General features: G+C 65.5%; 43 protein-coding genes and 3 pseudogenes (1 of these 46 running past the window's edge). 23 read left to right on the top strand and 23 right to left on the bottom strand.

All coding sequences use genetic code 11. The features are described 5' to 3' along the window. Nucleotides 1-1,363: the 3' portion of a sensor histidine kinase gene (locus tag HL666_RS30910; protein ID WP_172185314.1), read on the top strand. 44 nt of this gene lie to the left of the window's left edge; the window shows 1,363 of its 1,407 coding nt (coding positions 45-1,407); the start codon falls outside the window, past its left edge; its stop codon occupies nt 1,361-1,363. A gap of 316 nt (nt 1,364-1,679) precedes the next feature. Here the strand turns inward: HL666_RS30910 and HL666_RS30905 are convergent, their stop codons facing one another. Further along, on the bottom strand, nt 1,680-4,013 hold the full coding sequence (locus tag HL666_RS30905) for a xanthine dehydrogenase family protein molybdopterin-binding subunit (protein ID WP_172185312.1): 2,334 nt from the start codon (nt 4,011-4,013) through the stop codon (nt 1,680-1,682). Between the two features lie 245 nt (nt 4,014-4,258). Beyond that, nucleotides 4,259-5,134 carry a dihydrodipicolinate synthase family protein gene (locus HL666_RS30900; protein ID WP_172185378.1) on the bottom strand — a complete coding sequence of 292 codons (876 nt, stop codon included), beginning with the start codon at nt 5,132-5,134 and terminating at the stop codon, nt 4,259-4,261. A gap of 401 nt (nt 5,135-5,535) precedes the next feature. On the opposite strand from HL666_RS30900, the gene HL666_RS30895 reads away from it, so the two are divergent. Together HL666_RS30895 and HL666_RS30890 are read left to right on the top strand one after the other, a co-directional pair. After that, entirely contained in the window at nt 5,536-6,615 is a 1,080-nt protein-coding gene (locus HL666_RS30895; RefSeq protein ID WP_172185310.1) for a J domain-containing protein, read from the top strand. 106 nt (nt 6,616-6,721) lie between these two features. Next, nucleotides 6,722-7,858 (top strand): GGDEF domain-containing protein, encoded by a 1,137-nt coding sequence (locus HL666_RS30890; protein ID WP_172185308.1) that lies wholly within the window; start codon nt 6,722-6,724, stop codon nt 7,856-7,858. Between the two features lie 23 nt (nt 7,859-7,881). On the opposite strand, the gene HL666_RS30885 is transcribed toward HL666_RS30890, so the two are convergent. Both HL666_RS30885 and HL666_RS30880 read right to left on the bottom strand, forming a co-directional pair. Next, nucleotides 7,882-8,811, bottom strand: a complete 930-nt coding sequence (locus HL666_RS30885) for a CobW family GTP-binding protein (RefSeq protein ID WP_172185306.1) — start codon at nt 8,809-8,811, stop codon at nt 7,882-7,884. Continuing rightward, a pseudogene (locus HL666_RS30880) lies at nt 8,808-10,313 on the bottom strand (amidohydrolase family protein); the annotation flags it as partial. The gene HL666_RS30885 and the pseudogene HL666_RS30880, both read right to left, overlap by 4 nt. A gap of 178 nt (nt 10,314-10,491) precedes the next feature. On the opposite strand from HL666_RS30880, the gene ggt reads away from it, so the two are divergent. Then, nucleotides 10,492-12,165 carry a gamma-glutamyltransferase gene (gene ggt, locus HL666_RS30875; protein WP_172185302.1) on the top strand — a complete coding sequence of 558 codons (1,674 nt, stop codon included), beginning with the start codon at nt 10,492-10,494 and terminating at the stop codon, nt 12,163-12,165. A 44-nt stretch (nt 12,166-12,209) separates the two neighbouring features. Here ggt and HL666_RS30870 read toward each other — a convergent pair whose 3' ends face one another. From HL666_RS30870 to HL666_RS30855, 4 genes are all read right to left on the bottom strand, one after another. Continuing rightward, the gene (locus tag HL666_RS30870) at nt 12,210-13,760 is read right to left on the bottom strand and encodes a GMC family oxidoreductase (protein ID WP_172185300.1); all 1,551 of its coding nucleotides are present in this window, start codon (nt 13,758-13,760) and stop codon (nt 12,210-12,212) included. A gap of 84 nt (nt 13,761-13,844) precedes the next feature. After that, nucleotides 13,845-15,179: an acyclic terpene utilization AtuA family protein gene (locus HL666_RS30865; RefSeq protein WP_172185298.1), complete on the bottom strand. Its 1,335-nt coding sequence runs from the start codon at nt 15,177-15,179 to the stop codon at nt 13,845-13,847. An 86-nt stretch (nt 15,180-15,265) separates the two neighbouring features. Continuing rightward, the gene (locus HL666_RS30860) at nt 15,266-16,399 is read right to left on the bottom strand and encodes a GGDEF domain-containing protein (RefSeq protein ID WP_172185297.1); all 1,134 of its coding nucleotides are present in this window, start codon (nt 16,397-16,399) and stop codon (nt 15,266-15,268) included. 253 nt (nt 16,400-16,652) lie between these two features. Continuing rightward, nucleotides 16,653-17,486 (bottom strand): SDR family oxidoreductase, encoded by an 834-nt coding sequence (locus tag HL666_RS30855; RefSeq protein ID WP_172115298.1) that lies wholly within the window; start codon nt 17,484-17,486, stop codon nt 16,653-16,655. A 124-nt stretch (nt 17,487-17,610) separates the two neighbouring features. Between HL666_RS30855 and xylB the strand changes: the two genes are divergently transcribed. The 7 genes from xylB (at nt 17,611) to HL666_RS30820 (ending at nt 24,251) form a co-directional block, all read left to right on the top strand. Beyond that, nucleotides 17,611-19,056 carry a xylulokinase gene (gene xylB, locus HL666_RS30850; protein WP_172115296.1) on the top strand — a complete coding sequence of 482 codons (1,446 nt, stop codon included), beginning with the start codon at nt 17,611-17,613 and terminating at the stop codon, nt 19,054-19,056. Between the two features lie 152 nt (nt 19,057-19,208). Then, nucleotides 19,209-20,732: a sugar ABC transporter ATP-binding protein gene (locus HL666_RS30845; protein ID WP_172185295.1), complete on the top strand. Its 1,524-nt coding sequence runs from the start codon at nt 19,209-19,211 to the stop codon at nt 20,730-20,732. After that, the gene (locus tag HL666_RS30840; protein WP_172185294.1) at nt 20,725-21,765 is read left to right on the top strand and encodes an ABC transporter permease subunit; all 1,041 of its coding nucleotides are present in this window, start codon (nt 20,725-20,727) and stop codon (nt 21,763-21,765) included. The genes HL666_RS30845 and HL666_RS30840 overlap by 8 nt, the downstream gene beginning before the upstream one ends. Before the next feature lie 101 nt (nt 21,766-21,866). Beyond that, a complete protein-coding gene (locus HL666_RS30835; protein WP_172185292.1) occupies nt 21,867-22,814 on the top strand; it encodes an ABC transporter substrate-binding protein in 948 nt (315 codons plus the stop codon). A 220-nt stretch (nt 22,815-23,034) separates the two neighbouring features. Further along, nucleotides 23,035-23,304, top strand: coding sequence for a hypothetical protein (locus HL666_RS30830; RefSeq protein WP_210262363.1), 270 nt, complete (start codon nt 23,035-23,037; stop codon nt 23,302-23,304). Nucleotides 23,305-23,364: 60 nt separating this feature from the next. Next, a complete protein-coding gene (locus HL666_RS30825) occupies nt 23,365-23,703 on the top strand; it encodes a Rieske 2Fe-2S domain-containing protein (RefSeq protein WP_172115288.1) in 339 nt (112 codons plus the stop codon). Between the two features lie 80 nt (nt 23,704-23,783). Continuing rightward, nucleotides 23,784-24,251, top strand: a complete 468-nt coding sequence (locus tag HL666_RS30820) for a J domain-containing protein (protein ID WP_172185290.1) — start codon at nt 23,784-23,786, stop codon at nt 24,249-24,251. A gap of 67 nt (nt 24,252-24,318) precedes the next feature. Here the strand turns inward: HL666_RS30820 and adh are convergent, their stop codons facing one another. Both adh and HL666_RS30810 read right to left on the bottom strand, forming a co-directional pair. After that, a complete protein-coding gene (gene adh, locus HL666_RS30815; RefSeq protein WP_172185288.1) occupies nt 24,319-25,836 on the bottom strand; it encodes an aldehyde dehydrogenase in 1,518 nt (505 codons plus the stop codon). A 147-nt stretch (nt 25,837-25,983) separates the two neighbouring features. Continuing rightward, a complete protein-coding gene (locus tag HL666_RS30810) occupies nt 25,984-26,946 on the bottom strand; it encodes a helix-turn-helix domain-containing protein (protein WP_172185286.1) in 963 nt (320 codons plus the stop codon). Nucleotides 26,947-27,231: 285 nt separating this feature from the next. Here HL666_RS30810 and aroQ point away from each other — a divergent pair, with 285 nt between their 5' ends. Together aroQ and HL666_RS30800 are read left to right on the top strand one after the other, a co-directional pair. Continuing rightward, a complete protein-coding gene (aroQ, locus tag HL666_RS30805) occupies nt 27,232-27,687 on the top strand; it encodes a type II 3-dehydroquinate dehydratase (RefSeq protein ID WP_172185284.1) in 456 nt (151 codons plus the stop codon). After that, entirely contained in the window at nt 27,687-28,721 is a 1,035-nt protein-coding gene (locus tag HL666_RS30800; RefSeq protein WP_172185282.1) for a Gfo/Idh/MocA family protein, read from the top strand. The genes aroQ and HL666_RS30800 overlap by 1 nt, the downstream gene beginning before the upstream one ends. A gap of 187 nt (nt 28,722-28,908) precedes the next feature. Here the strand turns inward: HL666_RS30800 and HL666_RS30795 are convergent, their stop codons facing one another. Continuing rightward, nucleotides 28,909-30,201 carry a dicarboxylate/amino acid:cation symporter gene (locus HL666_RS30795; protein ID WP_210262361.1) on the bottom strand — a complete coding sequence of 431 codons (1,293 nt, stop codon included), beginning with the start codon at nt 30,199-30,201 and terminating at the stop codon, nt 28,909-28,911. A 54-nt stretch (nt 30,202-30,255) separates the two neighbouring features. Beyond that, entirely contained in the window at nt 30,256-31,749 is a 1,494-nt protein-coding gene (gene aspA, locus HL666_RS30790) for an aspartate ammonia-lyase (RefSeq protein ID WP_172185280.1), read from the bottom strand. Between the two features lie 229 nt (nt 31,750-31,978). Here aspA and HL666_RS30785 point away from each other — a divergent pair, with 229 nt between their 5' ends. Both HL666_RS30785 and cuyB read left to right on the top strand, forming a co-directional pair. Beyond that, nucleotides 31,979-32,944, top strand: coding sequence for a LysR family transcriptional regulator (locus tag HL666_RS30785; RefSeq protein WP_172133974.1), 966 nt, complete (start codon nt 31,979-31,981; stop codon nt 32,942-32,944). Nucleotides 32,945-32,968: 24 nt separating this feature from the next. After that, entirely contained in the window at nt 32,969-33,679 is a 711-nt protein-coding gene (cuyB, locus tag HL666_RS30780; protein ID WP_311976712.1) for a cysteate racemase, read from the top strand. An 80-nt stretch (nt 33,680-33,759) separates the two neighbouring features. Here the strand turns inward: cuyB and HL666_RS30775 are convergent, their stop codons facing one another. Beyond that, nucleotides 33,760-35,358: an outer membrane protein gene (locus HL666_RS30775; protein WP_311976711.1), complete on the bottom strand. Its 1,599-nt coding sequence runs from the start codon at nt 35,356-35,358 to the stop codon at nt 33,760-33,762. Nucleotides 35,359-35,528: 170 nt separating this feature from the next. On the opposite strand from HL666_RS30775, the gene HL666_RS30770 reads away from it, so the two are divergent. Continuing rightward, nucleotides 35,529-35,759, top strand: coding sequence for a hypothetical protein (locus HL666_RS30770; protein WP_172115268.1), 231 nt, complete (start codon nt 35,529-35,531; stop codon nt 35,757-35,759). 374 nt (nt 35,760-36,133) lie between these two features. Here HL666_RS30770 and HL666_RS30765 read toward each other — a convergent pair whose 3' ends face one another. Continuing rightward, the gene (locus HL666_RS30765) at nt 36,134-37,105 is read right to left on the bottom strand and encodes a catalase family peroxidase (protein WP_172185276.1); all 972 of its coding nucleotides are present in this window, start codon (nt 37,103-37,105) and stop codon (nt 36,134-36,136) included. A gap of 290 nt (nt 37,106-37,395) precedes the next feature. Here HL666_RS30765 and HL666_RS30760 point away from each other — a divergent pair, with 290 nt between their 5' ends. From HL666_RS30760 to HL666_RS30735, 6 genes and pseudogenes are all read left to right on the top strand, one after another. Then, nucleotides 37,396-37,920, top strand: coding sequence for a ParB N-terminal domain-containing protein (locus HL666_RS30760; protein WP_172133971.1), 525 nt, complete (start codon nt 37,396-37,398; stop codon nt 37,918-37,920). A 333-nt stretch (nt 37,921-38,253) separates the two neighbouring features. Beyond that, the gene (locus tag HL666_RS30755; protein WP_172115262.1) at nt 38,254-38,574 is read left to right on the top strand and encodes a hypothetical protein; all 321 of its coding nucleotides are present in this window, start codon (nt 38,254-38,256) and stop codon (nt 38,572-38,574) included. Between the two features lie 253 nt (nt 38,575-38,827). Continuing rightward, nucleotides 38,828-40,009, top strand: a complete 1,182-nt coding sequence (locus HL666_RS30750; protein WP_172185274.1) for a cytochrome P450 — start codon at nt 38,828-38,830, stop codon at nt 40,007-40,009. A gap of 427 nt (nt 40,010-40,436) precedes the next feature. Next, on the top strand, nt 40,437-42,248 hold the full coding sequence (locus HL666_RS30745; RefSeq protein ID WP_172185272.1) for a YadA family autotransporter adhesin: 1,812 nt from the start codon (nt 40,437-40,439) through the stop codon (nt 42,246-42,248). A 91-nt stretch (nt 42,249-42,339) separates the two neighbouring features. After that, nucleotides 42,340-42,819 (top strand): hypothetical protein, encoded by a 480-nt coding sequence (locus HL666_RS30740; RefSeq protein ID WP_172185252.1) that lies wholly within the window; start codon nt 42,340-42,342, stop codon nt 42,817-42,819. Nucleotides 42,820-42,887: 68 nt separating this feature from the next. After that, nucleotides 42,888-43,295: pseudogene (locus HL666_RS30735) on the top strand (cytochrome P450); the annotation flags it as partial. Between the two features lie 219 nt (nt 43,296-43,514). Here HL666_RS30735 and HL666_RS30730 read toward each other — a convergent pair. The 6 genes from HL666_RS30730 to HL666_RS30705 form a co-directional block, all read right to left on the bottom strand. Continuing rightward, the gene (locus HL666_RS30730; RefSeq protein WP_172185270.1) at nt 43,515-44,024 is read right to left on the bottom strand and encodes a hypothetical protein; all 510 of its coding nucleotides are present in this window, start codon (nt 44,022-44,024) and stop codon (nt 43,515-43,517) included. Continuing rightward, the gene (locus tag HL666_RS30725) at nt 44,021-45,427 is read right to left on the bottom strand and encodes a B12-binding domain-containing radical SAM protein (protein ID WP_172185268.1); all 1,407 of its coding nucleotides are present in this window, start codon (nt 45,425-45,427) and stop codon (nt 44,021-44,023) included. The genes HL666_RS30730 and HL666_RS30725 overlap by 4 nt, the downstream gene beginning before the upstream one ends. Further along, nucleotides 45,424-46,047, bottom strand: a complete 624-nt coding sequence (locus HL666_RS30720; RefSeq protein ID WP_172185266.1) for a dTMP kinase — start codon at nt 46,045-46,047, stop codon at nt 45,424-45,426. The genes HL666_RS30725 and HL666_RS30720 overlap by 4 nt, the downstream gene beginning before the upstream one ends. 419 nt (nt 46,048-46,466) lie before the next feature. Beyond that, the gene (locus HL666_RS30715) at nt 46,467-48,332 is read right to left on the bottom strand and encodes a DUF6119 family protein (RefSeq protein WP_172185264.1); all 1,866 of its coding nucleotides are present in this window, start codon (nt 48,330-48,332) and stop codon (nt 46,467-46,469) included. Nucleotides 48,333-49,770: 1,438 nt separating this feature from the next. Further along, nucleotides 49,771-50,484: a hypothetical protein gene (locus HL666_RS30710; protein WP_172185262.1), complete on the bottom strand. Its 714-nt coding sequence runs from the start codon at nt 50,482-50,484 to the stop codon at nt 49,771-49,773. 464 nt (nt 50,485-50,948) lie between these two features. Beyond that, the gene (locus tag HL666_RS30705; RefSeq protein ID WP_172185260.1) at nt 50,949-51,179 is read right to left on the bottom strand and encodes a helix-turn-helix domain-containing protein; all 231 of its coding nucleotides are present in this window, start codon (nt 51,177-51,179) and stop codon (nt 50,949-50,951) included. A 326-nt stretch (nt 51,180-51,505) separates the two neighbouring features. Between HL666_RS30705 and HL666_RS30700 the strand changes: the two genes are divergently transcribed. Further along, a complete protein-coding gene (locus HL666_RS30700) occupies nt 51,506-51,907 on the top strand; it encodes a hypothetical protein (protein ID WP_172185258.1) in 402 nt (133 codons plus the stop codon). 151 nt (nt 51,908-52,058) lie between these two features. On the opposite strand, the gene HL666_RS30695 is transcribed toward HL666_RS30700, so the two are convergent. The 3 genes and pseudogenes from HL666_RS30695 to HL666_RS30685 all read right to left on the bottom strand — a co-directional run. Further along, nucleotides 52,059-55,604 (bottom strand): TM0106 family RecB-like putative nuclease, encoded by a 3,546-nt coding sequence (locus HL666_RS30695; RefSeq protein ID WP_172185256.1) that lies wholly within the window; start codon nt 55,602-55,604, stop codon nt 52,059-52,061. Between the two features lie 251 nt (nt 55,605-55,855). Next, nucleotides 55,856-56,563 (bottom strand): alpha/beta hydrolase, encoded by a 708-nt coding sequence (locus HL666_RS30690; protein ID WP_283814800.1) that lies wholly within the window; start codon nt 56,561-56,563, stop codon nt 55,856-55,858. 896 nt (nt 56,564-57,459) lie between these two features. Continuing rightward, nucleotides 57,460-57,671, bottom strand: a pseudogene (locus HL666_RS30685) (IS110 family transposase); the annotation flags it as partial.

Below are 57,671 nucleotides of genomic sequence, written 5' to 3'. Positions count from 1 at the left end.
CGCGCGGCTGCTGATCGCGATCGGCGCGATCCTGGCGGTCGGCGCGGTCGTGCTCAGCCTCGCCGCCTGGCAATATGCGGCGACGGCCGCGCGCGATGCCTATGACAAGCTGCTCGCCGGCGGCGCCGTGCAAATCGCCGAAAACATCTACATGCAGGGCGGCGTGGTGACGCTGGATCCGCCGGCGGCGGCGTTCGCGACCTTGTCGGCCTATGACCACGTGTTCTACCGCGTCACCGATCCGCGCGGCGTCGTCGTCGCCGGCTATGACGATCTCACGATCCAGGCACCCAAGAGCGCGCTGCGCGAAGGCGTGGTGCTGCGCGATGGCGTCTACCGCGACCAGCCGGTGCGCGTCGCCGCGGTGGCGCGCAGGCTCGATGGAGCCTCCGGCGACGGCTGGAGCGAGATCGTACTGGCGCAGACGTTGCGCGCGCGGGACGCGCTGACCTGGGATCTCGCGTCGAAGGCCATCGGCCTGATCGCGGCGATGAGCCTGCTGGCGCTGGTCGCGACCGCGTTGTGCCTGCGGCTGGTGTTCGCGCCGCTGACGCGGATCGAGGCCGAGATCGTCAAGCGGCGGCCGGATGATCTCAGCCCCATTGCCATGACGCCGCCGCGCGAGGTCCGCGCGCTGGTCGGCGCGATCGACGGCTTCATGCAGCGCCTCGCCGAGCGCATCACGCTGATGCAACGCTTCATCGCCGACGCCACGCATCAACTGCGCACGCCGCTGGCAGCGATCGATGCCGAGGTGGAGCTGCTGAGCGATCAGAGCAAAGATCCGAAGACGCTCGACCGGCTGCGCGGCCGCATCGGGGATCTTGCCCGCCTCACCAGTCAGTTGCTCGATCACGCGATGATCCAGCACCGCGCCCAGGCGCCTCGCCTTGCGCCGACCGACATCAACGCGCTGGCCAAGTCCGTGCTGTCGCAGAGCGTGCCGCTGTCGCTCGACCGCGAAGTCTCCGTGAGCTTCGTGGAATCCGACGACGATGTCGTCGTCGCAGCCGATGCCATCAGCCTGCGCGAGGCGCTCGCCAATCTGATCCACAATGCGCTGGCGCATGGCGCGCGGACGCGGCTGATGGTGAAGGTGGAGCGGACAGCGGAGAGTGTCGCGATCGTCGTCTGGGATGATGGGCCGGGCATTGCGGCGGAGGCGCAGGCTGGATTGCTGGTGCCATTCCAGAAGGGCGCTGGCTCGCACGGCTCCGGGCTCGGACTCGCGATCGCCAACGAGGTCGCACAGGCCCATGGCGGAAGCTTACGCTTCGGCGGCAGAGCGGGTGATTTCAGCGTGAGGCTCGAGCTGCCGATCAGCGACAGCTTAGCTGATCCGTCCCCTATCAGACCCAAGTGAAGAAACGTCGAGATTAGACTCGAGCTGCCGCTCCGAAGCCGGTGAGCTCCCCTCCCCCTTGCGGGGAGGGGTCGGGGGTGGGGGTCCCCGAATGACGCTGAATGTTAGGAAATTAGATCATCGGCGACTGATGCAGTCCAGCTTTCGCACTCGATCAATCCGCGAGCACGGCGAGATTGATTGGCGCGCTCAACTACGTTCGGCGCCCGGAGACCCCCACCCCCGACCCCTCCCCGCAAGGGGGAGGGGGGCGCAGTGTGCTTGTGGTAAGGGCTCGGATCCAAAGGGCTCTGATGAAAGCCGCTGTGCTCCGGACTTACGCCGCCGCCTTCCTGGCCTTCGCGTCCCGGATCGCCGCCCACACCTTCTCCGGCGTCAGCGGGGTCTGCAGGTTGGTGATGCCCAGTTCGAACAGCGCGTCCATCACGCCGTTGGTGACGCAGGGCGGGCCGCCGATGGCGCCGGATTCGCCGCAGCCTTTGGCGCCGAGCGGGTTGGTCTTGCACGGCGCGGAATCGTCGAGGGTGACTACGATCGGCGGCACGTCGTCGGCGCGCGGGATGCAGTAGTCCTGATAGGTCGCGGTCAGGAGCTGGCCGTCGGCGTCATAGGCGACGTTCTCGTACAGCGCCTGGCCGATGCCCTGCGCGACGCCGCCATGGATCTGGCCGGCGACCAGCATCGGGTTGACGGCGACGCCGACGTCGTCGACCGTGGTGTAGCGCACGACGCGGCTGATGCCGGTGTCCGGATCGATCTCGACCTCGCAGATATGCGTGCCGTTCGGCCAGCTCGGGCCATCCACCTCGCCCTCGCTGTCGACCGACAGCTTGGCGCCCTGCTCCTTCTGCGCAATCTCGAACAGGCTGATGCGGCGGTCGGTGCCGACGACGGTGAGGACACCGTCACGATATTCGATGTCCTCGACCGCGGTCTCCAAGAGGTTGGAGGCCTTCTCGCGCGCCTTAGTGATCAGGTCGTTCGACGACACAGCGACCGCGGTGCCGCCGACGAACAGCGAGCGCGAGCCGACGCTGCCGAACCCGGTGGCGAGATCGGTGTCACCTTGCACGACGTCGATCTTGTCGAGCGGGATGCCCAGCGTGTCGGAGATCATCTGCGTGTAGGTGGTTTGCAGCCCCTGCCCCATTGCCATGGTGCCGGAATGCAGGATGACGCGGCCCTCGGACGTCGCATGCAGCGACACCTTCTCGGTGTGGGCGCGGCCGCCGGTCCATTCGATGTAGCTGGTCAGGCCACGGCCATAGAGCATGCCGCGCTTCTTGGCCTCGCGCTTGCGCGCGTTGAAGCCGTCCCAGTCGGCGAGCTTGGCGGCGCGCTCCAGCATGTGGGCGAAGGCGCCGGAATCATACACCTGGCCGACGGCATTGGTGTAGGGCAGCTGCGCCGGCTTGATGTAGTTCGCCTTGCGGATGGTGCGCGGATCGATGCCGATCTGGCGCGCGGCGGTGTCAAACAGCCGCTCGACGATGAACACTGCCTCGGGACGGCCGGCACCGCGATAGGCGCCGACCGGCGCGGTGTGCGTCATGACGGTCTTGATCTCGAAGTGCACCAGCGGCAGGTCGTAGACGCCGGTCTGCACGAACGGGCCGAGCACCAGCGGGATGATGTTGGCCGCGCCCGAGGAATAGGCGCCGGTGGCGCCGATCGAGCGCACGCGATAGGCCAGCACCTTGCCCTTGGCATCGAGCGCGAACTCCGCGGTCGAGGTGAGGTCGCGGCCATGGGTGCCGCCGACGAACTCGTCGGTGCGCTCGGCGCGCCAGCGGACTTTCTTGTTCAGCTTGGTCGCGGCATAGGCGACGATGCCGTCCTCCGGATAGAGGTTGGTCTTCTGGCCGAAGCCGCCGCCGATGTCGCCGACCAGCACGCGGATGCTCTCCTTCGGCCGCTTCAGCACGGCGTCGGCGAGCACGTCGCGGGTCGAGGCCGGGGTCTGCGACTGCACGTACAACAAGAGCCGGCCGGTCTTCTTCTCGATCTCGGCAATGGTCGAGCGCGGCTCCATCGCGGAGGGCACCAGACGCTGGCTGGTGATGTCGAGCGAGACCTTGTGCGGGGCGCTGACGAAGGCCTGCTCGACCTTGGCGGCATCGCCGTAGCTCATCGCGGCGACGATGTTGTCGGGCGCCTCGGCCCAGACCGCAGGCGCGCCCGGCTCGATCGCCTTCACAGGATCGGTCACGGCCGGCAGCACCTGGTAGTCCACGACGATCGCCTCGGCCGCCTCCTGCGCGATCGTGCGCGACGTGGCGACGACGGCCGCGACGGCCTCGCCGGTGAAGCGGACGGTCTCATGCGCCAGCAGGCGGCGCGGCGGCACGGTCATCGGCTTGCCATCGGGACGCTTGAAGATCGCGAGCGTCGGGATGCTGCCGACGTCGTCGGCGACGAGATCCGCGCCGGTGTAGATCGCCTCCACGCCCGGAATGTCGCGGGCGGCAGCGCTGTCGATCGAGAGGATCTTGGCATGGGCGTGCGGGGAGCGCAGTACGTAGAGCCAGAGCGCGCCGTCTTCCGGCTTGTCGTCGATGAACTGTCCCTTCCCGGTCAGCAGCCGCTGATCCTCCAGACGTTTCACGGGCTGCCCCGCACCGAAGCGCATGTTGTTGGGAAGAATGTTCATTCGAGAATCCTTGGCCAGTTCAATGTAATTGCATGGGATTTTAGCGGATTTGCCGCCCGACACAACCACCGCCGTCATTCCGGGGCGCGCGCAGCGCGAGCCCGGAATCCATAACCACGAACGGGAGTCTGAAGGCTCGGCCTCTCCCGACGTACCCCAAGAAGGACACGGCGTATGGATTCCGGGCTCAGCCCTTCGGGCTGCCCCGGAATGACGGCGGAGAGAGCGGGGCCGTCATCTGAGTGTCACCCCAGGCTGAGCAGCACCTCTTCGACGACCTTGCGCTGCTCTGATGTCAGGGCAGCCTGCGGCGGCACGGGGTCACCGACGTCGTAACCCTGAATCGACAGGCCCGCCTTGATGCAGGCGGCGAGGTTGAAGCGGGCGAAGGCCTCGTTGATGCGCCACAGCCTCTTCTGCAGCGCGAGCGCATCGTCCCAGCACGACGCCTTGCAGAGATTGTAGAGTTCCACGCTCTGGCGCGGGATGATGCAGGCCGGCCCCGCCATCCAGCCCTTGCCGCCGATCAGCATCACGGCTGCCGGAATGTGGGAGGAGGCCGCGAACACCTTGATGGCGTCACCGCAGCGATTGATGATCGACAGCAGGCGTCCGGTGTTGGTCGAGGCATCCTTGATGTAGTTGATGCGCGGGTGCTCGGCGAGCCGGGCGATCACGTCGAGCGACAGGTCCGAGCGCTGGAATTGCGGATTGGTGTAGATCACCACGGGCACATCGACGGCATCCGCGATCGCGCGGAAATAGGCTTCGATGCCGGCATCGCTGACCGGGAAATAGGCTTCCAGCACGGCCAGAATCCCGGTCGCGCCGCGCTTCTGGTAGGCCTTGGCCTGCGCCACCGCATCGGCGATCGCGGTCGAAGCCACGCCGGCGATGACGGGAACGCGCCCCTGGGCTGCCTCGATGGTCGCCTCCACCACCGCCATGCGCTGGGCGCGGTCGAGATAGGCGAACTCGCCGGTCGAGCCGAGCGGCGTCAGCCCGTGCACGCCGGCATGGATCAGGTCATCGCAGAGCCGCCCGAGCACGTCGGTGCGGATTGTGCCCTCGGCATTGATCGGAGACGCGAGATAGGGAAAGACGCCATGAAATTCGGTCATGCAGCCGGTATAGCGGCCGGGCCGCCGCTTCGGCAAGCAGACCGCCTGCCCACACGCCGCGCGGGGAAGCCCGATGCGCCTCCGGCGGATGACGGCCGGTCAGCCGGCCCGCCGTTGAATCCGGCTTCAAACCCTCTCTTCGGCAGGAGCGTCGCGGAGGTCGGGGAGCCGATCCGAGTGGCGCGATTCAATCTCCGATTGCGCTCATCACGACGCGGATGTACGCGCACGATGGTTCCGAACTCGGCAGAAATGGCTGCCGAGTTCGCCATTTTCAGTCATTTTTCCGCCGGATTGACCGATCATCATGCCAAGCGGAAACAGTTAGTTCGAGTGCTCCAGCGTAAATTCGCCGTAGGAATTTCGATCGGAGACGAGGGAAGCCTGCAGCGAGTGCGACCATGAAGACGCTTTACGATTTACTCGGAGCTCTTCCGGACGATGACGCTGAGGACATCCGGGCGGCCTTCCGCAAGGCGGTCAAAGAGAGCCATCCCGACATCAATCCCGGAGATCCCGACGCCGCACTGCGGTTTCGACAGATCATCCGCGCCAACGACATTCTCGGCGACAAGGAGCAGCGCACGGCCTACGATCGTCTGCTCGGTGCCGCGCGGGACGAACATCGGCAGGAGTCCAAGCTGGCCGTCGCAGCCAGGGTGCACAAGGTGGCCTCCGGCGTGATGGCGCTCGCCGGCGCCTCCGCTATGGCGCTGACAGGCTATCTGCTCTTCACCCATATGTCGGCGGCGTCCGTCGCGCCCCTCGAGCCGATCGTGGTCGCGACCAACAAGGTCAAGCCGCACGAGGTGCCCGCCAACCCGATCGAAAGCGCGTCCGTCGCGCCGACGGTAGGCGAGGCGGCTGCGAATGCCGGCAGCGAGCCGGCGGCCGGCGTCACCACCGGCAGTGCCGCCACCCCAGCCGAGCCGCTGCCAATCCGGGTCAGCAAGGTCGACGCGGTCTCTTCAGCCGAGCAGGAGCATGCGTCCTGCGGCCAGGCAACGACTGCCGCCTGCGTCTCGGACGCAACCCTGCCCGGCGGCACGACGTCCAACGAGGCCCGGGGCTATCGCGACCGCGGCATGGCGTCGTTCCAGAAGGGGGATTTGAACGCCGCCCTGGCTGACCTCGACGCCGCGATTCAGCTCGATCCGCGCTACTACGACGCCTACATCGATCGCGGCATCGTGTTCTACCGCATGCGCAAGTTCGACCGCGCCTTCGCCGATGTGGCCGCGGCCAAGCGGATCGAGAAGACCAACCGCGCCGTCCTGGACGCGATGGCCAAGCGCCAGCCGCTGCGCCCCCTGAAGCTCGACCCGCCCAAGCCCGACATGCGGGCCGACGTCAAGGCCGACATCAAGGCGGACGCGCCGAAGGCAGAAACGCCGAGAGTGGCAGCCGCGGCGACGATGTCGCCGCGGATGTCGACGGCGACGCCGATCTATGCGACGAGCGACCCCAGCCGCGCTCCGTGAACCGGACCGAAGACGCATTGACGAAGATTTAAGGTAATTGCGAACCTGCGGCGCGGAGAGCGGCCGCGGCCATCAACTGTTAGGAAAGCTGTCTCATGGTGGCGCCATGGGACATGGGCTGCTCGCAAAATTCATTCATCCGAATCCGGCGATCCGGCGCGAGCTCGTCGATCTCCTCTACACGTCCCTGCCGCAGGTGATGTCGATCAACGCGGCCGCGATCACCGGGTCGGTGACGCTCGCGGTCATGCATCGCGACCCCGGCTATATCGCGATCACGTTCGCGATCATCGTCAATGCGATCGGTCGCGTGGTCAGCCTGCTCCGCTACAAGCAGCATGGCGGGCGCCTGTCCGACCCCGACGTGATTCTGTGGGAGAAGGTCTATGCGGCCGGCGCCGCGGCGTTCGGCCTTGCGCTCGGCGCCCTGACCTTCCGCGCCTTTCAGCTGAACGACGCGCCCGGCGCGTGGATCGCCTTCGGTCTGTCGATGTCCTATTGCGTGGGCATGGTGTCCCGCGCGGCGATCCGCCCGTGGGTCGTCCTGACGACGACGGCCGTGCTGTTCGCACCCACGCTGATCGCCGGGCTGATGCGTCCCGAACTGCCCTATCAGCTCGGCGCGGCGATGCTCGTGCTGTTCTGGTTCTCGATCCGCGAGGCGTCGCGCCATCTCAGCACCGCCTTCATCGAGCGGCTGGAAGCCAAGCACGCGCTGGCGCGGCAGGCCAACCACGATTTCCTGACCGGGCTGCCGAACCGCGCGGCGTTTCTCGCCGCGCTCGAACGGACGACTGGCAGCGTAGCCATCGTTGCCATCGATCTCGACGGCTTCAAACCCGTCAATGATCGGCACGGCCATCATGCCGGCGACGAGCTGCTGCGTCAGGTCGCGATCCGGCTATCGGACTGCGTCGGATCGGGTGGCCTTGCCGCACGTTTCGGCGGCGACGAGTTCATGCTGCTGCGGCCGGTGGCCGGCGGCGCACAGGGACGCGACGACGCGCTGGAGCTCGCGCGCGAGGCCGTCCGCGCGCTGTCGATGCCGTTCCTGCTTTCCGATATCCCGGTGCTGATCGGCGCCAGTGCCGGTCTGCTCGTCAGCGATCAGCCGCTGACCGATGAGGCGGTCGACGAGCTGCTGCGGCGGGTCGACGATGCGCTCTACGTGGCCAAACGCGCCGGCGGCGGCGGATGCACCTGGGCCGAGGCCGGCGCAACGACGCTGCGCCAGGCGGGCTGAGCACGACCATCTCTCACGCGGATCTACGGCTCCTCCACACCTCGCAGGAGAGCGCCCAGCTCGTCCGCATCGAACTCACCCTCGCGACCGATCAGCACGAGCTGCGCCGTGAGCCCGTCGGCCGGCGACACCGGCGAGGGCGCCAGGGTGCCGCGCGTCGCCACCGACTGGAACAGGATCGGCTGAGTGGGATGTTCGGTGAACAGCAGAACGCCCTTGATGCGCAAGGTGCGGGGCGCGATCCTGCCGATGACCTGCTGGAAGCGCGCCAGCGACAGCGGCGCTTGCGAGGTCCAGGTGACGGTTGCGAACGGGAGCGGCGAGCTCGGCGCGCGCGGCGGCAGCGTGCGCGGCGCGCGCAGGTCGCGGCTGAACAGCAGGTCCGGCGCAACGTCGCCATGCGCAATGTCGAAGATCGCCGATTGCGGCTTGTAGCGGCCGACGACGGCGCGGACCTCGTCGAGCGCGTCGCGTGCGATGAGATCCGCTTTCGTCAGCAGCACGAAGTCGGCGGCGCGCAGCTGCGAGCGCCACAGCCCGTCCTGCTCCAGCGCCGGCTCGTCATGCAGCCGCTGTGGATCGACCAGGGTCACCACGGTCTCGAGCGGCGCGACTTTGAAGATGACGGGGTCCATCAGGTTGCGGATGATCTCGGCCGGATCCGAGATGCCCGACGTCTCGATCGCAATGGCATCGGGCGCCGGATCGCGCTTGATCACCGACGACAGCGTGCGCAGCAGGTCACCCTGCAGCGAGCAGCAGATGCAGCCGTTCTTCAGGCTGATCACTTCCTCGGTCACGGTGCCGAGCAGCTGCGCATCGATGTCGACGGCACCGAAATCGTTGACGATGGCGGCGATGCGCCGGCCGTCGGGATTGGCGAGCAGATGGTTCAGCAACGTGGTCTTGCCGGCGCCGAGCGCGCCGGCGACCAGCAGGACCGGAACGATCATGACAGCACGGGCCGGCGCACCGCGCGTCCCGGCCGCGCATCGCGCACGAGATCGCCGTCGCTGATGACGGACGCACCGTTGACGAGCAGATGCCTCACGCCCTCGGACGCCCGGTTCATGTTGAGAAAGTCGGCGCGGTCGCGAAGCCCTTCGAGATCGAGCACCGCGATGTCGGCGTCGCAGCCGGCCTGCAGCCGGCCCTTCTTGCGCATCGCCGGGGTCGAGGTCTCCAGGATCTGCGCCGGGATCAGCGTGCACTTGGCGATGCCGTCCATCAGCGACACCGTCTTGCGGTCCAGCACCCATTCGCGCAGGAATTTGGTGAAGGTCGCCGATGAACGGGGATGCGACACGGCGTCGTCCGGCAGCGGCCACGCGTCGCCGGTGTAGTCGGTGCCGTTGGCCAGGATCCACGGCATCGCATCGGAGGCGATGGCGCCGCCCGGGAACAGCACGGAGACGTCGAGCAGATCACGGTGGCGCTGGTTCACGGCGACGTCGAGGAAATGGATCAGCACCAGCGCGCCGGGATCCTCCTGCTGCCGTTGCAACAGCTCGTCGCGGCTGCCCAGACGATGCCGCTCGGCCACCATCTCGATCGCGTCATAGCCGGTGCCCATGCGCTGGCAGAAGGCGGGATCGGCGAAGAAGCCGGCGCCGACCACCGTCGAGCCGGTGCCGTAGGGATAGGCCTCCGTCGTGACCTTGAGGCCCTGCCTCTGCGCGGTCTGCACCAGCTCGGCGCAGCGCTCGACGTCCTGCAGGCTGGTGCTGTTGAAGTGACAGATGTGCATGTGCGCGCCGGTCGAGCCGGCCAGGCCGATCAGCCGCGTATAGGCATCGACCGAGCTGCGCGGGTCGACATTCGACATGTAGGCGATGTGAGTGTAGGTCGGTACGTCCTGCTTCGCCGCGAGGCTGCACAGCTCGGACAGCTCCTTCATGCCGGTCCCCGGCGCGTAGGCGTTCGGGAAGGCGATGCCGAGGCCGCCCTGGTCGAGGGCCTGCTTGGTGCGCTCGACGATCTCCGCGGTCTCGGCCGGTGTCGCGACCTCCTCGACCCAGCGTTTGTCGCGCATCGCCTCGCCCATGCCGCCGATGGTCGAGGCGGTCTGCTGCGTCGTCATCGTCGCGATGCGCGCGAACACCCAGCCCGCTGCCGCGCCGTAGTTGAGCGTACGGCCGATCGCCGCCTGTTCATCATACCAGCGCGCCACCGGCATCACGCCGACCTCGAGCTCCAGCGTCGTGGTGACGCCGTCGAACGCCTGCATGCGGTCCGCCGGCAGCGACTGGCCATGCGCGTGCAGATCGATGAAGCCGGGCACGACCACGAGGCCCGCCGCGTCGATCACCCGATCGGCCGCACTGCCGACGTCGCCGACCGCGGCGACCGCGCCATCCTTGATGGCGACGTCCGCCGTCGTGTCGAGGTTCGTTTCCGGGTCGAGCACACGCCCGCCGCGAATGATCAGATCGTATTGAGGCATGAAATCAGCTGGGCTCGCGAAGTGGAACTGCCGGAAGCCCTAACACGGATGCGCGGCGATGAGAACGCGGCGGGAGAGATCGATACGCGCCGAGCCATGCGTCGCGCACCTATCAGTTCGTCCCTGCGGCGACGCTCTTCCCCTGACGCAACGGATCGGTCAGGATCGAGTGCGACAGAGGAGACACCGAATGGCTTCGTCCAGCCACCGCATCGCCGACTTCACCTGCGAAAAGCAGCCAGCGACCGGCGCGCGCGGCATGGTGGTCACCAACCATCCGCTGGCTTCCAGCGCCGGCGCCGAGATGCTGATGCGCGACGGCAATGCGATCGATGCCGCGATCGCAGCCCTGTTCGCGCTCACCGTGGTCGAGCCGATGATGGTCGGCCTGCTCGGCGGCGGCCTGTCGCATATCCGGCTCGCCGACGGCCGCCACATCGTGCTCGACGGCCTCAGCACCGCGCCGCGGCGCGCCAGCGCCGACATGTATGATCCGGTGTCGGACGAGATCGCGCTGGCCCGCGAGACGCGCGACCGCCGCAACGCGGTCGGCGCGTTGGCCGTCGCGGTGCCGGGCGCGCTGAAAGGCTGGTGCGAGGCACTGGCGCGATTCGGCCGGCTGCCGCTGCACGAGGTGATGGCGCCCGCGATCCGGCTCGCCGAGCATGGCTTCGTCGCAAGCGCCTATCTCAACGACTGCGTCCGGCAGGTCGCGAGCGATCTCACCCGCGATCCGAATCTGTCGGCGCTGTTCCTGCCGGGCGGCGAGGCAGTCAAAGCCGGCACGCACGTGATCCAGAGCGACTACGCCGCGACGCTGCGGCTGATCGCCGGGCACGGACCGGATGCGCTCTATGATGGACCGCTCGGGACCGCGCTCGCCAACTACATGACCGGCCAAGGCGGTCTGATCGATCTCGCAGACCTCAAAGCCTACCGCGTGATCGAACGGGAGCCCATTCGCGGCTCCTATCGCGGTTATGAAATCCTCGGCCCGCCGCCGCCCTCCTCGTCCGGCGTGCACATCGCGCAGATGCTCAACATCCTCGAGGGATTCGACGTCGGCGCGCTCGGCTTCGGCTCGGCCGACGGAACGCATCTGCTCGCCGAGGCCCTGAAGATCGCCTTCGCCGATCGCGCGGTCGCGACCGCCGATCCGGCCTTCGTCGACGTGCCGGTCGACCGCCTGACGTCGAAGGCCTACGCCGCCGAGCGGCGTGCGCAGATCGATATGGCCCGCGCCCAGAGCTTCACCCCCGGACTGTCGCCGACCGAATCCGCCAACACCACGCATGTCACGGTGGCCGATGCCGAGGGCAACGTCATCGCCGCGACCCAGACCATCAACGGCCTGTTCGGCGCCTGTGTGCAGATCCCGGGCACCGGCATGACCGCCAACAACTACATGTACAATTTCGATCCGCATCCAGGCCGCGCGCTGTCGATTGCGCCCGGCAAGCGCGTCTTCACCTCGATGGCGCCGATGATGGCGCTGCGCGACGGCAAGCTGCGTTATGCGCTTGGTCTTCCTGGCGGCCTGCGCATCTTCCCCTCGGCGTTTCAGGCGCTGGTCAACCTGATCGACCACGGCATGTCCCTCCAGGAGGCGGTGGAGGCGCCGCGGCTGTGGACGCAGGGCGGCGTGCTCGAACTGGAGCCGGCCTTCCCCGACGATGTGGCGAGGGAGCTCGCGGCACGCGGCCACGAGATCAAGCGCGAGCCGGTCGTCGCCGGCGGCATGAACGCGATCGCGTTCGGCGATGACGGCACGCTGACGGGTGCGGCGTGCTGGCGCGCCGACGGCACGCCGATCGCGATCTCCGGCGGCCGCGCCCGCGCCGGACTGCGCTTCGCCATCGCCTGAGAGAGCGTCGCCCGGATGAGCGGAAGCGACATCCGGGCTACGATCTACGATCTCTGCCGCATCCTCCGGGCGATCGCCTCGCCGATGACGACCGTCGTGAAATGCGTGTTGGCGCGGCAATCGGACGGCATGATCGAGGCGTCGGCGACGCGCAGGCCGGCGATGCCCTTGACGGTGCCGTCCGGATTGACCACGCCGTCATCGTCGTCGAAGTCGCTCATGCGGCAGCTTCCAGCGGCGTGCTGGATGTCGCCGGTGATCTGGCGCAGCAGCGCGTCGAGCTCGGCATCCGGCAGCGCGGCCGCCTGCGACGGTGTGAATGGCGTATCACCGAGCCGGATCCAATCCGCGACGCCTTGCAGCGCCGGCTGTGTCGTGATCACGGCCAGCCGCTTCACCGCATCGCGCATCCGTGCGATGTCGCGCGAATCGGCCAGCATGTTCTCCTCCACGATCGGGTCGACGGCCGGGTCGATCGAGGCGAGCTTCAGCGTGCCGCGCGAGAACGCGTTGAACAGGCCGGCGCCGATCGCGCCGGGCACGCCGATGCCGCGATGGTTGAACGCAATCAGGATCATGTCGCGCTTGCCGCCGCCGGCCAGGCCCGACGAATAGGTGACGCAGCAATTGGTGTGGCGGGTGTCGCGGTCGGTCGGACGCAGCGCCTCGCGCAGCTGGATGGTGGTGCGGAACAGCGGATGATCGAAGAAGTGCCGGCCGACGGGAAGATCGCGGATGACGCCGACGCCCATCGCCTGCAGATCCGCCGCCGGCCCAATGCCCGAGCGCAGCAGGATGGCCGGGCTGTGAATGGCGCCGGCGCACAGCACGATCTCGCGCGCGGCGATGTCCCTTGTGCCCTCGGCTTCGAGATGGACGCGCACGCCGGTGGCCTTGGAATCGCTGATCAGCAGACGATCGACCAGCGCGCGGCCGCGGATCTCCAGATTGGCGCGGCTCCGCGCCGGCTCCAGATAGCCCTCGTTGGTGGAGATGCGGCGGCTGTCGCGGCTGTTGATCGGATAGCAGGCGACGCCCTCGCCATCGGGTCCGTTGAGATCGTCGCACCAGGGATAGCCGCTCGCCAGCGCCGCATCGCGCAAGGCCCGATCGATCGGGCCCCATTGCTCCGGCGGCGCGCGATACACCGGCAGCGGACCGCCGCGGCCATGTCCGCCGCGGTCGCCGAAGGCGAGGTCATCCTCGATCACCGAGAACAGCGGCATGATCTCCCGCGCCGACCATCCGGAGCAACCATTGGCGGCCCATTCGTCGAACGCATCGGCCACGCCGCGGATCGCGATCTGGCCGTTCATCATCGAGCTGCCGCCGAGGCCCTTGCCGCGCCAATAGAACCGCATGTCCTGCCCGGCCACCCGGCGCGACATCAGCTGCGGCCATTGCCATTTCTCCTGCAATGCGCGGTCATGGATGATCGGAATCGGGTTCGGCGTCGCAATCTCCCACGGCACGTCGGCCGCGCGCCAGTCCGCTCCCGCCTCGAGCAGCAGAACCCGCCTCTCGGGATCTTCCGACAGGCGGGCAGCGACGGCTGCTCCCGCGGAGCCACCGCCGACGACAATGACGTCATACATGGATCTGCTTCTCGCTGTGCACGGCCACCGTAACCATGACGGCACCTTGCGCCGGATGATCCGATCCGTGAAGTGCTGGAAATGTCAGGCCACCAGCATGCCAACGCAGGGCTGCGCCGCGTCCTCGGCAACGAGGCAGGACGCCACCGCGATCACCTCGCGCGCCGACTTCCACGCGCCGCCGCCACCCGCCGGTCCGTTGGTGTAGAGCGTCTCGACCTCGTTGCCGATCCTGACCGCCTCGGCCATCGTCTCGGTCCGTCCTGCGACACGAACGCGCACCTCGGAGGGCTCGCGGCCTTGCGCGAGCCTCTCTCCATGCAATGCATCGAGCCCGATCAGATCGCAGCGCAGCTCGCTCATGGCCACGCCCGTCAGCGCCAGACGCGCGCGGACGATGTCCAGCGCGAGCCGGCCGCGCGCGACGGCGCCGGGGCCGGCATAGGAGATCTGGCCCTCGCCGACGTAGGAATCGAGATAGCCGACCGAGGTCTTCAGCAAGCCGGTCTTGGGCTTGCCGCGGCCCCCGACAACCTTGACCCGATCGGAGCCGATCGCCTCGACCGTGACTTGCGAGAAATCAGCCACCACGTCCGGCTGATAGTAGGCTGCGGGATCGTGGATCTCATAGAGCAGCTGCTCCTTCACGGTGGCCGGCGTGACACGGCCGCCGGAGCCCGCGACCTTGGTGACGATCAGTTCGCCATCCTCGCGCACCTCGCCGATCGGAAATCCGAGGCGGGCGAGCTCGGGCACATCCTTGAAGCCCGGGTCGGCGAAATAGCCGCCGGTGATCTGGCCGGCGCATTCCAGGAGATGGCCGACGACGGTCCCCTGTCCGAGCCGGTCCCAATCATCCATCGCCCAGCCGAACTCATGGATCAGCGGGCCGAGGAACAGCGCCGGGTCGGCGGCGCGCCCGGTGATCACGACATCCGCGCCGGCGGCGAGCGCCTCGGCGATGGCGCGCGCGCCGACATAGGCATTGGCGGAGACGATGCGATTGCCGAGACCGGTGATCGTGGCACCGGTGTCGAGCGTGGCGTCAGCCGCTTTCAATCGCGCCAGCACGTCGTCGCCGGTGACGGCCGCGATTCTGAGCCCTGTCAGTCCGAGCTTGCGCGCGGTCGCGCGGGTGGCTTCAGCTGCGGCGACTGGATTGGCCGCACCCATGTTGGTGACGATGCGGACCTTGTTGGCGCGGCAGATCGGCAGCACCGCCTGCATGCGGGCGGCCAGCAGCGGATCGTAACCGGTCTGCGGGTCCTTCAGCCGCGCCTGCTGCGCCAGCGCGATGGTGCGCTCGGCGAGGCACTCGAACACGAGATAGTTCAGCCCGCCTTTGTCGGCAAGCTCGATCGCGGGCTCGATGCGGTCACCGGAATAGCCGGCGCCGGCGCCGATCCTGACGCTTCGCATGAACGCTCCTCCCGCCTGTCATGATCATTGCGATGAGGATAGCGATCCAGCGACGGCCTTGCCAGTACCGGCCGCGCGCAATGGCCTTACAGCGCAGGCGCCAGCGCGGGTGCCTCGCGACAACGCGCCCCTTCGCCGGCAGCCGTTTCAGCATCGGCCCATCGCCACTGATGGCCGCCGGCGCGCTTCGCGGCATAGAGCGCACGGTCGGCCTGGTCGAGCAGCGCCTCCGTTTCCGCCGCCCGGCGCTCGGCAAGGAAGATGCCGGCGCTGGCGCCGATCTGCACGACGCCTCCCGCCAGCGAGAACGGATGCGCGAGCGACGCCACGACCGCCCTGGTCAGCGCGAGCGCCGCATCTCGTCCAGCGGAGCCTGCCGGGACCGGCAGCAGCAGCATGAACTCGTCACCACCGAAGCGGGCCGCGAGGCCGCTCTCGCCGAGACAGTCCAGCAGCCGCTCGCCGACCTGGCACAGCAGCGCGTCGCCCGCCTGATGGCCGAAGCGGTCATTGACCCCCTTGAAGCCATCGAGATCGACCGCGATGATCGCGGCCGGCTGGTCGAGTTGGCGAAGCGCCTCGATGAAGGCTGCACGGTTCGGCAACCCGGTGAGGAAATCCTGGTGCGCCTGGCGACGCAACGCCTGCTGCGCCGTGATCCGTTCGGTGAATGCCGCCGTGAGACGATAGGACGTGCCGCGCAAGGTGATCCAGAACAGCACGACCATTCCGGCGCCCATGCGATACACCGGCTCCGGCTGCATCAGGCAGGCGATCACGGTCGGAATCAGCAGCACGGCCGACGAGCTCATCACGATCCAGGGGCTGACCCGCGACACGATGCCGACGCAGAAGGCCATCGACAGGCCGAAGCACATCCAGATCCCTGGACCATCGCCGATCTGAAACGCGCGCGCCGACAAGGCGCCGACGGCAAGACCGAAGGCGGCGGCACCGAGCCCGTAAAGGCGCTCCCAACGGATGATGGCGTCGTGATCGAGCTGATCGAAGCGGGCCGCGAACATCAGCAGCTTGATGACGCGCAATGCACCGATCACGACCAGCGCGGCCGTGATCGCGGCGTAGCCAGGATCGCGTACGACCCAGGCCATCACGGTCCCGATCACGACGGCAGCAGCCGAAATCGTCCCGACCAGCGGCATCGAGCTGTACAGCAGATGCGCGAGTTCGCGACGAGTGTCCGGGTCCAATCGTTGCATCGCAATTCCATTGCATGAATTGCGCGCACTATCGTACCCACGCCTTAACGAAATATCGCTGCACCCGCGAAGGGCTGCCATGCACCCGCGATGCTTAAGAGAGTCTCACCTGCACGACGACAATTCGAATTGCCTGCGCTTCCCGCCGGCGACTAAAGCGCGATGAGATCAGGATGAATCGTCACCGCGCTTTAGATTGTTGTTTGCGCATGATCTTTTCGGAAAACCGCTGCGCACTTTTCCGGATCATGCTTTAGCTCGCCCAGCTGTCGCGGAATTCACCGAACAGCGTGATGCCGCCGCACGCATAGATCGTCTGCCCGGTGATGTAGCTCGCCTCGGACGAGGCGAGAAAGGCGAACACGCCGGCGATCTCCTCAGCGCTCGCGACCCGCCCCATCGGGATGTGCGACTCCACGACCGCGCGCTTGGCCGGGTCACCGGTCCACGCTGCGTTGATCGGCGTATCCACCGCGCCGGGCCCGACCGAATTGACGCGGATGCCGCGGCCGGCGAATTCGAGTGCCAACGTGCGGGTGAGACCGGCCATCGCGCTCTTGCTGATCGAATAAGCGAGATAGCCGGGCTTCGGAATGATCTGGTGCACGCTCGACGTGTTGATGATGTTGCCGGCCCCGCGGGCGACGAAATGCGCGAGCGCATGGCGCGCGCACAGCACGGCGCCATTGAGATTGACCTCGAGGATGGCGCGATAGGTGTCGACGTCGAGCGCCTCGCTCGGAGACTCCCGCTGGAAGCCCGCATTGTTGACGAGGCAGTCGAGCCGCGGCCAACGCCGTAGCAACGTCTCGAACATTGCGGCGATGTCGGCTTCCACGCCGATATCGGCTTTCACCGTGAAGTGATCGCGCGCAGCATGGCCGCGCGCGGCCGACGCCGCCTGCACCAGCGCAAGTGTCTCATCTCCCGAGGGCGAGGGGCCGCCAAAATTGATCGCGACATGCGCCCCTTCCTCGGCAAAGCGCACCGCGATCGCACGGCCGATGCCCTGCGCGGCGCCGGTCACCAGCGCGTATTGTCCAACGAGACGCGCGGCGCGCTCGGTCGATGGAACGGTTGGCTGCATCTCTCGACTCCTCGGAATGATCCCGCTTGGCGCGGATGGCATGTCGCGGCCCGGATGACAAGGCTATCAGGAGTCTGGTATCGCTCCATTCCTGATCCGTCACGACGCGCGAGCGAGAGGCGCCATGTATCTCGGCATCGATCTCGGTACCTCCGCGGTCAAGACGATCCTGGTCGACGATGCGCAGCGCGTGGTCGCGAGCCGCAGCCACGCGCTGACCATCGATGTGCCGCAGTCCGGCTGGGCGGAGCAGGATCCTGCGACATGGATCGCCGCCGTGTTCGCAACGCTGGATTCGCTCAAGGCGGATCACCCCCGCGAGATGGCCGCCGTCGAAGGCATCGGCCTGTCCGGCCAGATGCACGGCCCGGTGCTGCTCGATGCCGACATGAATCCGCTGCGGCCCTGCATCCTCTGGAACGATGGCCGCTCCGCACGCGAGTGCACGGTGCTGGAACGGCGCTGGCCGGCGTTGCGCGCGACCACCGGCAACAAGGCGATGCCCGGCTTCGCCGCGCCCAAGCTCCTCTGGATCGCGGACCATGAGCCGGAGATCTTCGCGGCCACCCGCCTCGTTCTGCTGACCAAGGCCTATGTCAGGCTGGTGCTCTCGGGCGAGGCGATCGAGGACGTCTCGGACGCATCGGGCTCGCTGTGGCTCGACGTCGTCAGGCGGGACTGGTCCGACGAGGGCCTCGCCGCTACCGGCCTCACGCGCACGCAGATGCCGCGCCTCGTCGAGGGCTGCGCCGAGGCGGGCCGGTTGCGCCACGACCTCACACAGCGCTGGGGCATGTCGAAGCGGCCACTCATCGCGGGCGGCGCCGGCGACAACCCGGCCGGCGCGATCGGTATCGGCGCCGTCCGTCCGGGCGCAACGTTCATTACCCTCGGCACGTCCGGCGCCGTGATCACGCCGGTCGAGTCCGTCACCGCCAATCCCGACCGGATCGTTCACACCTTCTGTCATGCGATCCCGGCGATGTGGCTGCAGGCCGGCGCGATGCTGTCGGCGGGCTCTTGCCTCGCCTGGATCTCACAATTGCTCGGCGCCTCGGAGGCCGAGTTGCTGGCACCGCTGGGCTCCCGGCCCGCCGCACCATCGCCGGTGAGCTTCCTGCCCTATCTCGCGGGCGAGCGGACGCCGCATGACGACACCGATGTGCGGGGCCTGCTCGGCGGCCTGAGCCACGCCACCAGCCGCAGCGCCATCGTGCAGGCCGTGCTCGAAGGCGTCGCCTTTGCATTGGCTGATTGTCGTGACGTGCTGACGGACACGGGCCTGATCATCCCGGAAGCCGATGCAATCGGCGGCGGCTCGCGCTCCGATCTCTGGCTCGCGATCCTGGCGAATGTCTTGAACATCCCGATCCATCGCCTCGCGGAAGGCGAGACCGGCGCTGCATTCGGCGCCGCCCGCCTGGCGCGACTGGCCGTGACCGGCGAGGCGATCGCCAGCGTGTGCATCGCGCCAGCCCGCACCGCGACGTTCTCGCCGGAGCCTGCGCTCGCGGCAGCCTATGCCGAGCGACTGCCGCATTGGCGCCTGCTCTATCGTCCCAGCCATTAGATCTGCTCCCGGCGCGCGACGTTCAATCGCGTCGACGTGTTGCAGTTGCGTCTCTTCCATATTGTATTCGGCGACAGCCTCTAGTTTAATGACTTCCCCGCGCCAGCGATCAACGAGCCGCGGAAACGAGACGACGTGCATTGGGAGGCACGATGAGCGGTCCGATCCTCGAGATGCGCGGGGTGTCGAAGTCATTCTTCACCATCAAGGCCCTGCAGAAGGTCGACCTCACCGTCTATGCCGGGGAAGTCCATGCATTGATGGGCGAAAACGGCGCCGGCAAATCCACCCTGATGAAGATTCTCTCCGGCGCCTATCGCCCCGATCCCGGTGGTGAGATCCGGATCGAAGGCAAGGTGGCGCGCATCGAAGGGCCGATGGGCGGCCGAAACGCCGGCATCTCGATCATCTACCAGGAGTTGTCGCTGGCGCCGAACCTGACGGTCGCCGAAAACATCTATCTCGGGCGCGAGCTGTCGCAGACCGGCCTGCTTTCGCGCGGCGCCATGCGCGAGGGTGTCGGCCCGATCCTGCAAAGACTCGGCGCGGATTTCTCGGCATCGACCTTGGTTGCCGAGTTGTCGATGGGCCAGCGGCAGCTGGTCGAGATCGCCCGCGCGCTGCATGCGCGCTCCAAGATCCTGATCATGGACGAGCCGACGACGTCGCTGTCGGCTGGCGAGAGCGAGAAGCTGTTCGCGCTGATCCGCCAGCTGCGCAGCGAAGGTCTCGCGATCATCTACATCTCGCACCGCATGGACGAGGTCTATGCGCTGGGTGACCGCGTCACCGTGCTGCGCGACGGCAGGCTGGTGGGCTCGCTCGACAGGCCGGAGATCCGCGCCGACAGCATCGTCCGCATGATGGTCGGCCGCGACGTCTCGTCCTTCTACAAGAAGGACCACGACCCGCACGCCAAGCGCGACCGCGCGGTGCTGACGACCGTCGATCTCGGCGACGGCCGCCGTGTCAGAAACTGCTCGCTGACCGTTCATGCCGGCGAGGTGGTCGGCCTCGCCGGACTGATCGGCGCGGGGCGCACCGAGCTCGCGCATCTGATCATCGGGGCTGCGCCGAAGACGACCGGACACATCGAGCTCGACGGCGAGCGCATCGACATCGACACGCCGCGCGACGCGCTCGATGCCGGCATCGCCTATCTCACCGAGGATCGCAAGGCACTCGGCCTGTTCCTCGACATGTCCTGCGCCGACAACATCAACCTCGCCGTGATCGGCCGCGACGCGAAGCTCGGCGGCATTCTCGACCGCGACAAGGCGAAGACACGCGCCGACGAGGCATTCGCGGCGCTGGGCATCCGCGCGCCCAATCCCGGCGTCACGGTCGGCGGCCTGTCGGGCGGCAATCAGCAGAAGGTGCTGCTGTCGCGGCTGCTCGCAACGGCGCCGAAAGTGCTGATCCTGGACGAGCCGACCCGCGGCGTCGACGTCGGCGCCAAGTCCGAGATCTATTCGATCATCGACAATCTCGCCAAGTCCGGCACCGCGATCCTCGTCATCTCGTCCGACCTGCCGGAGATCCTCGGCATCTGCGATCGCGTGCTGGTGATGCGCGAGGGACATCTCGCGGGCGAGCTGCAGCAGAGCGCGACATCGCCCATGACCCAGGAAGACATCATGGCGCTGGCCACGGGGACGGAGCACGTCGATGCCTGACAACAGTCCAGCTCAAGCCGAGACCGCACCCTCATCCGGCCTGCCGTCGGCAGCCGACAACAAGCAGCAGCGGCTGCGGCTGATGATCCGCGCCGCCGGCATGCTGCCGGTGCTGCTGATCTTGTGCATCGGCTTCCACATGCTGTCGGAAGGACGCTTCTTCACCGGACAAAATCTGGGAATCGTGCTGCAGCAGGCCGCGGTCAACACCGTGCTCGCCGCCGGCATGACCTTCGTCATCCTGACCGGCGGCATCGATCTTTCGGTCGGCTCGATCCTCGCCGCGGCGGCGATGGCCGGCCTGACACTGTCGAAGATGCCCGAGCTCGGCGCGCTCTGGCTGCCGGCGGCGGTGCTGACGGGGCTGGCCTTCGGTGTCGTCAACGGGGCGCTGATTGCACTCCTGCGGCTGCCGCCCTTCATCGTCACGCTCGGCTCGCTCACCGCGGTGCGCGGCCTCGCCCGGCTGATGGGCGGCGACACCACCGTGTTCAATCCGTCGATCCCCTATGCGTTCATCGGCAACGCCTCGCTGACGATCATCCCCGGCATCGTCTCGATCCCCTGGCTGGCGGTGATCGCGCTGCTGGTGATCGTGGCGTCGTGGCTGATCCTGCGCCGCACCGTGCTCGGCGTTCACATCTATGCCGTCGGCGGCAATGAGAGCGCGGCGCGGCTTGCCGGCATCAAGGTCTGGGCGGTGCTGATCTTCGTCTACGGCATGTCCGGCCTGCTCGCCGGCCTCGGCGGCGGTATGCAGGCGGCGCGGCTGTATGCGGCGAACGGCCTGCAGCTCGGCCAGTCCTATGAGCTCGACGCCATCACCGCCGTGATCCTCGGCGGCACCTCCTTCGTCGGCGGCATCGGCTCGATCTGGGGCACGCTGGTCGGCGCCCTCATCATCGCGGTGTTGTCGAACGGGCTTATCCTGGTCGGCGTGTCCGACATCTGGCAATACGTCATCAAGGGCCTCGTGATCATCGGCGCCGTCGCGCTCGACCGCTACCGGCTGCAGGGCTCGGCGCGCACCTGAGAGACATCGGCGGGCGCCGCGAGCGCCTTGCCGCAACGGATTCTTCCACGGCCACTGGTCCGCCGTGCGTAGACCAACAGAAAGGGCCAGGGAGGAAACAGATGTTCAAGTCGATGTTATCAGCCGGTGCCGCGCTGGCGCTCGTCATGAGCTCCGCGCCGTCATCAGCCAAGGAGCTGAAATCGATCGGCGTGTCGCTGGGCTCGCTCGGCAACCCGTTCTTCGTCGCATTGTCGAAGGGCGCCGAGTTCGAGGCCAAGAAGACCAACCCCAACGTCAAGATCACCGCGGTCGGCTTCGAGTACGACCTCGGCAAGCAGGTCACGCAGATCGACAATTTCATCGCCGCCGGCGTCGACATGATCCTGCTCAACCCCGGCGATCCCAAGGCTATCGGACCCGCGATCAAGAAGGCGCAGGCCGCCGGCATCCTCGTGGTCGCCGTCGACACCGCGGCTGAAGGCGCCGATGCCACGGTCACCACCAACAACGTGCAGGCCGGCGAGATTTCGTGCCAGTACATCGTCGACAAGCTCGGCGGCAAGGGCGACGTGATCATCCAGAACGGTCCGCAAGTCTCCGCCGTCATCGACCGCGTCAACGGCTGCAAGAGCGTGCTCGCCAAGGCTCCTGGCATCAAGCTGCTGTCGAGCGACCAGGACGGCAAGGGCTCGCGCGAGGGCGGCCTCACGGTGACGCAGGGCTATCTGACGCGCTACCCGAAGATCGATGCGATCTTCGCCATCAACGATCCGCAGGCGATCGGCACTGATCTCGCCGCCCGCCAGCAGCAGCGCACCGGCATCATCATCACCGCCGTCGACGGCGCCCCGGACATCGAGGCAGCGCTCAAGGATCCGGCCGCGCAGCAGATCCAGGCCTCGGCCTCACAGGATCCGTTCTTCATGGCCCGCCGCGCCGTGCAGATCGGCGTCGGTCTGTTGAACGGCCAGAAGCCGGCTTCGACCGTCGAGCTGCTGCCCTCCAAGCTGATCACGCGCGACAATGTCGCCCAGTACAAGGGCTGGACCTCGGAGCGGAAGGAGTAGATCCACACGCTCTTGCACCCGGCATCTTCAGCAGCGCCGCCCGTCACCGGGCGGCGTTTGCTCGGGAACTCAGCGTTGCATCGATGCAGGTCAGAATCGAAAGGCGACTGGCGACGGACTCGCGCGTGTGCAGGAGATATGGCAAACAACGCCTTGGACGAAGGAATTTCGATCCGCGCCGGCGAGTTGAAGCCGACAGTTCCTTTGGGGGTGGATGCCGATGGCTACGAAGCTCGACGACGCCATCCGCATCCATCCCGAGCGTCATCTCGAGGTCGTCGACTACAGGCTCAGCCAGGGCGCGCGGCAGAAGGCCGATCTCGTGCAGCTCGCGATCTACGCGCATCTGCTGCCGATCTGGCGTCCGGGCTGCGCGTTCTCCGGCACGCTGGAATATTATCTGCCCACATTCCACGAGGTCGCAGTCGCACCGGACGAGGCAGCCGTCGCATTGTCGCGTGTCCGACAACGATCGTCGGTTTGTGCTTGATTTCCGCTGGTCCGGAACTTGCGTGAGCCAGCCTGACGTCACCATTCCCTGGGCGATCCGATGGCTTTCACTGCAGTCTGTCCGACAAGCGCCATATCCGAAGGCGGCATGGGCCTGTTTCAGGTCGGCAAGAAGAGCGTGCTGCTGCTCTGGCCCGCGGGCGGCGAGCTGAAGGCGTTTCGCGGCCGCTGTCCGCATGCCGACGTGCCGCTGACCGAGGCGACCTTCGACGGCAAGACCATCACCTGCCCGCACCATCAATGGGGCTTCGACGGCGTCAGCGGCAAATGCGTCACGCATCTGGTGCGCAACACGCTGCACGCCTATCCGCTGCAGGTCGAGGGCAGCGAGATTCAGGTCGATGTCGGGCCGGTCAAGCCTCTCCGGGCGCCGGCCTGACGCAGAGAGGATGGGGGCAGCCGAGGGCGGCGCCTGCAAGGGCGCCACGGCAGAACGGCAGCATCGACGAGATCAGCAGCATGACCAGCGCCGGCGGATGGGTGATCTGGAACGGATCGATGGGGATCGTCGACGAGGTCCGGCTCGGCCGCATCGTCGACGGCGCAACCGGACGGCTCGCGTCGCTCGCGCCGCCGTACGACGTCGTCGGACCGTTCAGCCTCGACGAGCTGGAGACACAGGGCCGCATCACGTTCGGCGCGTGTCTGGTGATGTCACAGCAGCGCTGGCGACAGGATCAGGATGCGCTGCGCATCGCGGCACGGGCCGCGCGTCGCGCTCTGCTGGATCAGTTCGCACGCGGCGAGGATGATGAAGCCTTCCGCGCCATCCTCGAGCTGCCGTTGCAGGGCCGCCTGACGGCGTCCGACATCAAGACCGCGTTCCGTCGGCTCGCCAAATCAGCCCATCCCGACGCGGGCGGCAGCAGCGAGCTTTATCGGCGCATCTCCGAGGCGCGCGAGGCGCTGCTGGCGGAATTGGGCTGAAGTCGCGGCCACCGGCTGACGGGACGCCGTTCGGCGCCCCGTCCCGCCTCGTCGCCGAGCCGCGCCCTCAGAAGAAGCCGAGCTTCTTCGGGCTGTAGCTGACCAGCATGTTCTTGGTCTGCTGGTAGTGGTCGAGCATCACCTTGTGGGTCTCGCGGCCGACGCCCGACTGCTTGTAGCCGCCGAACGCCGCATGCGCCGGATAGGCGTGGTAGCAATTGGTCCAGACACGGCCGGCCTGGATGGCGCGGCCGAAGCGGTAGCAGGTGTTGGCGTCGCGGCTCCACACGCCGGCGCCGAGGCCGTAGAGCGTATCGTTGGCGATCGAGAGCGCCTCGTCCTCGGTCTTGAAGGTCGTCACCGACACCACCGGCCCGAAGATCTCCTCCTGGAACACGCGCATCTTGTTGTGTCCCTTGAACACCGTCGGCTTGACGTAGTAGCCGCCGGCGAGATCGCCGCCGAGCAGATTGCGCTCGCCGCCGATCAGGAGCTGCGCGCCTTCGTTCTTGCCGATGTCGATGTAGGACAGGATCTTGGACATCTGCTCGGCGGAGGCCTGGGCGCCGATCATGGTCGCGGGATCGAGCGGACTGCCCTGCACGATCGCGCCGACGCGCTGAAGTGCGCGCTCCATGAAACGCTCATAGATCGATTCGTGGATCAGCGCGCGGCTCGGACAGGTGCAGACCTCGCCCTGGTTGAGCGCGAACATCACGAAGCCTTCGATCGCCTTGTCGAGGAAGTCGTCGTCCTCGGCGCAGACGTCCTTGAAGAAGATGTTCGGCGACTTGCCGCCGAGCTCGAGCGTGACGGGGATCAGGTTCTGCGAGGCATATTGCATGATCAGCCGCCCCGTCGAGGTCTCGCCGGTGAAGGCGATCTTGGCGATGCGCGGCGAGGAGGCCAGCGGCTTGCCGGCCTCGAGGCCGAAGCCGTTGACGACGTTGAGCACGCCGGCCGGCAAGAGATCGCCGATCAGCTCCATCCACACCATGATCGAGGCCGGGGTCTGCTCGGCCGGTTTCATCACGACGCAATTGCCGGCGGCAAGCGCCGGCGCAAGCTTCCACGCCGCCATCAGGATCGGGAAATTCCAGGGAATGATCTGGCCGACGACGCCGAGCGGCTCGTGGAAGTGATAGGCGATGGTGTCGTGGTCGATCTCGGCGATCGAGCCTTCCTGGGCGCGGATGACGCCGGCGAAATAGCGGAAATGATCGATCGCGAGCGGGATGTCAGCGGCCGTCGTCTCGCGGATCGGCTTGCCGTTGTCCCAGGTCTCGGCGAGCGCAAGCTTGGCGAGATTGGCCTCCATGCGATCGGCGATCCGGTTGAGGACCATCGCCCGCTCGGTGACGGTGGTGCGCGCCCAGCCGTCCTTGGCGGCATGCGCGGCGTCGAGCGCGGCCTCGATGTCGGCGGCATCGGAGCGCGCGATCTGGCACACCGGCTGACCGGTGATCGGCGAGATATTGTCGAAGTACTTGCCGGCGCTGGGGGCCTTCCAGCCACCGCCGATGAAGTTGTCGTAACGCGCAGCGAACGGCGGCTTGAGCGCCGCATTGACGTCAACCTTGGTCATCTGTCTCTCCCATTCACGCCGATGCACACGGCGTTGAGGAGAGGCTCGGTCAAACGCGCTCGACAGACCAGAGGCTGACAGCAGGACGTTGGCGGATGTGTCGCAGTTCTGCGACAGGTCGGCTGCGAATAGCCGATTGCGTCGCGGTCATCGCTCGAGGCCGAGCCGCTTCATCTTCCGGTGCAAGGTGGCGCGGGACATGTCGAGCTCCTTCGCCGCCTTCGACACGTTGCCGCCAGCGCGCGCCAGCGCACGTTTCAGCACGGCGCGCTCGGCGGCGTCGATGTCGTCGCCGTGGGCCTGCGCGCCCTTGATCAGGTCGCCGGCCGGAACCGGACGCGCCAGCGCCGATGGGGACAGACCGAGCGCGCGGCGGGCCGCGCGCGTGGCGCCGATCACGAGATCATTGCTGTCGACCGCCAGCATCGAGTTGATGTCGCGCTCGCTGTCCGGCGTCAGAACGATGCGTGCACGCGGAAAGGCCTGGCGGAAATTCTCGGCTTCGATCAGGCGCGCAGCATCCGCCACCGTGGTCGCGATCAGCCGGCCGAAGCCCTCGGTGAGATCGGCACGGCACGATGACACGTCGAGCGCCGCCTTGAGCTGGCCATGCTCGTCGAAGATTGGCGCCGTCGTGCAGAACAGCCGCGCATTGCGCGCAAGATAATGCTGGTCGCGGTCGATGGTCAGCGGCCGCTTTTCGACCAGGCAGGTGCCGATGGCATTGGTCCCCTCGTGCCGCTCGCTCCACACCGCCCCGGTCCACAGGCCCCAGGCGTCGAACGTCGTGTCATCACCCCGCGCGCCGCGGCGGTCGACGACCGTGCCATCGGCATCGGCCAGCAGCACCGAGCAGCCGACGCCGCCGACGGCGAGGAACAGCCGGTCGAGGCTCGCTTGCGCGATCGCGAGCAGCCGCCCGAGCCGCTCACGCGCCGCCGCGATCTCGGCCGCCGTCAGCCGGCAGGATGGCGCATGGGTGGCAGGATCGAGTGCGTGCAGATGTCCGGAACGGCGCCACGACGCGGCCAGCGCAGAAACCGCCGGCGCTCCCTTGGCGACGACGTCGAGCACGCGGTCCGAATGGGAATTTCCGGGCGAACGCCCCATCTCCCTGCTCCGGCTTTCTCCCCTGCCCCTGCGGCTCACAACAACCCCGCGGGTCTTTACCGTCATATTGCAACGACTACAGCACCCGGCCTTGATCCGCGTCAAGGTGATTGGCCCCCGGCTGGCGGGTCTGCGCCAGGTCGACGGCGCGGGAGCGGCAGCGCGCAGGGGCGCGGCTCGGATGTTGCCAAGCCCGCGATCTTCGTGGCAAGCACTGCCCGCGGCGCTCACGGACGGCAAAGTCGGACCTTCGTCGTTGCGCTGCCCCCGAACCGGAGTCTCTTCATGAGCCGCCTCGTCTACGTTCTCAACGGACCCAATCTGAACCTTCTCGGCAAACGCCAGCCGCACATCTACGGCCATGAGACGCTCGCCGACGTGGAGCGGGATTGCAGGGCCCTGGCGGCAGAGCTCGGGCTGGAGATCCGCTTCCACCAGTCGAACCGCGAATACGAGCTGATCGACTGGATCCATGAGGCGCGCGAGACCGCCGGCGGCATCGTCATCAATCCCGGCGCGTTCACGCATACGTCGGTCGCGATCCTCGATGCGCTGAATGCGTTCGACGGAACGGTCATCGAGGTCCACATTTCCAACGTGCACAAGCGCGAGGAATTCCGCCACCACTCGTTCGTCTCCAAGCGCGCCGACGGCGTGATGGCCGGCTTCGGTACGCAGGGCTATCAGCTGGCATTGCGGCGCGTTGCCCGGCTGCTCGACGACGGCAAAGCCAGCTCCTGATGGCCCGCCCCGTCCGGCTCGTGGTCGCCGGGGCAGGTCTCATCGGCCGGCGTCACATCGAGCACATTCGCGCGCGTCCCGAGGCACTCCTGACGTCGATCATCGACCCGGCACCGTCGGCCCGGGACCTCGCACAGACGCTCGATGTGGACTGGTTTCCGTCGCTCCACGACATGCCCACCCAGAACCGGCCCGAGGGAGTGGTCATCGCCACCCCGAACCAGATGCATGTTGCCCACGGCCTCGCCTGTGTCGACGCCGGCCTTCCCGCGCTGATCGAGAAGCCGCTGGCCGATGACGTCGCGGCGGCGCAGGTGCTGGTCGAAGCGTTCGAGCGTGCCGGCATCGCATTGCTGACCGGCCATCACCGCCGCCATAATCCGATGATCCAGCGCGCCAAGGCAGAGATCGACGGCGGTCGGCTCGGACGGATCGTCGCGGTCAACGGCATGTTCTGGCTGATCAAGCCGAGCGAGTATTTCGACGTTGCCTGGCGTCGCGAGACAGGCGCAGGGCCCGTGCTGATCAATCTCATCCACGACATCGATCTGCTGCGCCATCTCTGCGGCGACATCGTCGCGGTGCAGGCGGCGCAGTCCAGCCAGGTGCGCGGATATGCCGTGGAAGACACCGCGGCAATCATCCTCCATTTCGCGTGCGGTGCACTCGGCACGTTCAGCGTCTCCGATACGATCCAGGCGCCATGGAGCTATGAGTTCACCAGCGGCGAGAACCCGGCCTACAGCCGGACGCCGGAGAGCTGCTACCAGATCGGCGGCACGCAGGCGTCGCTGGCGATCCCGCAGCTCGACCTGTGGCATCACCCGGACGGAGCGAGCTGGTGGGCGCCGATCGCGCGCGAGCGGCTGAGCTACGAGATGCACGACCCGCTCGGCCTGCAGATCGCCAATTTCTGCGCGGTCATCCGCGGCACGGCCGCGCCGGTCGTCAGCGGCCGCGAGGGGCTGAAGACGCTGCGCGTGATCGACGCGATCAAGCGCGCGGCCGAATGCGGGACGCGCGTGCCCGTGTGACCCGCTCCGCAGCGGCTGCCCCCGGATCGCCAGCGCGGTTCAATGATGGGCCCGACCAGTCGCACAACTGCCAAGAGTTACTCCGCCATGTCGGGATTGTCCCGCCATGACGGAGTGGAGACAGGGGCACCAATCGAGAGCGCCCGATGCGACCGCCCTGCCCTCGACAGCAAGGGCTTCGTCGGTGTCAGCCGCCGGCGACCACGGCCACGGCCGGCACGGGCTGTTCGGGCGATAGATTCTCGGCCGCATTCAGCTCGCCCTCCCATGTCGCCACCGCCGCCGTGGCGATGCCGTTGCCGATCACGTTGGTCATCGTGCGTCCCATGTCGAGGATCTGGTCGATCCCCATGATCAGGAGGATGCCGCCGATCGGCAGGTTGAACATGGGCAACGTAGCGGCGACCACGACCAGCGAGGCGCGCGGCACGCCGGCGATGCCCTTGCTGGTGACCATCATCACCAGCAGCAGCGCGATCTGCTGCATGATGCCGAGCTCGATGCCGTAGGCCTGCGCGATGAACAAGGCGGCGAAGGCCTGGTACATCATGGAGCCGTCGAGGTTGAACGAATAGCCGAGCGGCAGCACGAAGCTGGTGATGCGGCCCTTGACGCCGAACTTCGTCAGCTGCTCGATCATTTTGGGATAGGCCGCCTCGCTGCTCGCGGTGGAGAACGCCAGCAGCATCGGCTCGCGCAGCAGCCTGATGAGGCGAAACACCGGTGTTCCCAGCGCAACCAGGCCGGCGAGGATCAGCACCGTCCAGAGCACGAGAAGGCTGAGATAGAACGTGGCGATGAACTTGCCATAGGTCACGAGCACGCCAAGGCCCTGCGTGGTGACGACGGCGGCGATGGCGGCGAAGACGCCGAACGGCGCGAAGCGCATCACGAAGCTGGTGATCTGCAGCATGACGAGGACGAGCTCGTCGATCGAGGTTGCGAGCGTCCGGGCATAGCCGGTCCTGAGCCGGCTCAGCGCGAGGCCGAAGAACACCGAGAAGACCAGGATCTGCAGCACCTCGTTGGTCGCCATCGCCTGCGCGGCGCTGGCCGGCACGACGTGGGTGATGAAGTCCTTCAGGTTGATGCCGGCTGTCTGCAGGTTGGTCGACGCATCGGCGTGGGGCAGCGGCAGCATCAGATCATGCCCCGGCGCGAACAAGTTCGCGAAGATCATGCCCAGCCCAAGCGAGACCACGGACGCCGAGACGAACCAGCCCATCGACTTCGCGGCGATGCGCCCGACGGCGCGGCCTTCCGCGCCGAGGCTGGTGATGCCGGAGGCGATGGTCGCGAACACCAGCGGCGCAATGATCATCTTGATGAGCCGCAGGAACACGTCGGTGATGATCGAGAAATAGCCGGCGATGGTCTTGGCCATCTCCGGAGTCGCCGCCATGCCATGGCAGACATAGCCCGTCACGATGCCCAGCAGCAGGCTGGCGATCAGAGCATGGGTCAAGCGTTTGGAATGCATGGTTGAGCCATCTGCGGCGCTCGTCATGGTCGTCTTCATCTCCCTTGGTTCTTCTTAGTTCAGCTTCGTCGTGAGCGGCCGCAGGCCGTCCATCGCGCAGTCCTTGCGGCGATCCCGCAGGGATGGCCGCATCGCGTCCTCACCGCCGGCGGGAGCGATGATGCTCTGCGGCCGGGTGAGGTTCTCGGGCTCGAGAATCTCGGCGAGCTTCTCGTCCGAGAGCAGGCCGCGCTCGCGCACCAGCTCGGCGACGCCGCGTCCGGTGGCATGGGCCTCGATCGCGACGGCGGTCGCGGCGGCGTAGCCGATATACGGATTGAGCGCGGTGACGAGGCCGATCGAATTCTCGACATCGGCCAGCAGCCGCTCGCGGTTGGCGGTGATGCCGTTGACGCAGCGCTCTTCCAAGGTGAGGCACGCCTGCCGCAGATGGCTGACGCTCTTGAACAGGCTGTGGGCGATGACCGGCTCGAAGGCATTGAGCTGGAGCTGACCGGCTTCCGCCGCCATGGTCACCGTCAGATCGTTGCCGATCACCTCGAACGCGACCTGGTTCACGACCTCAGGAATGACCGGGTTGACCTTGCCCGGCATGATCGAGGAGCCGGCCTGCACCGCCGGCAGATTGATCTCGTTGAAGCCGGCGCGCGGCCCGCTCGACAGCAGCCGAAGGTCGTTGCAGATCTTGGAGATCTTCACCGCGATGCGCTTCAGCACGCCCGACACCTGGACGAAGGCGCCGCAATCCTGCGTCGCCTCGACGAGATCGGGCGCAGTCATCAGCGGCAGGCCGGTGATTGCGATCAGATGCTTGCAGACGATGCGGGCATAGGCCGGGTGCGAGGCGATGCCGGTGCCGATCGCCGTCGCCCCCATGTTGATCTCCTGGATCAGCAGGGCTGCCTCGTGCAGGCGCTCCTGATCCTCGCCGAGCATCACCGCATAGGTGTGGAATTCCTGGCCGAGCGTCATCGGCACCGCATCCTGCAGCTGGGTGCGGCCCATCTTGAGCACGTCCTTGAACTCGTCGGCCTTGCGCGCGAAGGCCAGCCGCAGGATGTCCATCGCCGCGGCGAGGTCGCGCAGGGACCGGCAGGTCGCGATCTTCAACGCCGTGGGATACACGTCGTTGGTCGACTGGCTCATGTTGACGTGCTCGTTGGGATGCAGCCGCGCATAGTCGCCCTTGGCATGGCCGAGCAGCTCCAGCGCGCGGTTGGCGATCACCTCGTTGGCATTCATGTTGGTCGAGGTGCCGGCGCCGCCCTGGATCGCGTCGATCAGGAAGTGCTCATGCAGCTTGCCGGCGCGCACCTCCTTGCAGGCCGCGACGATCGCCTGCCCCCTCGAATCATCCAGCAGGCCGAGCTCGATGTTGGCGAGCGCAGCCGCCTGCTTGATCGCGGCGAGCGCGTTGATCAGCTGCGGATAGCTCGATATCGCTATGCCGGTGATGCGAAAGTTCTCGGCTGCGCGCAGCGTATGCACGCCATAATAGGCCTCCGCGGGCACCTCGCGGTCCCCCAGCAGATCATGCTCCGTACGCATGGGCTCTCCCTGGTCCTTTTCGTTGCCGGACGCGCGGCGACGGTGCGTCGCAGCTCGCGGCCGGATGCGGCGGATGTTTTGTTCAGGACGTGGCAACGATCCAATGCTATGTGCGCACCCGTCATTCCGAGTTTGCATGAAATCAAGCACTGCAACCGGGCATGCGATCGCCGATGCGCCCGTCCTCTTTCGATCGCGCCCCGGCGCAGGGGGGATGCGAGGTCGGATCATGGAATTGAAATGGCTCGAGGATTTTCTCAGCCTCGCGCGCACCCGCAGCTTCTCGCGATCGGCCGAGGAGAGGCATGTCACGCAATCCGCCTTCAGCCGCCGCATCCAGGCGCTCGAGCTCTGGCTCGGCGTGTCGCTGATCGACCGGAGCAGCTACCCGACGACCCTGACCGCCGAGGGCCGGCTGTTTCTCGAGACCGCCGAGGAGACCGTGCGTATGTTGCATGCCAGCCGCGTGTCGCTCCAGGCCAGCATGCGGCCGACCACTCAGATGGTCTCGGTGGCCGCGCTGCATACGCTGTCGCTGCGCTTTTTCCCGCGCTGGTTTCGCAGCATCGAGGCGCAGGTCGGGCAGGTCGGCAGCCGGCTCCTGCCGGACGATTTCCATAGCTGCCTGCAGGCCATCGTCGAGGGCAGCTACGATTTCCTGCTCACCTTCCACCATCCCAACGTGCCGATCCCGCTGGAGCCGGAGCTCTATCCGCATCTCGTGGTCGGCACCGACAGCCTGGTCGCGGCGCGCAGTCCGCGGCTGGCCTGCGGCGAGGACGACACCTCGCCGCTGCCGCTGCTCAGCTATGCCACGAGCTCGTTCCTCGGACGACTCGCGACCTTCGCACAGGCCCAGTTCGCCCAGGCCGAGGCCGGCGCGCCGCCGGTGCAGGTGGCGCATACCAATGAGAATGCGATGGCCGACGCGCTTCGATTCATGGCGCTCGAGGGCCATGGCCTCGCCTGGCTGCCGCGCAGCCTGATCGCCCGGGATCTCGACGAGGGCTCGCTGATCCTGCTCGGGCCGGAGATCCCCCTCGACATCCGGCTCTATCGCAGCGTCCGGCGCACCCGCCCGATCGTGGAGCGGGTCTGGAGCGCCGCCCGGCAGCTCGCCGGCGAAACTATGACGAATTGGAATGGCGCTGTCGGTCTCGGCATTGGATCTGGCGAGGCCGATCCCGCATCATGAGCGGGACGGGAAGGAAATGAGACGATGATGCTTGGCGTTCTCGGCGGCATGGGCCCGATGGCGACGGTCGATTTCATGGGCAAGGTGATCCGGAACACGCCGGCGGCCTGCGACCAGGACCATATCGAGATGGTGGTCTGCTCGGCCACGTCCGTGCCCGATCGCACCGCGGCGATCCTCGATCGGGGCTGCGATCCGCTCCCCGCGATGCTCGACGCGCTGAAGCGGCTGGAGCGCTCCGGCGCCACCTGCATCGCCATCCCCTGCAACACGGCGCATCATTGGCACGGCGAATTGCAGGCGCGCACCGCCGTGCCGATCCTGCACATCGTCGACGCGCTCGCCGACGCGCTGACCGAGCGCGGCCAGCAGGGCACGACGATCGGCTTGCTCGCGACCGACGGCACCGTTCGCGCCGGCATCTATCAGCGCCGCCTCGCCAAGCGCGGCTTTTCCTGCGCGATGCCCGATGCCAGCGGACAGGCCGAGGTGATGCGCGCCATTCGGCTCGTGAAGGCCGGCGATGTCGACGCTGCGACCACGATCCTGAACCGGGAGGCGCAGGCGCTGGTGGCCGGCGGCTGCTCGCAGGTGGCGATGGCCTGCACCGAGATTCCGCTGGCGCTGGCCGCGGTCACGGGCGAGTTGAAGCCGCGACTGCTCGACCCGACCGACACGCTGGCGCGGGCCTGTGTCCGATCATGCCTCGCCGTGCCGCAGCGCCGGGTGGCCTAGCCTCGCGGGCAGACGACGCCGCAAGACGACAAAGGCCGCCTGGATGATCCAGGCGGCCTTGTCGTGATGAATGACGAGTCTCAGCGTCCGCGTGACAGCATCTCGAAGCGGTAGTTGATGCCCACCAGCGCGGTGTGGATCTGGGTCTTCTGGCTCACGACGTTGGGTCCGCCGGTGATCGCGGCGGCGCCGGGCACGACGCCGGTCGCGGTGCCGAAATCGGCGTAGTCGTATTCCGCGAAGGCCGACCAGTTGCGCGCGAACATCCACTCGACGCCGGCGCCGACCGTCCATCCAGTGCGGTTGAACGCCGCGCTCGCCGATTGGCCGGTGGCATTGTTGACCACCGCGACGCGAGTCCGCGTCCAGGCCGCACCGGCCCTCGCATAGAGCAGGATCTCCGGCGTCACTAGATAGCCCGCGCGCAGCGTGGCGGTGTAGAGGTTGCTCGTCCGCGTATCCAGCGTCAGCGACGGCCCGAGCGGGGACGACGCGTTAATGATGCCGAGATCGGCCATCGCCTGGACGCCCAGCACGAGGCGGTCGATCTGGTAGTCGCAGCCGACCTGGATGCCGCCGATCGCATCGCTGCCGTTGGTGGAGACCGCCGCCGGGAGCTGCAGCGCCACGTTGGGCAACGGCGCCACGCCGCCGCCGCCGACGACGGGCGGGTTCTGCGGCTGGCCGCCGCCATTATTGCCCTGCGGCGGCGGGTTCGGCTGGCCCCCGCCATTGTTCGGCGGCGGATTCTTCGGCGGCCAGCCGGGCTTCACCGGCGGCTTGTAGCCGCCATGATGGTCGTGCTTGCCGTCGTGCTGCTTCCAGTCGTCCTTGTCTTTGTCCTTCTGCCAGCCGTCCTTCTTCCAATCGTCGTTGTCGTGCTTGTCGTAGCCGGCCTGCTTCTGCCAGCCGTCGCCGCCGTGCTTGTCGTTGTGGTTCTTGTCGTCGTCCTTGTCCGGCTTCAGCCAGGCATAACGATCGTACTCGCCCTTCGACGGCTGCTTCGACCAGCCGAAGACCTGCTTGTCGTGGTCGCCGTCCTTGTCCTTCTTGCCCCAGCCGCCGCCGTGCTTGTCGTCGCCGTCGTGACGCAGCCAGCCGTAGCGGTCCGAGTAGCCGTTCGAATGCAGCTGCGACCAGCCGCCGGCGACGTGCTTGTCGTCTTTATACTTGTCGTCCTTGTCCGGCTTGGTCTGCCACGGCCAATCATGATCGGCGTGCTTGTTGTAGCCATCCTTTGCCCCGAACTTCGGCCAATGATAGCCATCATCATGGCCGGGCTTGTCGTGCTTCTCGTCGTGCTTGGTCCATTTGTGGTCTTTGTAGTTGTTGTCGTGCTGGTACTTGCCCGGCTGCCACCAGCCCTTGTCGCCGTGATGGCCGTAGACCGGCGGCTTGTAGGGGGGCTTGTACGGCGGCTTGCCGCCGCCATTGTTCCCGCCGGGGTTGTTCGGCTGCGGCGGCTTCGGGACGGGGTTCGCGACCACCGGCGGCGGGTTGACGACCGGCGGATTGGCAACGGGCGGATTCGCGCCAGGCGCATTGCCGACGGGCGCGGCGCCCACCGGCTGCACGGCCCCGCCGGCATTGGCGACCTGGCTCCAGGTCTGCTGCTGGCGCGACCACGCCATGCCGCCATTGGCGCCGGCATGACAGCCACTCCACCTGTAGGCGAACACGTCGGGCGGCGGGAGCGGTGGGGGCAGGGCGAGATCAGTCGCCCAGACCGATGACGTACTTCCTGCGAAAGTCGATAGACAAAGACACACGCCAAATACGCGACGCATCGAACTCATAACTCCTGAACACGTGCCGCAACAAACGACGGCCGCATCAGGAGGGTCAGAATGTGTCGCGAACTGAATTGAAAAATGTCATTCGGAAGGAATGCAGATCGCGACGCCAGCGCGATGAAAATTCACTGTTGAGTGTTGCACGCAAGATGCAGAAATCTGGCGAAATCAAGCAGGCCGCAAAGCGGGAGCGCGGCGCCGCGTCGCGCGGCACCGTCGCCGACGACGTTCGTGCACGAACATGCGCGGCGCGATGGCGCGCGACTGCCTTGCCAGAAGAGGTTTGACGACATCGCGCTCACACCGCGCGCGAGCGCCTTGCGTGCCGCGCGATCCGTTGCACGCGTTGATTGTGCGCCTCGCATCGTCGACGCGTCGCGCCGTCCGCCGCATTTCGATGGCGCCTCGCACCGTCAGGGCCGTCGACCGGCGCAGCGCGTCCGCGTGCGGCCGCGACGCTCCCACACATGCGGCGCCATCGATCGGGAGAAAGCGCGGCATGCCTTGCCGCAATGAGCGCGAATGCGGCGACAAGCAGCCGGCGCGGCGGCAGCTCATCAGCAATGAAGGCGCGGTGACGTCGACAATTCGGCCGACGCACGCGCGGTGCGCGATGGGCTGCTGCGGAGATCGCGGCCGGCCCGGCGCACCGCGTGACGGCTCAGGGATTGCGCCGCGAGAACGAGATGGCGTAGGCGCCGTTGCGGATGTCGATCATCGGATCGTCCGACGTTTCGATGCCGTCGGTGAGCTGGCCCGGCAGGAACAACAGCGTCTTCTGTGCCGCGTCGCTGTCGGCGACCGCCTTGTCGATCGTGAGCGTGCCGAGCTCGACCAGCTTGCGGTCATCCGGCCACGGCTTCGACGGATCCTTCGTGGAATCGCCGGCCGCCGCCAGTTGCGCCTTGAAGCGGAACACGACCGGCCCCTGCTTCAGCCGCGCCGGCAGCTCGGCCATCAGGAAGTCCGGTGCGCGCTTGGCGGCGTCGGCCTTGTCGAGATGCACGACCTTCTCCGGCAGCATCTGCCAGCGCACCGCCTGCTTCTCGCCGGCCTTGTTGACGAGCACGAAGGCGTTGACGCCGAAATAGGCCTCGCTGGCCAGGCTCTCGGGCGTCGCGATGGTGCCGAGCGCCGCCGGCACGGACGGGTGGCCGGCCACGAACTGATCGAGCCTGGTCGGCTTGGCCGCGCCCGGCCCGCTGTCGGCGATCGCCAGGAACAGATCGCGCAGCTCCTCCGCGGTCGCCACCGGAAAGAACTTCAGCGAGTTGATCACGATGTCCATGTCGCTGCCGCCGGGGAGATGAAACTTCACCGCCATGCCGTGCGGATTGGCGTCGTCGGAGCCGTCCGGCAGGTTCGGCACGCCCGTGGAATTTGAGAACCGCACCGTCACCGGGATCTCGCCGCCGCTGAACAGCACCGCCTTGCTCAAGCTCGCCGCCTCGGCGGACGGCTTGAACTTGCCTTCGACCACCACGCCCTTGGCGTGATTGGCGCGAAAGCCGGCATGGACGCCGAACACCTTGTTCATGGCATTGACGAGCTGCTCCTCGACCGGCGTGTCCTGGGCGTAGGTCACGTGAGGCAAAGCGAAGGCGAGCGCGGCAACCAGCATGCGTATCTTCATCGCGACATCTCCTGTATGAGGCGATGCAACATAGCAGTCTCGGATGATATCAGAGCGACTTTCGGCGGGTGATCGACAAGCGCCCGATCGCCGCCAACTTGGGAACTCCGAGCCCGCCCCGGAATGACGGAGTACGGACGAGAGAGCGGCGCCCCACACACCGCCGCGAGGCGGCTTGCGATGCCCGGCGGAATGTCCCTATGGTATCCTCGCGTGCCCGCCTCCGTATCGGCGATCGTGACTGTCCGACCGCAGCATCACGCCCGCGCACGCAAGACGGAGTATCGCCAGTGTCCGCCCCGGAAAGCTTCCCCATCGACAAGATCCACGTTCCCGACAAGAAGCGCAAAGCGCTCAAGCAGGACGTGGTCGACGCGCTGGCCGAGAGCATCCTGGAGTCCGGCCAGCGCGAGCCGATCCTCGTCCGCCGCGACAAGGACCATTATGTCCTGGTCGAAGGCCTGCACCGCCTCGAAGCCTGCAAGGCGCTCGGCGAAGCCGCCGTCAAGGCGCTGCTGATCTCGGCCGAGGAAGCCCGCCAGCGCGAGCTGCCGCCGCCGCCGCCCGATCCGGAACGCGAGAAGATGGAGCGGCTGCGCAAGCTGCGGCTGGAGAAGGAGGAGGCGGAGAAGCTGGCCGCGGCCTCACGCGGCAGCCCCGGTGCCCACGCAGCGCTGCGTCCGCGTGCGGAGTCGACCAGCGCAGGCGCCCGCTCCGGCGCGGCAAAGCCACAGCGCCCCGCCGCGGGAGCAGCCCCCAAGCAGACATTGTCGGACTGGATCAAGCAGCAGGAACGCAGCGGCGGCCGCTACTGACGATTCAGCCCGCGAGCGCCCCCGCGAAGCTTCATCCGAGCGACAGTCCGTAGGACGGATCAGCGCAGCGTGATCCGCTGCCGCGCCCGCCGTTCCTCACCGTCACCATCATCGCTCCGCCGCCGGCTCAAGACGCTTGGCAAGCCCATTCGAGCAGGACAGTTTGACGCGCCTTCGCAGGGAGCCCCGCCGGGAACGGGCGCGGTGCCCGGCCGTTGCCGTCACACACGAAGCGGAAGCCGCAACGACAGCGCCTCGCTGCCGCGGCGCCGAACCCCGCGCGCCTCCCGGCGACCGCCTCACCTCATCCCCGACAATGAACTGGAGTTCCCCATGCGAGCCACCATCGCGGCCCTGTCCGCCATTCTTCTCGTCGGCACCGTCGGAGCCTCCGCGGCGCCGATGGCCGCCGCCACCACGCAAAGCGAAACAACGGCAAGCGAGGCGGCGGCGTCGCCGATGCGCCTTGCGCAGCGCGATCACCGCGACCGCGACCGCGACGGTCGCTGGCAGCGCGAGCAGCGGCGCCATCATCATCGCGGCTACGAGCGGCGTCATGGCCCGCCGTCCGGCTGGCACCGCTTCCGCTCCCGCCCGCACGACTATAGCCGCCGCGGCTGCATGCAGATCGGCCCCGCCTGGTTCTGCCCGTAGGCCCGCGCGAGTCCGTCGACGGCTCCGTCTCGCATGCGCCTCTGCGAAGGCGCGTGCGGGACGAACCGCCGGGCGACGCGGATCGGGCCGCTCCGACCCGACGCGGCCCGCAGGCTCCGGCGAGCAGCACGTCCAGGCAGCACGCCCATGCCGACCGCTGCGGCGCGCCTCCGGCCAGGATTGCACGGTCGCGCCGCTGCCACTATCCTCACATGAGATCCGCGCTGGCCCGCATCCCAAACAGGAGCGCCCCATGCCGACCGCGACTCCGGCTCCCCTGGACGAGACCATCACCATCGCGGATCTGACGCGCGATCCCTACCCGATCTATCAGCGGCTGCGGCGCGAGGCGCCGGTGCTGCGGGTCAAATCGGTGGGCCGGACGTTCCTCACCAAGGCGGCCGACACCAAGTATGTGAAGGACAATGCGGCGCTGTTCTCGTCCGACGATCCGAACACGCCGATGAAGCGCGCCTTCCTCGCGCATACCCTGATGCGCAAGGATCACGACGAGCACCGCGCCGAGCGCATGGCGATGATGCCGGCCCTGATGCCGAAGACGATCGAAGCCGTCTGGGAGCCGCTCTACACCAAATTCGCCACCGACTATCTCGACCGGCTGCCGCGCGGCGAGGTGGTCGATCTCTTCCCCTCGCTCGCCGGCCCGCTGGCCGCGCGCATCCTCGCCCATGTCATGGGCATTCCCGATGCCAGCGACGACGACATGCAGCGCTGGTCGCAGGCGCTGATCGACGGCGCCGGCAATTTCGGCTGGATGCCGGGGCCGTTCGACGCGACCGACGTCGCCAATGCCGAGATGGACCGCTGTATCCGCGCCAACATGGAACGCGTCCGCGCCGCGCCGGATTCCTCCGCGCTGTCCTTCATGGTCAACGCCAAGAACCCGATCCCCGAGAGCCAGATCATCGCCAACATCAAGATCGCGATCGGCGGCGGCATCAACGAGCCGCGCGACGCGCTGCTGACGATCCTCTACGGCCTGCTGACCAACCCGGAGCAGCTGGAGGCCGTGCGCGCGCAGGACAAATGGCGCTCCGCCTTCGAGGAAGGCGTGCGCTGGGTGGCGCCGATCCAGGCGAGCTCACGCCTGGTGATGGAGGACACCGAGATCCGCGGCTGCCTGATCCCGAAGGGCGACACCGTGATGACCATCCAGGCCTCCGCCAACCGCGACGAGGAGCTGTTCACCGACGGCGAGCACTACAACGCCCTGCGCGACCCCAACCCCCACCAGGCCTTCGGCAACGGCCCCCACCACTGCGCCGGCGCCCACCTCTCCCGCCGCACCGTCGGCGCCATCCTGCTGCCGATGCTGTTCGAGCGGTTTCCGAAGATAGAGCTGGTGGATGCGGCCAGCGTGCGGTGGCACGGGTTCGGGTTTCGGGGGCCGCTCAATTTGCCGGTGCGGCTGTAGTAGGATCGGGACGAGCGCGCAAGCTGCATCCCCTGAGATCGCCCCCTCCTGCACGCTCCTCGCGTGCCAGACCATCGCAACCGGGGCCGCGGTCTCGCCCGTCGCTTTCGCCGTCTGCTTGGCCAGCGCCTCGACCTCCGATGGACAGCACCATGACGCGCGACGAGTCGTTGGGCACAGGAATGAGGTTGCAATGAATAGATTTACAACCTTACGATATTTGTGTCTGAAAGTTACCTTGAAGTCACAGTCACGGGTAACACCGTACGTTAGGCTATCTGACGTTCTCCGTGCACTGAGTTGAGCACGAGCCTCCGGGTGCAAGGGACGAACCGGCGCGCTGCTGCCTTTCCGGCGCATCATTTGGCGACGCATGTCCCGGCTGATCCGGATGGAGGTTCAGGTTCGTATGATCCAGGTTCGTATCATGTTGGACGATCGTGCGGCCGATGCGCGCCGATTGCGGCGGCGGTGTCGTCGCCTGCCGGGCAGCAGACCGCTCGCCTCGCGGCTTGCAGCGTGGAGCGTCCGCCCGCAAGCGGGTCTTGCATGCTGCGCCGCCATTGCGATCGCCGCGCTGATGACGGCGCCTGCTCAGGCACAAACGGCGACCGGCCTCAGCAGCACGGCCACTGGCATCGGCAGCACGGCGAGCGGCGACTACAGCACGGCGACCGGCAACAGCAGCACGGCGAGCGGCTACGCCAGCACGGCCACCGGCTTTTCCAGCGTTGCGAGCGGCCTCCAGAGCACGGCCAACGGCGTCGCCAGCGCGGCCACAGATGACGGAAGCACGGCGATCGGAGACCACAGCACGGCGAGCGGCAACACGAGCACGGCGATCGGGCAGGCCAGCAGGGCGATCGCCCTGGCGAGCACGGCGCTCGGCGCGGGCACCAGGGCGGACGGCGAATACAGCACGGCGCTCGGCATCGGCGCCAGGGCGACCGTGAACGAAAGCACGGCGATCGGCTCCTACTCCGTCGCGATCGCCACCAATTCGGTTGCGCTCGGCGCGAACTCCGTGGCGGATATCGCCGACACCGTGTCGGTCGGAAGCGTCGGCAGCGAGCGCAGGATCGTCAACCTCGCCGCAGGCACGATCGCCGCCAACAGCACCGACGCGATCAACGGCGGCCAATTGATGACGGCGAACCAGCGCGTCGCCGCGGCCTTCGGCGGCAACGCCGGGGTGGACGCCAACGGGCAGTTGACGATGCCGAGCTACATCATCCAGAGCGTCGCCTACGACAATGTCGGGGGCGCGCTGGGCGCGGTCGACAGCGCGCTGACCGCCAACGCGGCCAGCATCGCCAACCTGCAGACCCAGCTCAACAGCGGCGCGATCGGCCTGGTGCAGCAGAACGCCGCGACCCGGATCATCAGCGTCGGTGGCGCGACGGACGGCACGACGGTGAGCGTCGCCGGCAGCTCCGGCAATCGCACCGTCACCGGCGTCGCCGCCGGCGCGCTGAATGCAACCAGCACCGACGCGGTCAACGGCAGCCAGCTCTATGCCACCAACCAGCAGATCGCGTCGCTGTCCGGCCAGGTCGCCACCAACACCACCGACATTGCCGCGCTCAGCGCGACCATCGGCGGCATCTCGCAGGCCGGACGCTACACCAAGATCAACAGCACGGCTGCGGCGGCAACGGCCTCGGGCGCCGATGCGATCGCGATCGGCGGCAACGCCCAGGCGACGCAATCGGGATCGATCGCGGTCGGGCTCGACGCGGCGTCGACCGGCGTCAATGCCATCGCGATCGGCACCGGCGCCGTGGCCACCGGCTCGGTCGCGGTCGGCGCTGCCGCCTCGGCGGCCAATGGCGGCGCAGCCTATGGCGACGGCGCCGTGGCGACCGGCTCGCTGGCCACCGCCATCGGTCCGAATGCGTCCGCCACGGCAGCGAATGCCGTCGCCATCGGATCGGGATCGACTAACACGGTCGCCAACACGGTGTCGTTCGGCTCTGCTGGAAACGAGCGCCGGCTGACCAATGTCGCCGCCGGCATCAGCCAGACCGACGCCGTCAACGTCGGGCAGCTGCAGTCGGTCGCGGCGGGCCTGCAGAACCAGATCACCGACACGCGCCGCGAGGCGCGGCGCGGCATCGTCGCCGCCGTCGCCGTGGCACCGGTGCTGATGCCGTCGGCGCCGGGCAAGACGTCGGTCGCCGCCGGACCGGCTACTACCGTGGCGAAACCGGCGTCAGCATCGGCGTGTCGCATCGGCTGAACCTCGGCATTCCCACATTGATCTATGGCAGCTATTCCAATGGCGGCGGCAACGAGCATGTCGGCCGCGGCGGCATGGCGGTGGAGTTCTGATGCCGACGCGGCCGACCGACCGCCGCGATCGGGACCGCCCTCGGTCCCGCACCACGCTGGCGGCCGTGTGCCGCTGGTTGATGCGAGCCGCGGCAGGTCCGCTCGTCATCGCCGCCCTGCCGCAGCCCGCGACCGCCCAGCAACAGCCGGCTCCCATGCAGGCGCAGGTCCCTGCCCAACCACCGCAACCGGCCGCACCTCAATTCCAGCCATCGCTGCAATGGACCAACCTGCCGAAGATGATTCTCGAACGGCAATTCTCCGGCCCGCTGCAGGACACCGTGATCCAGCGGCTGCGCGATCCCGTCGATGGCACCGTGTGCTACGTCTATCTGCCGATCTCGGCGCCGCATTCGCCGACCACGGCGACCGGCTTCGTCCAGTACGGCCCCAACACCGTCGGCAACATATCATGCATGCCGGGCCGCCCCGGGCCTCCCGTTTCCTCCGTGAATGGAGCACCGGCGCAAAGGAGATAAAGGGGAATCGGGGATTGATCTGGAGACTGTCCTCGCCCGCGGCTCGCAGGTTTCGCGCACCGTCACCCGTCAAGGTGCCGGACAAATGGCGCGCCGCCTTCGAGGACCGCGTGCGCTGGGTGGCGCCGATTCAGGCGAGCTCACGCCTGGTCATGGAGGACACCGAGATCCGCGGCTGCCTGATCCCGAAGGGCGACACCGTGATGACCATCCAGGCCTCCGCCAACCGCGACGAGGACCTGTTCACCGACGGCGAGCACACCAACGCGCTGCGCGACCCCAATCCCCACCAGGCCTTCGGCAACGGCCCCCACCACTGCGCCGGCGCCCACCTTTCCCGCCGCACCGTCGGCGCGATCCTGCTGCCGATGCTGTTCGAGCGGTTTCCGAAGATGGAGCTGGTGGATGCGGCGAGCGTGCGGTGGCACGGGTTCGGGTTTCGGGGGCCGCTGGGGTTGGCGGTGAGGCTACATTAGGATGAGGGCGAGAGCTCGCTTATTCCGTCTAGCAGCACGCGGCGATCAGGATTAATGGTCCCACAACGCCGCACGACGCGTAGTAGTATCGCGCGCTGACACCCGTCACACCACGAGGGAGTCCTTCGAAGCGTCTTTTGGCACGACGAAGACAAACGCGGGCCGCTTTCTGAGCTCGACGACTTCTGCGGAAGAAGATCAATCGCGTCGTTTGTAGCCTCAAGCGTTCGCCAGCGCGACGGCACTTGAACCGATTGACGCGTCCACCGCCAGACAGATGCATTCGCGCAACCGTCGAACATAGTCCGTTCGCTCCTTGATGGGTCTTCTCATCATGAATGAGGGATGCTCAAGCCGGACCACGGTTGGTCCAGCATGATGGCCGGCTTTAAGGCGTGAGCCTTCGACTCTCTGGAGCGCGTCACCCACGATTGCGCTCAGCCCGATCACGACGTCAGACCTGGAAAGCTTCCACAAGGCGTGCCGTTCCAGTTCCTCAACGAGTTCGCCACAGCTCGGGTAGCGCTCCCGGCCCTCCTTGTCGAAAAGCACGCGCGGTATCACGTTGTCGAAGCGTATTATAACATCGTCAGATGCCGCCGCGGCTTCGATTGCGCTTCGCAGGAATTTGCCCGAGCGGGATTGGGAGGAGAAGGCGGGAAACGGCTTGGAAGTTGCCGGATCGAACTTGCGGCATGGTCCCAGGAATAAGATCGTCGCCCGCTTCATCGCAATCGCTGCTCTCGCATTATCGTCGCCAAATTGCGGCGGATGACGTCGACCGGCACGTCGCCGAACTGCAAACCGGTGGAAAAGTTGAACTCGTCGCGATCCGGCGGACAGTCTGCGTCGGCCATCCGGTCCGAATAGTCCAACATGGCCTCCGGTAAGTGACCAGCATCAACCAGCCGCTGCCAGTCCGGCGTGCCCGGATAAGGTCGGTATTCGAAGACGCTACAGCGGAAACGCCCCGGCATGCCGTCCGTCAGATCCCAAAGCTGCCTTATCAACGCCAGGGTTTCCTGATGCTCGTCCCGGGTCTCAGTAGGCAGTCCAAGGATGAAATATCCTTTAACGTCAATCCCGATCCTGCAGAGTCTCGTCACGGCGCGCACGACCTGAGAAACGGTGATCTTCTTGTCCACGTGTCGCAACACGCGGTCGCTGCCGCTTTCGATGCCCAAAGCGACCTCACGACACCCTGCTGCGCGCATCAGATCGAGGAGGTCGTCCTGTGCCGTTGCCAGAACGTTGATCCGCCCGGTCGCGTCCCAGCGCATATCCAAGCCGGCATCGACAAAGGCACGAAGTGTCGTTCGCATCATCCTCTGATTAGCCAGGAAGAGGTCATCGACGAATCTAACCCTTTGCACGCCGAGCCGGGCTCTGATGTCGACGACCTCCTCTATGATCCTGTCCGGCTTACGCATGCGGATGGTGACGTCTGGATTGCTGCTGACGGCAGCGCCGCAAAAAGAGCAGTCGAAAGGGCATCCGCGCGACGCCACCATCGCCGATTCCAGAATTCCGCCGTCACTGTACGGATCCCGATCCAAATGGCTCCTGTCCAGGAGCGGCATCGCGTCGAGATCGGGTGCCAGCAGAAGCGGGTCTTTGGCGCGTACGGTCGGCATCACTGGCCGTTGCCCCTCGCGCCAAAACACGCCCGGCAGCTCAGCCCGCGATGTCACATCGCAGAGCAGGAATGGGACACGCGTTTCAGCTTCGCCAAGGACGAGCGCATCGATCCGCGGAATGCGGCTATCTTCGAGAATGGCACGCGGCAGGGCTTTGGCATGGTGGCCACCCAACATCACGGATATCTCTGGATCGAGCAGTTGCAGGAGTCGGACGCTATGGACATAGGTCGGCGCCAGCAGATTGAGGCCGACCCAGCGTGGAGCGACGCGATTGAGAAGTGTCGCGACCTCGGAAAGACCAAGTCCCCTGGCCTCGGCATCCAGCACGCGGACCGAAAAGCCGCTTTGGTTGGCACAGGTCGCGATGTACGCTAGCCCGAGCGTCGGCAGCGTGAATTCGTTACGCCTTGGTTCCTGGTCGTAGTTCCTAAGCGGCGAGTTCACCAGGACGAGGTCGATGCCGCTCTCGATGGCCGGCTGCGGCTTCATCATGAGCCGGTCCTCTGCCACATGTCCGCGATTTCGGCGGCGAGCGCCCGCGCCAACGTCGTTTGGTCAGGCGATGCATCCACGACCCGCACATCGTGGCCCTGCTCTTTCAGAAGAGTAGCCGCTTCATCGTAGAATTCGATCTCCTCGCGAGGCTTCAATCGATCCTTGAACCAGTCCGACTTGGCCGGACGGCTGCGGCGTCTTGCCTCCAGCGCCTCCGCCTCGAGCCGCAAGACAAATGTGACCGATTCGGCCAGCACCGGCCGGTTCACCTCGTAGAGATATTTGACGGGCACACCCGCAAAACGCTGATAGACCAGCGTCGAGACGACGAAACGGTCACAAAGCTGGGGCCGCTGCGCGCTCTCTCTCAGCTCGGCGCGAGCGGCTGCAGTGGCAAGGGCCAGTGTCAACGGCCGGTCTGACGTACCGGCGAGATCCCGGATGACCGCGCTCCAACGCCCGCTGTCGTTGTTGCTGCACAGATCGAAAGAGACGTTCGCCCGGCCTAACTCTTCCGAGATCATATGGAGCATCGTGGACTTCCCGATGCCGCTCGCCCCTTCAAGGGCGACTATCGGGAACTTGGCTACACCGTGGCTAAAATCTGCTGCAAGCATCGCTTCAATAATCCGCCATGCCTTCGAGGCCCAAAACGGAGGGCCCTATCCATCTCGAAGCCAAAAACAACTCATGAATGCAACCATGAAATAATGCCACCATTGTCGCGATTCGGAAACCACCACTTTCCGTCTATGATACGCTAATCAGTGCACAGGAACTTGCCCTAAACAAGCGTTGGAAGTTCCGTCCGCCACAGGCTTTGCTGTCCTGGGCTTCGGTGCCGGCGCTGGCCTCGCGCTCCTTTGCCGGCATGATTAGGAGCACGGCGAGCCAGAGACCTTCAAAGCGGATACAGTACAGTTTCGGTAGCAGTGCTGCTAATCTTTAGCACTCCCACGACCGGGATCGTTAAACCTGCAGAGGCGCCAGTATCTGAGCATCAAGTGCACGTAACCGCAATTCCGGATTGGATTGGCTAGTCAGCCAAAGCATAGGGCCAATGGAACGATGAAGTATAACCGGCTTCGCTGGTCTTCACGGAGAGATTGAAACGCGTACCGGGTTGACTCGATGACACTTCCTTAGGGCATCCTTTGATGTTTACGTTAGTATCCAGTCCCTGACCTTGAATCGCGCGAACAACCTTTTTACGGCCATCCTGCACGACCTCAACTAGCACGGCCTGGTATGGCATATGGCCTCCCTTGGCAGGGCTGCGGTCTGGAATAAAAGTGAGAGCACACGGGATTCTAGCAAAGTCTAGTCGTTGCATATTCCGCATTAAGCTTAGCTTAGAGAAAAGCGGAAGGTTCGAAGAACGCGCAGCGGGGTCCTTGTGGGTGATGATCCCGAACACAATCTTGTAGTCAGAATGTACGAACGGCGCGATATAGGAAGTCGGATCAACTCCATTTAGCTCCGCCGTTATGAGGGCCTCCATCTTTGCACGCGACGCCGGCTCATGACGGATAAGCTCCAAAGCATTCAGGCCCTGATTAAACAAATGACTGAGATGTGCAGAGCGCGTCGAAATCTTCACATGATAGAAAAATCCGCGTCGTCCTGACGCCGCACCCTCATCCGCCCGGGCTATGTAGAGATCGCAGGGCTCTATCGCAGTTGCACCTGATGGGCTGATATCTTTTTGGTCGAGGCAAAGCAGCCCCGGATGTGCAGCGGCCATGGCGATATTATAGTTTTCTTCGCTATAAATCAGCTTACCATTGCTTTGAACATCATGATCGTACGCAGATAAATCGGTCGGCTCCCATTTAGCATCCAAATAATCGCGCAACCGAGCCGCAAACGCGCGCTCGACCTTATACCAAGCGCCCTCGCAAAGATGATAGATCGCACCCTCTCCCTCAAGCTGAATATCGAAAATAAGACTACGATACAGCCCGTACGATTTATCAGGAACACCTTCCGTATCGGTAAGGATGAGACGATAGTCGCGTTTGAGCTGGTCAAGCGTTAGGGAGGCCAATCCATCGTGACCAACGTATTCATAGAATTGCTCAAGGGATATGTCCGGATAAATCTGGCTTGAACCCGAGCCTCCGGCAAACATGCAGCACGTAGCATCTCGGTAATCGACTATGTCCGGTATAGTAAGCGTAGTTTCGCCGTCCTTACTCTTGATCGATTTCAGAAGGCAGTCCTCTAGAGGAGCCAAATCATCCGGATTTCGCACAGGCGTAATATTTTCAATATTCGGAAACGACTCTTTGTACTCTTCGCTTTCATAAAGCTCGAGGAACCGGTGACATCTGTCTGCTAGATCGTCAGGCTTGACCTTCAGACTGACCTTCAAGCTGGCCGAACCTGTAGCCGCCTTAAACAGATCCTCGAACTCAGGCTTCACCTTTCCGGTAAGACTCTTGATGATCTCGCTGTTTGCGTCAAAGTCGAGATAAGTCAACTCTGTCGAAATTGGCACTTGAGTTCTCTTGCGACGAGCCGGGCCGGGCTCAACCATGTCGGCGCTTCGCAGCTGCTTTGGGTCAAGCATGTTCAACGTTACTCGCAGACCAAAATCATACTCATAAGCGACATCTTTGAGGTTGTGATGCACTTGACCAAAGGTCACGGCGAAGCACCTGTCGCTGACTGAAAGAAAGAGTATTGCCCCCTTAGTCTCCTGCCAGATATCCTCCTCAACTCCAAAATATCCACGCCACCATGGCCGTTTAGGCTCGGCGTCCAGAATATAGAAGATCCCACCGTCGGGAATATGCGCGCCCTCGACCGCTTCGAGGCTATGATCTTCGACCAACACATTGGCAGCGTTATAATTAGGTCGCAGTAAGTAGATTGAGAATGGTCTCGACTTCTCAGCCATCTATTTCATCCTTAGAACTCGCTGGCGTCCCTTCGTCCTCCCGAGTGCGCTGATTATTCGTGAGGCGTAATGGCTTGTTAGACCGTCATGAACTCACAATCGGGTACAGAACGAGGAAGGTTCATCGGAACTCCCTTCCGCTGAGCAGTTGCGGCCAAAATGGACTGACGAAATGCTTTCTGCCATCGGATGACCGCAGCGGGAGCAGGTAAAGGCTCAGGGATCCCCGCGAACGCAGTCCTCTCGACAGTCAGTGGAGCCGTAGATGGGGCTGCACTCCAAATTTGTACCGCTGTCACCGCGCTTGGCGATCCTCTGCTCTAACCATGCACGATCTTTTCAACTTAGACGTGCCTCCTTGCTTCGGCAAGCCGAAAGCAACTCGCTAATTTGCTCGTCAGAGCAGGTGCATCACTTTCGTGTGCCGGATGCGCCACCGAGCGAAATACAGAAGCACTCAAAAAACAATTTCTCTTTTCCGGAAATCATGCTAGACTGCCGCCGTCTCCTGCTCGCTGAAGGGGCGTTTCGCGATCGTCACGGACCGTGGAGCGGGAGATGCGGTGGCCGCCTGGGGTCGCAGTGCGCGTTTCGCGTGCGGACGAACGAACCTCGGGCGGACGGTCAAGCCGTGTGGTCCCGACACCCCGACGCTGGTGTCTTGGTCGGCGACATCCCGATGACGGGGGCAAGCAAGCCCGGTCCCCTGGGAGAGCACGGAGCAGCCGTTCAACCCATCGCGCAGGGAAGGCCGGTTGTTCGGCCAATCCTGTGGTGACTGCCGCCTGCTTTTCTTTCTGCAGGCGGGCCATGGGTGCGGCCTGCACCCGGCCTTCCCTGCGCCCTTCTTGATGAGGGGCGTCCCGAAGAGCAAAGCTCGGACGCAGGAATGCGCCGCGAGGCTGAGGAGCCGCGCCGCGAGGGTCAGAGATCGAGGGTTGAGCGCCGGGGAATGGCGCTCCCTAGGGAAGAGTGAAAAAGCCAACAATTCAAGGCGTTTGCCAATTTTCCAGCCACGAGTTCCACCACTGAGCCACAACGGCTATTTCGGCGATTGGCAAACAGATTCGCTCGGCGATCTCACCCGGTTTGCCGCAACTCCGGCCCAGGCGCAGGCAACCTGCGACGCAGCGGATCTCAGCAGACTGCTGTGCCCTCAGCCCTCTTCTCGGATCCATGGCTCTTGAGCCCTTCCGGCGCCTCTGGGGGCTTCAACGGAGTTTGGCGGCAGACACAAGCCGCCAGAGCCGCTTCAGTCTCCTAGGCCCGCGCTATGGCCTTAGGGATATGGTCAGGGGCATTGAGGCGAGACACCAAGTCGGATGAAATTTCGTATCAGACTCGACGGCCTTGCCCCGCGCTCTGCCTGGCGTGGATCATCTGCCGACCCCGCACCGGTCAGAACCGGTCAGGGGGCTCTGGAGCCCGACAGCAGCGATCACCTCTTACCCCGACGGCCACCCAGCACATGCAGGTATCGATTCCGGAGCTCAATGATCGCCGACCGATCGAGCTCACCCCGTCTGAAGCGTTGGCGCAGCTCAGCCCGTTCTTGATCCGGAAGCGCGGCCACCAATTCCCAACCTTCAGCGACGTCGTCGAAAAGCCCCACGATCGCCGGATCCAGCCGAGCCTCGTCGTCCTGGAGCTGGTCAAGCCGATCTTGCGTCACGCCGATGGCGTTCGACCAACCATCAGGTGCATAGGCCGCTGGTGGAGAAGGTCTGTTTTTATATAGTTCTTTATAGGCAGGTCCCTTAGGGCCCCGCGGCGAGTCTTTATACGCAGGTCCCTTTTGGACCCGCGGAGCCGCAGGTCCCTTTCGACCCCGCGGACGCAACGACTTATCCACAGGCACAGGCACGTCATGGACGACATAGTCGAGCTCGCCGAACCGGTGTCCGTCGACGAATCGTTGCGCTTCGCGGGCGACATAGCCGGCGGCGATTAACTCTCGAAAGATGCGCTGCAGCTTCTTGCGGCCAACAACCAGGGTCCGCCCGACGTGATCCAGGCGGACGTGCCATTTGTGGGGACGCGACAGCAGATAGCCGAGCACGCCCTTCGCCTCGACAGATAGGCGGGGATCCGCGAAGACAGCGTTCGGGACGATGGTGAATTGCGCCCTGTGCTCGCGACGGACGATCGTCACTGGCGGTTGACCATCTAGGGGTGTCCGTCCAGATCGCTGCAATCTTCAGCCGGCCGGGGGGAACCCATTCTCCCTGCAGGATGGCGTGCGAGGCTTACACGAGTATTCGCCTCTTTCAGCAGTTTGCCGGATCTCGCATTCCCCGATATGCGCAACTCACTCCTGCAATGGCAGCGCGGCAACATAAGCCGATTGTGCCATATCCATTGCGGGCTGGCATATCGCCGAGTATTCGCTGTGCTCCGCCGCTATGCGATTAGGCTATCCACGTCCAATCGAGGGACACGGACAGCATCAGCCGCATCGAAGCAGCCGGGACGAGGCCGGTGCGTAGAAGGTGAGCGGGCAGACGAATAGCCGCGTCGGTGGCCGGACGAGCCTCAAACTACGGCGCAGGTACTGCTCGGAGCGGGATCGACTTGCTGCCTAGCCGGCTCGTCCACCGCAATTCCAAACGTTCTCGTTTAGAAAGGCGGCTTCAGCAGATCGGAGGGCTCAACGCCCAGCGCTACGGCCAGCGCCTGGACGTTATCGAGGGTGAGATTAATCAGCCCTGCCTCAATTTCGCTGATGTGCGGCTGGTCGAGCTCGGTCAGCTCGGCCAAGCGTTCTTGGCTAAACCTTTTTGCTTTGCGAAGCCGCCTAACATTCTCCCCGAGAACGCCGCGCGCCGCCTTTGGGTCCGACCAGTTCATCTGGACGGTAGGACCAAAGCGGGGCTGGAAATTCTATAGGTTATAACCTATAATACGAAAATACCGCCACCTCTTTGGAGTTGTGGGGCGGATTCCGAATGGGCGCATGCCCCTGGATTTCGGAGACAGAGCGATGATGCAGGGGGCGCGAAGCTCAAACAGTTAGACTCTCGAGGAGACCGGGGGGCCGGCACAACGGCCCGACAGCAGCAAGCAACAGCAGCCTGAGCGAATACTAGACATCATCGGAATCGCAGGGGCCCAGCGGCTAGGGGCGATACACGACTGTGAGGCTGTGCGCCGCACGCGACTCTTTCGGAGCTCAAATGGAAACGCGAACATCGTTTAACAGTCTTGATTCTGGGACGTCGTCGGACCCAGACGCTGGTCTCACAGCTCTTGAGGAACAGCTTATTGCGCTGGCGGCAGAACTCGATCGCAGCGTTTCCGACCTATCGAAGCAAGCTGACGAGTACGTTACGGCACATGACGAGGCGTTGCTGGCCCGCCTTGATCCTGTCGAACGAGCGATCATGGAGACGCCCGCCAGCACTTTGAAAGGCCTGAGCATAAAGGCGCGCCATTTGGCCTACGTCCTATCAGAGTATTGGGAATCTCCGATCGATCAAATTGATTGGCAAGGGCGAGCGGTACGGCTCCTCGTTGAGGAGATCTGTAAGATTGCGCACGTGCCCGTAGACATTCGCCAGCCGAACTTTGGCGAATAGTGCCGCCTGTCTCCTCGTCTTTGGCTAGCCGCGGCATAGCGAACATCCGCAAGGCGGCTAGTTGTTTATGAGGAGGGCGGAGTCGCCGTCGGCGGCTCGCCTGACGTTGCTCCCCGCCGGTCGGCCCTCCCCTGAGACAATCTCTACGCCGCTACTCGCCTTGAAGACGACCACCCCCTCCGATTTCGGGTAGTGTGATCTTCGTTGCCAATTCCTCAAACCGGCAGAACCCGCTCGCCCAGGCCATCTGGTCGGGCGTGCGGCAATCGGGTTCGAAGAGACGTGGATTCGCAACAACAATGACTATGCCGCGCGCCCGGCTAGTCGCCACATTGAACCGATGCGGGTCATAGAGGAACGCCATGCCGCGCGGCGCGTCCTCAGGTGAGGAACTTGCGCACGAATAAATCACTACTGGCGCTTGCTGGCCCTGAAATTTGTCAACAGTCCCGACGCGGACTACATCAAAGCTGGCGAGTGCACGCCTCAGCGCACTTACTTGAGAATTGTAGGGCGCGACGACTAGGATGTCCTCCGGCTCCAAAAAGCGGGCTTCCCCATCGGCGTTTGTCCACGTGTTGCCGGGTTGCAGCAACGAACGAGCGATCGCAACGACAGCCTCAACCTCTTCGAGGGATTGGGCTTGGTTGCCTTGATGGGCCACCTCCACCAGGAACAGACCTGCACCGGCGAACAGCGTGGCGCCATCGATACGTTGGCGCTCTAAACCGCGATTAGACTGCAGCCGCCCTTCGTAATAGGCCTCCGACGTGAACGCGCAAATGGCGGGGTGCAGCCGGTAAGTGCGGTCGAGGAACAGACCTTGGTCGGGGCGCAGGGTCGCCTGCCCGGGACCTAGCAGGTGCACAAGTGCAGCAACGTCCGCGCCGTCTTCGTGGGCGCCCCGCGTGGGCTGTTCAAGCTGCTGCGGGTCACCGAGTAACAGCAAATTGCGGGCCGCGCGCGCGGCCGCGAGCGCCTGTGCCAGAGCCATCTGTCCAGCCTCGTCGATGACCAGCACGTCCAGGCGGCCGATAGCGTCAGGATGCGCCCACAGCCAAGCGGTGCCGCCGACGATGGTGCCCGGGGCAATGCGATCGAGCGCGTCGCGTGACGACTTGGCAAATTCAATGCCGTCCACACCGTCGTGCTCATCATCCTTGTGTACCAAGTGCAGTTCTTGGACGCTCCGCGATGCATTGTTGGTGTTGCCTACGGCGATCAACAGGTTATCGATGACTTTGTGGCTGACGGCTGTGATGCCTATCTTCTTGCCCGCCGCGGCGAGCGCCAGGATGGCATTGGCACCTTGAGTCGTCTTGCCGGCTCCTGGCGGCCCCTGGACGGGCAGCACGCCGCCTTCGATTTCGCTAGACAGGCGTACCAGCGCCGGGCCAGCCTCTTCATCGGCACGGCGGAGCTCGTAGCCGACGCCAGCGATCCGGCGCGGCGGGCGTGCTCGCAAGAGTTCACCTGCAGCGGCGTAGGGGCTGTCGTGATCGAACCCGCTGTTGCAGACATGCTCGGCGAAAGCCAGCACGGCTTCTTCGAGCGGCTTGGCACCGACCACCGGATCTTTGAAAACCGAGGCAGGGAGGGACTGCATGGCCTTCTCGCTGATGCTCAATACGATGGTTCGGTCGGCGAGATCGAGCGCTTCGACCGTGGCTTTCATCGTGTGAGGTTCCTGGCCCGACTCTGCGGGGAGCGGCCATACGACGCTGTCACCGACATCGACAGCGGTTTCCTGGATGGGGAAACGGAAACGGCATCGCGCATTCCGCTCGCGCCCTCTTTTCGGAAGACGTTCGACGAACTCAAGCCCGGCAAGCATATGGCGTTCTTCGAGGTGTTCATCATCGGGCAGATCGCGAAGCCGAAAGAACTCCCACCAGGCGTTCTTTTCTTCCTGACGGAAGTACCCGAGCATCGCAGCGAGGGGCGCCCGCGCCCTTTCGTCCGCCGTCCAGGTTTCGAGGTCCGCCGGCAAGCCCTGCCGCAAGATGTCCCTGAGCGCCGAAATGCGCTGATCGCGGGCGCTGACATCCTCACTTGGCGTCAGCGTGCCGGGCACCGGCCGATCAATGTACTGGCCGCGCGCGAGACAATCGTCGCGCTGGCGCTCGAGCCAGCCACGCAGGCTCTCCGTGGAGAGGCAGTCGTCCGCGTTGTAGGCGGCGACGCGGCCACGAACTTCGTCTGGGAGGACTTCGATATTGCCCAGTTCAAGCGCTAGTTCGAGGTTGCGCCGTGCGATGCCGGCGTCTCGAAGGTCCAGTCGGCGTTGAAAGCCATGCAAGGCTTCCAGCTCCTTGAGACCGTAGCGCTCCACGCCTATGCGAAAGCTCTCGCGCACAACGGCGTGCAAGTCCACGAATCGCCGGCCACGTAGCAATTGGTCCAGCTCAGACCCCCGGGTCGCATGACGGGCTGAGAGCCTTTTCAGGGCCGCGGGCTCGTAAGCGCCGAAGTGATAGACATGGGTCCCAGGGTGCTCCTGCACGCGAGCCAGCGCAAAGTCGATGAAGGCCTCAAAAGCAGCCTTCTCCTCAGCCGTCTGTAGCGCCCACTGTTGGTTGAACTCGACGATTCCGGCCTTATTGGTGAAACACACCCCGGTGAGGTATTCTAGGCCGTGCGGGGCAACGAATGGATCGCCCTCGAAGTCGAGGAAAATATCGCCGACCGAAGGCTCTGGTAATCTTGCCAGCCCGCGGCCTGGGTCAAGCGCAAGCGCCTCGATCTGCGGCATCTCGGCACCTCGGCTTGCCACTTGCAACCGGGCTTGTTGTCCGAGCCGTCGGTAGGTTTCTTCAGCGCCTCGCTTGGGCTTGTCAGGAAGCCGACCCTCTCCTTGGGCAATGGCAGTAACCGTGGGAAGTCCCTGCTGCTGGAACTCACGCACTTGAGCGCCGCTGATGCCTGCGACCAAGGAAGGGTGGTCGTCGGCGCGCCTCTGCTGGTCGCAATAGCGCCAATGGGTGCAGACGTCGCAGTGAGCCACAGGTTGCGGATACGTGCTCGGCGCCGGAACTGCGCTTACTGCGGTCAACAGGCGGGTACGTACCAGACGGTAGTACGCCGCAAACTGCGCGGTGCGGTAGGTTTCCTGCTGAAGCGGCGTGATGACGTGGATGGATTCGGGTTCCAGCCCCTGCATCGGCTTCAGCAATTCGGCGTAAGTGCACAGTTGCAGGATCGTGCCTGGCTTGGTCTGAAGTGAAAGCTTAGTGTCGGCCGGCTCGTAAGCGTAGCCGGGCAATGACGAAGTCGTGCTGCCGACGCGCAGTAACACGTCCGCAATACCGCTGAAGACATCATTGGCTAATGTAGCCTGCACGATAGCGTCGAAGCCGGCCTCCATCGCTCGCTGGGTTGCCCTAGGATCGCGCTCGTCACGCAGGTCGCAGATCGAGCGGCCGGCACTCCGCAGCCTCTCGACATAGGCCGCCTCGTGTTGGCGGCCTCGCTCACGCAGCGCCTCGAGGCGTGGGTCGGGGCTGTACTCGATAGACAGGAGCCCGTCACGCCTCTGGCGCTCGATTTGGGTAAGGTGGGGACAAGCCAGATGGGCCGCGAGTTGAGTCGGAGTGAGGTGGCCGGGGCGTCCCTTTGCCGACCGATCAAGGGTGACCAGCTGGTCCTCCAGCTGGTTCTGTGTCGGTGCTGTTCCTTGAGCGTTCCTTGTCTTTTCCATGGGCTCTCCCGGCCACAGTTACGGCGCCAATCAAACTACAAAGGCGCTGACAGACTTTACCTCAAGCTCTCAGGGCTATCGACACTTTCCAGTCGTCAACAGCACCGCAAATTCTGCGCGGCCTCGCCGCGGCGTCGGACAAATCGAAATTGAGGCGACGCCGGGATTGCTGGCCCGGCCGGCGCAGAAGGACGCCTGCAATGCCTGAGAATCGTCCGGACCAGCTAACAGACTAAGCATCCAACACTGCACTAGGGATCGAAGTCTTCGACGAGTCCCTTGGACATGGCAACGATGGCGTCTGCAGTTTCGGCCGGACTGAGAGTCGGGTGAAGATGCGTCCCGTTCAGCCGTACGACCGGCCAACCGCGATGCCGGGCTTCAGCAGCCGAATGCTCATGGATTGCTGACGTTTGAATGAACCCAGCCGGGATGTGGTCCCACTCGGAAAGCTCGATGATATCGTCGAACCATTTGATCGAAAACTCAGGCAGGTCGCTTTCGAAGGCAGCTAGCGCGGAGGGGTCACGCCCTAAGATATCGAGCCCAAGGAGAGCCTCGCGTCGTTGATCCCCCTGCCACCTGGACCAGATCGGAAGCGTCCCATCTGGTTTTGCAAACGTCTCGATGAGCTCTCGCAATGCCGGTCTAATCGGGGCGGCCGCTCCCTTCGACGGCGGCACTTCGCCGTCGACCATGATCAAGCAGCGGCACGGCAGTCTCGCTGCCAGATCAGCGATCAATGCGGTGGCGGAGCTGTGCCCAACGAGGACGGCCCTCGGACTCAGGTCCACGAGGGCCGCCAAATGGGAGGTCCACTCCCTCCAGGCGGGTGGCGTATGCCGATGCGCTAGAACATCGGGCAGCTGAATACGATATCCTAGCCCCTCTAAATGGCGCGCGGTTGGCTCAAGGCTAGACGCACGAACCATGGGTCCTGGCACAAGAACAAATTCCATCGGCATAGACCTCGGCGGATTGCATTCGGCGCGCAGAAAGCTCCGATCATACCACAGACCGTGAGCGTGACGCACTGGCCGCTCGGCATCCGCTGCGGCGCCGTTGCGCCGGTTAGGTCAGAAGGCAAATGGGCCGGCCGAGTCCTTTTGTTTCATTGCTGGCGATCCCTTGAGACGGCTCGATGGCCACAGACGTCAATTAGCCGCGGCGGCTGAACGTCCGCCGCCTGCGCTGAAGATCCGAACATAACCGATCTATATGAAATGCGAGCGGCCGTTTCTCGAGCCAATGAGCTATCTGCACCAATTTACGCCCGACTTCGCCAATCTACTACGAGTGCCGCTAAAGAACTTGAATTCTCGTCGCTTTCTTCTGTTAGCAACACCACCATTCTCGGAATGGTGCCACGCTGTAAGAAGGGGACACAAGAACTTACGACCGCCGATTCTACGCCGCGGAGAGGCGCTTTTATCTTGCCGCTTTAATCGGCCGGATGTTCTGCCTCTCCGCCACGATCGTCTTCGTCGTTTTCGCCATCGGTGCTCTCCATCTTCATTGTCAAAAACACGCCTGCAGCGCGGTCTGATCTGCAGCTCTTCGACAGCGAGGAGTCCCAGTGCGCCGTGCAGCTTTCCGCGCTCAGCGACGGCGTGGCGCGGCTGCACGATGGCAGCAGCATAGCCGTCGCGGCGCAATTTTCCATCGGTCTGACGGAGCCACGTCACAGGCAATTTCGCGCGATCGCGCCGTCCCTTCGGGCACCGCGTCGCAGGCAAGATAGCGTGCGTTCCGTCATCTCTGATCTGCACCGGTCCTCATCCGCTGACAGCGGAGCTCCATCAATTCGCGCGTCGTCCGCGACGCCCGTTCGTTGCTGCCGGGCTGTTGCTACGGTTCATGCCAGCGCTCCCAGCAGCCTGCGATCCTTGCGCTTGGCATGCGCGGCCGCGTCGGCGGTGCTGACGGCCTGGTCGCCGCAATACGCCGTGCCGTCGCACCACATCGCGTGCATGATCACCGCCAGTTTGCGCGCCACCGCCACCACCGCCTTGCGGTGTCCAGACCGCTTGGCAACCGCCAGTCCCCAGGTCTTCACCTTGTCGCGAC

Origin of the sequence: Bradyrhizobium aeschynomenes, from assembly GCF_013178945.1 — a bacterium.
Lineage (GTDB): Bacteria > Pseudomonadota > Alphaproteobacteria > Rhizobiales > Xanthobacteraceae > Bradyrhizobium > Bradyrhizobium aeschynomenes.
The sequence above is the reverse complement of the archived record's forward strand: the minus strand, read 5'-3'. Positions and strand labels throughout refer to the sequence as shown.

Coding starts and splice junctions, on each gene's coding strand:
- HL666_RS30905 (WP_172185312.1), bottom strand. CDS start 4,013: ATGAACATTCTTCCCAACAACATGCGCTTCGGTGCGGGGCAGCCCGTG.
- HL666_RS30900 (WP_172185378.1), bottom strand. CDS start 5,134: ATGACCGAATTTCATGGCGTCTTTCCCTATCTCGCGTCTCCGATCAAT.
- HL666_RS30895 (WP_172185310.1), top strand. CDS start 5,536: ATGAAGACGCTTTACGATTTACTCGGAGCTCTTCCGGACGATGACGCT.
- HL666_RS30890 (WP_172185308.1), top strand. CDS start 6,722: ATGGGACATGGGCTGCTCGCAAAATTCATTCATCCGAATCCGGCGATC.
- HL666_RS30885 (WP_172185306.1), bottom strand. CDS start 8,811: ATGATCGTTCCGGTCCTGCTGGTCGCCGGCGCGCTCGGCGCCGGCAAG.
- ggt (WP_172185302.1), top strand. CDS start 10,492: ATGGCTTCGTCCAGCCACCGCATCGCCGACTTCACCTGCGAAAAGCAG.
- HL666_RS30870 (WP_172185300.1), bottom strand. CDS start 13,760: ATGTATGACGTCATTGTCGTCGGCGGTGGCTCCGCGGGAGCAGCCGTC.
- HL666_RS30865 (WP_172185298.1), bottom strand. CDS start 15,179: ATGCGAAGCGTCAGGATCGGCGCCGGCGCCGGCTATTCCGGTGACCGC.
- HL666_RS30860 (WP_172185297.1), bottom strand. CDS start 16,399: ATGCAACGATTGGACCCGGACACTCGTCGCGAACTCGCGCATCTGCTG.
- HL666_RS30855 (WP_172115298.1), bottom strand. CDS start 17,486: ATGCAGCCAACCGTTCCATCGACCGAGCGCGCCGCGCGTCTCGTTGGA.
- xylB (WP_172115296.1), top strand. CDS start 17,611: ATGTATCTCGGCATCGATCTCGGTACCTCCGCGGTCAAGACGATCCTG.
- HL666_RS30845 (WP_172185295.1), top strand. CDS start 19,209: ATGAGCGGTCCGATCCTCGAGATGCGCGGGGTGTCGAAGTCATTCTTC.
- HL666_RS30840 (WP_172185294.1), top strand. CDS start 20,725: ATGCCTGACAACAGTCCAGCTCAAGCCGAGACCGCACCCTCATCCGGC.
- HL666_RS30835 (WP_172185292.1), top strand. CDS start 21,867: ATGTTCAAGTCGATGTTATCAGCCGGTGCCGCGCTGGCGCTCGTCATG.
- HL666_RS30830 (WP_210262363.1), top strand. CDS start 23,035: ATGGCTACGAAGCTCGACGACGCCATCCGCATCCATCCCGAGCGTCAT.
- HL666_RS30825 (WP_172115288.1), top strand. CDS start 23,365: ATGGCTTTCACTGCAGTCTGTCCGACAAGCGCCATATCCGAAGGCGGC.
- HL666_RS30820 (WP_172185290.1), top strand. CDS start 23,784: ATGACCAGCGCCGGCGGATGGGTGATCTGGAACGGATCGATGGGGATC.
- adh (WP_172185288.1), bottom strand. CDS start 25,836: ATGACCAAGGTTGACGTCAATGCGGCGCTCAAGCCGCCGTTCGCTGCG.
- HL666_RS30810 (WP_172185286.1), bottom strand. CDS start 26,946: ATGGGGCGTTCGCCCGGAAATTCCCATTCGGACCGCGTGCTCGACGTC.
- aroQ (WP_172185284.1), top strand. CDS start 27,232: ATGAGCCGCCTCGTCTACGTTCTCAACGGACCCAATCTGAACCTTCTC.
- HL666_RS30800 (WP_172185282.1), top strand. CDS start 27,687: ATGGCCCGCCCCGTCCGGCTCGTGGTCGCCGGGGCAGGTCTCATCGGC.
- HL666_RS30795 (WP_210262361.1), bottom strand. CDS start 30,201: ATGCATTCCAAACGCTTGACCCATGCTCTGATCGCCAGCCTGCTGCTG.
- aspA (WP_172185280.1), bottom strand. CDS start 31,749: ATGCGTACGGAGCATGATCTGCTGGGGGACCGCGAGGTGCCCGCGGAG.
- HL666_RS30785 (WP_172133974.1), top strand. CDS start 31,979: ATGGAATTGAAATGGCTCGAGGATTTTCTCAGCCTCGCGCGCACCCGC.
- cuyB (WP_311976712.1), top strand. CDS start 32,969: ATGATGCTTGGCGTTCTCGGCGGCATGGGCCCGATGGCGACGGTCGAT.
- HL666_RS30765 (WP_172185276.1), bottom strand. CDS start 37,105: ATGAAGATACGCATGCTGGTTGCCGCGCTCGCCTTCGCTTTGCCTCAC.
- HL666_RS30755 (WP_172115262.1), top strand. CDS start 38,254: ATGCGAGCCACCATCGCGGCCCTGTCCGCCATTCTTCTCGTCGGCACC.
- HL666_RS30750 (WP_172185274.1), top strand. CDS start 38,828: ATGCCGACCGCGACTCCGGCTCCCCTGGACGAGACCATCACCATCGCG.
- HL666_RS30745 (WP_172185272.1), top strand. CDS start 40,437: ATGTTGGACGATCGTGCGGCCGATGCGCGCCGATTGCGGCGGCGGTGT.
- HL666_RS30740 (WP_172185252.1), top strand. CDS start 42,340: ATGCCGACGCGGCCGACCGACCGCCGCGATCGGGACCGCCCTCGGTCC.
- HL666_RS30730 (WP_172185270.1), bottom strand. CDS start 44,024: ATGAAGCGGGCGACGATCTTATTCCTGGGACCATGCCGCAAGTTCGAT.
- HL666_RS30725 (WP_172185268.1), bottom strand. CDS start 45,427: ATGATGAAGCCGCAGCCGGCCATCGAGAGCGGCATCGACCTCGTCCTG.
- HL666_RS30720 (WP_172185266.1), bottom strand. CDS start 46,047: ATGCTTGCAGCAGATTTTAGCCACGGTGTAGCCAAGTTCCCGATAGTC.
- HL666_RS30715 (WP_172185264.1), bottom strand. CDS start 48,332: ATGGCTGAGAAGTCGAGACCATTCTCAATCTACTTACTGCGACCTAAT.
- HL666_RS30705 (WP_172185260.1), bottom strand. CDS start 51,179: ATGAACTGGTCGGACCCAAAGGCGGCGCGCGGCGTTCTCGGGGAGAAT.
- HL666_RS30700 (WP_172185258.1), top strand. CDS start 51,506: ATGGAAACGCGAACATCGTTTAACAGTCTTGATTCTGGGACGTCGTCG.
- HL666_RS30695 (WP_172185256.1), bottom strand. CDS start 55,604: ATGGAAAAGACAAGGAACGCTCAAGGAACAGCACCGACACAGAACCAG.
- HL666_RS30690 (WP_283814800.1), bottom strand. CDS start 56,563: ATGGAATTTGTTCTTGTGCCAGGACCCATGGTTCGTGCGTCTAGCCTT.